Genomic DNA, 54,553 nt, shown 5'->3' on the forward strand with positions numbered 1-54,553 from the left:
CGAACAGGCGCGCGAGGCCGATCCGGAAGCGCTGCGCCTCGCCCCCGAACCCAAGCAGAACAGCGCGCGCTATTTCACCGACTGGGCGCTGCCGCAGCTCGATACGCTGATCGACGAGACGCAGGCGCCGCTCGACGTGTGGACGACGCTCGATCTCGGCATGCAGCGCGCGGCGGATGCGGCGATCCGCGCCAATGCCCCCGAAGGCGCGCAGGGGGCGCTGGTCAGCCTCGATCGCGACGGCGCGGTCAAGGCGATGGTCGGCGGCAAGGATTACGTCTCGTCGATCTACAATCGCGCGACGCAGGCGCAGCGCCAGCCGGGCTCGGCGTTCAAGCTGTTCGTCTATCTCGCCGCGCTCGAAGCCGGGCACAAGCCCGAGGATCAGGTGGTCGACGAGCCGGTGACGATCGACGGCTGGAGCCCGCGCAACGATTCGCGCCGCAACAGCGGCCCGGTGACGCTGCGCACCGCCTTCGCCTTCTCGCTCAACACGATCGCCGCCAAGCTCGGGCAGGAGGTCGGCTTCACCACCGTCGCCGACATGGCGCGGCGGTTCGGCATCACGACGCCGATCAACACCCATCCGTCGATGGTGCTCGGCACTTCGGACGTGCGGCTGATCGACATGACCCGCGCCTTCGCCAGCGTCGCCGCCAAGGGCGTCGCGGTGACGCCGTATGGTATCACCCGCGTCACCGCCAACGGCCAGACGATCTACACGCACGAGGTCGATCGCAGCCATGTCCTCGTCGCGCCCTATGTCGCTGCCGAGATGACCGACCTGTTGCAGACCGCGGTCAACACCGGCACCGGCCGCGCCGCGCAGATCGGCCGCCCGGTCGCGGGCAAGACGGGCACCACCACCTCGTCGAAGGACGGCTGGTTCCTCGGCTTCTCAAGCGGACTGACCACCGGCGTGTGGATGGGGCGCGACGATGCGCGTCCGATCGCCGGGCTGCACGGCGGCACCGCGCCGGCGCGTGCCTTCGCCGCCTTCATGAAGCCCGCCACCGCCAATCGCCCGATCGAACAGTTCGAGACGCAGGTGACCTTGCCCGAATGGCAGCTCGAGCCCGACGAGGAGAGCTATTACGGCCAGCCCGACAATGGCGGCGCGATGGTCGACGAGGATGGCAATCCGGTGCCGGTGGCGCCGCGCGACGACCAGCAGCAGCAGGACGAACAGAGCATCCGGCCGCAGGACAGCGCGCCGCAGCAGCTCGACGATCTGATCGACCGCGTCACCGGCCGCGACGCACCGCCGGCCAGAGACGACCGCCGCGACGACCGGCGCGACGACCGGCGGGACCCCAATGCACCGCGACCGCCGTCAGCGCGGGACGGCACCGCCGGCCGTCAGCCGCTGCAACGCCCCTATCAGGACGATCGCCCGACCCAGTGAAGCGCGGCGCCGTGCTCGCGTAGCCAGGCGCGCGCCGGCGTCGGGTCCTCGCCGTACAGTTGCGCGACGAGCGCATGAAACGCGGGCGCGTGGTTCATATGGACACGATGCGCGACCTCATGCGCCACCGTCGCGCGGCGGACGAAACCTGGGGCGAGGATCAGCCGCCAGCTGTAGCGGATCGCGCCGTCGTGCGCGCAACTCCCCCACCGCCCGCGCGGATCGCCGATCGCGACGCGGGCGACGGTGACCCCTGCCCTGGCGGCATAATATGCGGTCTCCTCGGTCAGCAGTTCGAGCGCCTGGCGCTTGAGCCAGGTTTCGACCCGTCGCGGCAGCGTTTCGATCGGGCCGGACAGCGACAGCGTCTCGCCGACCGCCTCGACCCGGCGGCGGCTGCCCGGCTGCCAGTCGATCGTCAGCACCGTGTCGGCGACGGTCAGCACCAGCCCCGGTGCGAAGGGCCGCGGCTGCGGCAGGCGCGCGCGCTGCTCCGCGATCCACTCGGCCTTGCCCTGCGCCCACGCCACCGCCGATTTGAGCGCGGCACGTTTCGGGACGATCAGCCGCGCCCGCCCGCTCGCCGGATCGAGCGTCAGCCGGATGCGCCGCGCGGTCGGGTGCCGCACGATCTCGAACTCGGCCGCGGCGGGGGCGCTCACAAGTCGCGTTCGACGATATGGTTCTCCATATCGCCGACATCATCCTCGCTCACCGTCCAGCCGCGCACCGAGATGCCGGCGCGATGCACCGTCTCGCGATCGCCGCTGATCAGATAATGCCAGTCGCGGAGCGGCTCGCCCGCAGCGCGCAGGCGATAGGCGCAGGTCGACGGCAGCCAGTCGATCTCGCGCACCGAACGCGCGGTCAGCCGCACGCATTCGGGGACATAGGCGTGGCGATGCTTATAGTCCGAGCAGAAGCCGCTGCGCCGGTCGAGCAGGCGGCAGGCGACGTTGGTCGGGACGATCTCGCCCGTCTCCTCGTCCTCGAGCTTGTGGATGCAGCATTTGCCGCAGCCGTCGCACAAGGCCTCCCATTGGCCACGATCGAGCTGCTCGATCGGCAGCTCCCAGAATTTGGTCATTTCGCCCAGCGCTTGATCTCGGCGGCCACGGCGCGCGGCCCCTGCTCGGTCGGCAGCAGCGCAAGCGGCTTGTCGTCCGGATCCATCAGATAGGTGGTGCGGCTGTGATTCACCAGATAGCCGCCGCCCGGCTGCGTCGCACCCTTGCCGGCATAGACGCCGAACGCCTTACTGACCGCGGCGATCTGCGCCGGCGTGCCGGTCAGCCCGATCATCCGCGGGTGGAAGGCGGCGGTGAAGGCCTTGAGCACCTTGGGCGTATCGCGCGCCGGATCGACAGTGACGAAGATCGGCACGATGCGCTTGGCGAGATCGGGATCGCTGCGGTCGAGATCGCTCAGCGCGGCGCCGATCGTCGCCGCGTCGGTCGGGCAGACGTCGGGACAGAAGGTATAGCCGAAGTACATGATCCGGTAGCGGCCGGCGAACGCACGGTCGCTGACGGTGCGGCCGTCCTGATCGGTCAGCGTGAACGGCCCGCCGATCTTCGCTCCCGCAAGCGGCGGCGTCTCGGGTGGCGCCGGCTGGCAGGCGACCAGGGCGACGGCGGCGAGCGGGGCGAGACGCAGAATGTTCATGACCGCGCCAGCTCTGATCTGTTACGCCACGCCCCGCAAGCCTTCGTCGTCAGGGACCCCGTCATGAACCGTTCGCGCTTTCTTTTCGCGCTCGCCGTCGCCCTCGCCCCGCTTCCCGCCGCCGCGCAGCAGCAGTCGGAAAGTTACAAGTTCCTTTCCGCGATCGAGAAGGAAGACGGCAAGGAGGTCACGACGATGATCGAGACGCCGGGCAGCACGATCATCAACACCAAGGCGGTGACCACCGGCAAGGGCGCGCTGCATATCCTCGTCGATCATTCGGGCAGCCTCTACATGCAGTATCTGCTGCAGCATAAGGCCGATCCCAACATCCGCGATGCGCGCGGCAACACGCCGCTGATCCTCGCGGCGCAGGCGGGGCGCGAGGATCTCGTCGACCTGCTGCTGACCTACAATGCCAATATCAACCTCGCCAACGGCGCGGGGCAGACGCCGCTGATCGTCGCGGTCAATTCGCGCAACGAGCCGATCGCGCGCAAGCTGCTCGCCAAGGGTGCCGATCCCGACCAGACCGACAATCTCGCCGGCCTCTCCGCACGTGCCTATGCGCTGCGCGATTCGCGCAACCCTGCGATGGTCGCGCTGTTCAAGGATGCGCCGAAGAAGACGCGCGCGCAGGTGGCGGGGCCGAAGTTCTGATATTGGTCCGCACGGCGGCGCAGCGGAATCTATGACCGTGTCGGCGGCCTCGCTCCCCCACCTGGTGGGGTGACGGGGCCGCGCTTTGATGCGTGCCCCCTCTGCGCCTCGGCGTGAATCCTCAGGCCGCGAGCAATCGCGCGACCGTGGCAAAATCCCCCGCCACCGCGTCGACACCCAGCGCCCGCAGCCGCGCATCGTGGCCGATGCCGCAATGCGTGCCCGCGCTCAGACCGATCACATAGCCGCCCGAGGCGACCGCCCCGGTCGCCCCGACCGGCGAATCCTCGATGATCGCGCAATCGGCGATGGCGACGCCGAGCGCCTCGGCGCCGAACCAATAGAGGTCGGGCGCGGGCTTGCCTTTGCGGACATGTTCGCGGCCGCTGTAGATATGATCGCCGAACGCATCGCTGAGGCCGATATGGTCGAGGTGACGCCGGATCCACGCGGTCGGGCTCGACGACACCACCGCACGCGGCAGGTCCGCGGGCAGCGAGCGGACGAACGCCACCGCGCCGGCGACCGCATCGATCCCCTCCGCCATCGCGCGCGCATCCTCCGCCTGCCGCGCCGCGGTGAAGCTCTCCGGCAGCGGCCCGCCGATCCAGCCTTCGATCGCCGCGCGGAAATCGGCGCCGGCCAGCCCCATGAACTGCGCCATCGACTGTTCGGGCGTGATCGGATGCCCCGCCGCGGTCAGCCATTCGGCGATCTGGCGATTGCCGGCATATTCGCTCTCGATCAGCACCCCGTCGAAGTCGAACAGCAAGGCCTTGCAGCGCATCATGCCGCCCCCCGCGTACCGAACAGCGCGCTGCCGACGCGGACATGCGTGGCGCCGAGCGTCACCGCCGTCTCGTAATCCGCCGACATGCCCATGCTGAGCCCGGCCAGCCCGACCTCGCGCGCCAGCTTGGCGAGCAGGGCGAAATAGGGCGCCGGCTCGACATCGGCGGGGGGCAAGCACATCAGCCCGGCCACCGGCAGCCCCGCGTCACGCGCACGGGCAAGCAGCCCCGGCAGCGCGTCGATCGCGCAGCCGCCCTTCTGCGCCTCGTCACCGATATTGACCTGCAGGAAGCAATCGGGACGCCGCCCGCTCTTAGCGATCGCCTTGCCGAGCGCATCGACGAGCGACTCCCGATCGACGGCGTGGATCGCATCGAACAGCGCCACCGCCTCCTCGGCCTTGTTCGACTGGAGCTGGCCGATCAGGTGGAGCGCGACATCGGGATAGGCCTCCCGCAGTGCCGGCCATTTCGCCGCCGCCTCCTGCACGCGATTCTCGCCGAAGACGCGCTGGCCGGCGGCGAGCAGCGGTCGGATCGTCTCGGCGTCATGCGTCTTGGACACGGCGATCAGCGTCACGGCGTCGGCGCGGCGGCCGGCGATCCGTGCGGCGTGCGCGATCCCGGCGGCGACCTGGTCGAGCGGACTGGTGGAAGGCGTCATGCCCGCCCTATAGCGGGGCGGTGGGCAATCTGAACCGCAATATCGATCCGCGCCGCCATGCCTGGTTGATGACCGATCCGCGAATCGACGCGGCGCTGTTCGCGATGCTGCGCGCGCTGCCACCGGGCGCCGGGGTGGTCTTCCGGCATCAGGCGCGGTCACGACGCGAGCGCCATGCGCTGTTTCTGCGCGTCCGCCGGCTCGCCCACGCCCGCCATTTGCGGCTCAGCGCCGCCGGACCGATGCCGGGCGCGGCGGCGCACAACGGCCGGCACGCGCTGACCCACGCGGTGCATGACCGGCGACAGGCGATCGCCGCGACCCGCGCCGGCGCGACCTGGCTGTTCGTCTCGCCGCTCTACCCGACCCGCTCGCATCCCGGCGCGCCTGCATTGGGGATCAGGCGGGGCTTGGCGATGACGCAGGGGCTGGCAGGACAGCGGGTGGCGCTCGGCGGGATGACCGCGGCGCGGTGGCTGCGGTTACGCGGCTACGGCTTCGACGGCTGGGCCGCGATCGACGGCCTCACCCCGGATCAGAAGCGGAAGGCCGTCCCGACATAGACCGACTGGCTGTCGCGATGCTCGTCGTCGAGCCGCGCCAGCCGCTCGCGATCCGAACGATAGCGCATGCCGGCGGTGACATCGAGGTTGCGGGTCAGCGCATAGGAGCTGCTCACGTCGACCGAATAGCTCGGCAGTTCCTGCGTCAGCTTGGGCGTGTTGTCGAGCGGCCGGTCGGCGACGGCGATCAGGCGGCTGCTCGCGCGGCCGGCGCGATAGCTGACCGCGACGTCGGTCGATTCGCGGCTGCCCGGGATCGGCCCGAGATCGATGCGGCTGACCGCACCGGAGACGGCGAAGCGCTTCCAGCCGACCGAGACGCCGAGATTATAGGCGATCGGAGCGATCCCCACCGTCGGTGCCGCCAGCGCGGCGGCCGGGCGGGTATCGATCAGCGCGGTCCGGCTCGACCGCGCGCGCACCGCGACCGTGACGGCGCGCTTGTCCTGCTGCGCCTCGGCCGGGGTGAAACGGAAGTCGGCTTCGTCAAGACCGCCGCGTGCGATCGCCGCAGCGAGTCGCGGATCGGCGGCGGCGGGCGTGAACGCACCCGACAGGCGCGAGGGCATCGCGCGCTTGACCGTCGCCACGCGCTCGCTGGCGCCAAAGGCAGGCGCGACCATGAGAGCGGTAACGCTGAGCGCCACCGTCGTCACTCCGGTCATCGCACGCCGCATGGCACGCTGGGCAAACACGAGCAGTCCCCTCAATTCCCGCTTGGCAACGCGCCTACCACGATTCCGGCGCACACCAATATGGAACCTTGCCGCCGTCAGGCGACATTTCGCCGGACTGTTGCAATAGTCACACATATTGGCCGCTCCCCGCGGTCACGACGCGTCGCTTGCGGCGCCTCTCCTGCATCTATAGAGCGAAAAGCGCCCTTTTTATCGCAGGACCGTTACGCCCATGATCCGCCCGTTGCGCACCGCCCTCATGGTCGCCGTCATCGCGCTGCCGCTCGCCGCTTGCGGCGGTCGCGGCAACAAGGCCGTCGCCCGCACCGACCTTGCCGCCTCGAAGGTGACGACGATCGGCGTCAATGCCTATCTGTGGCGCGCCAGCCTCGACACCCTGTCGTTCATGCCGCTGGTGCAGACCGATTCCAACGGCGGCGTCATCGTCACCGACTGGTACGTCAACCCGCAGGTGCCGACCGAGCGGATGAAGGTGACGGTGTCGATCCTCGATCAGGATCTGCGCGCCGATGCCGTCCGCGTCGCCGCGCTGCGCGAGGTCAACCGCAACGGCCAGTGGGTCTCCGCCCCGGTCGCTGCCGCGACGACGCAGAAGCTCGAAGACGTCATCCTCACCCGGGCCCGCGATCTGCGCCGCGCATCGATCGCGGGGTAAACCAGACCATGGCCACGCGTTTCAACGCGCTGCAAGCGGACTCGACCTGGCAGAAGGTCTGGGACGACCGCCAGACCTTTGCCGCCCGCGACGACAGCGGCAAGCCGCACAGCTACGTGCTCGAGATGTTCCCCTATCCGTCGGGGCGCATCCATATGGGCCACGTCCGCAATTATACGATGGGCGACGTGCTGGCACGGTTCCGGCGGATGCGCGGCTATGAGGTGCTGCACCCGATGGGCTGGGACGCCTTCGGCATGCCCGCCGAGAATGCGGCGATGGAAAAGGGCGTCCATCCCGGCACCTGGACGCTCGCCAATATCGAGACGATGAAGGCGCAGCTGAAGCGCCTCGGCTTCGCGCTCGACTGGAGCCGCGAACTCGCCACCTGCAAGCCGGATTATTACGGCCACGAGCAGGCGCTGTTCCTCGACATGTTCGCCGCCGGGCTGGTCTATCGCAAGGAATCGGCGGTCAACTGGGACCCGGTCGACATGACCGTGCTCGCCAACGAGCAGGTGATCGACGGACGCGGCTGGCGCTCCGGCGCGCTGGTCGAGAAGCGCAAGCTCAGCCAGTGGTTCCTCAAGATCACCGACTTCGCCGACGAGCTGATCGACGGCCTCGGCGAGCTCGACCACTGGCCCGACAAGGTCAAGCTGATGCAGGAAAACTGGATCGGCAAGAGCCAGGGGCTGACCTTCTCCTTCGAAATCCTCCCCGGCACGGGGAGGGGGACCGGCGAAGCCGGTGGAGGGGGGCTTCCCCAAAGTGCTTCGCCTGTTGAAGCCCCCCTCCACCACCAGCCTGCGGCTGGCGGTCCCCCTCCCGGTTCCGGGGAGGAGCGGGTCGCGGTCTTCTCGACCCGTCCCGACACGATCTTCGGGGCGAGCTTCGTCGCGGTGGCGGCCGATCACCCGATCGCGCAGGCGATCGCGGACCGGCCCGAGGTCGCGGCCTTCATCGAACGCTGCAAAAAGGGCGGCACCACCGCCGCCGAACTGGAAACGCAGGAAAAGCTCGGTTTCGACACCGGGCTTACCGCCGCCCACCCGTTTGACGCAACCCGGCGGTTGCCGATTTACATCGCCAATTTTGTGCTGATGGACTATGGCACCGGCGCGGTGATGGGCGTGCCCGCGCACGATCAGCGCGATCTCGATTTCGCGCGCAAATATGATCTGCCGGTACAGCGCGTCGTCGCCGACGGTGATTTGCGCGATCCCGTCTTCGTTGGCGACGAGGCCTATACGGGGCCCGGCGCGCTGGTGAACTCGGACTTCCTCGACGGTCTCGATGTCGAGGCCGCCAAGCGCGAGGTGATCGCGCGCGCCGAGGCCGGCGGTTGGGGCAAGGGCTCCACCGTCTACCGCCTGCGCGACTGGGGGGTGAGCCGCCAGCGTTACTGGGGCACCCCGATCCCGATCATCCATTGCAATGCGTGCGGCGTGCAGCCGGTCCCCAAGGCGCAATTGCCGGTCGTGCTGCCGGAGGACGTCTCCTTCGCCATCCCCGGCAATCCGCTCGATCGTCATCCGACCTGGAAGCACGTCGCCTGCCCGGCGTGCGGCGAGCCGGCGCGGCGCGAGACCGACACGCTCGATACCTTCGCCGACTCATCCTGGTATTTCATCCGCTTCGCCAGCCAGCCCAAGGACAAGCCGTTCGATCGCGCGGTCGCCGAGCGCTGGCTGCCGGTCGGCCAGTATATCGGCGGGGTCGAGCATGCGATCCTCCACCTGCTCTACGCCCGCTTCTGGACGCGCGCGCTCAAGCATATCGGCATGCTCGATATCGCCGAGCCGTTCACCGGCCTGTTCACGCAGGGCATGGTGACGCACGAGACGTACAAGTCCGCCGACAATCGCTGGCTGTCGCCCGACGACGTCCGCGACGGCATCGAGATCGCCACCGGCCAGCCGATCACCGTCGGCCGCGTCGAGAAGATGTCGAAGTCGAAGAAGAACACGGTCGATCCCGAGCCGATCGTCGATCGCTACGGCGCCGACGCGACGCGCTGGTTCATGCTCTCCGACTCACCACCCGAACGCGATCTGCCGTGGAGCGAATCGGGTATCGAGGGCGCGTGGCGCTTCGTGCAGCGCCTGTGGCGGCTGTTCGACGGCGACGATACGGTCGCCCCCGGCGAGGGCGGCGATCCGACGCTCGACCGCAAGCTGCACCAGACGATCCTCGGCATCGAACAGGATATCGAGGCGCTCGCCTTCAACAAGGCCGTGGCCAAGCTGTACGAGCTGTGTACCGCGATCGAACGCGCCGCACCCAGCCCGTCGCGCGGCAACGCCATCTACACGCTGATGCTGCTGGTCGCGCCGATGGTGCCGCACGTCGCCGAGGAAGCCTGGGCCGCCAAGGGCTTCGACGGACTGATCGCCGACGCCGCCTGGCCCGAGGTCGATCCGAAACTGCTCGTCGAGGATGAAGTGACGATCGCGGTGCAGGTCAATGGCAAGCTGCGCGACACGCTCACTCTGCCCAAGGACATGGCGCGCGAGCAGATCGAGGCGGCGGCGCTGTCCGCCGACAAGATCGCGCGGCTGCTCGACGGCAAGCCCCCCAAGAAGGTGATCGTCGTGCCCGGCCGTCTCGTGAACATCGTCGCATGAAGCGCCTGCTCGCCCTCGCGCCGCTCGCGTTGCTTGCCGGCTGCGGCCTCCATCCGCTCTACGCGGGCGGCGGCGCCGGGCCGGTCGCCGGCACGCTCGCACATGTCGAGGTAACGCCGATCGACGGCAAGTCGGGCTGGCTGATGAGCAATGCGCTGCGCGACCGGCTCGCGGCGAGCGGCACGCCGCAGTATCGGCTCGACGTGCGGCTCGACGACAAGATCGCCGGCTTCGGCGTGCGTCGCGACGACAGCGTGACGCGCGAGCGGCGGACGCTGCGCGCACGCTTCCAGCTGGTCAATCTCGCCGACGGCAGCGTGCTGCTCGACGATACCGCCGGGTCGGATGCCGGCATCGACGTCGTCCAGTCGGAATATGCGACGATTGCGGCGGAGAATACCGCGCTCGAGCGTCTGTCCGGCATCGTCGCCGACCAGATCGTCGCCCGCCTCGCCGTCTACGCGCGCAGCCGCCCGAGCCGATGAAGGCGAACGCGCGCGACATCCGCACCGCGCTCGAACGCCCCTCGCCCGACATCCGCCTTTATCTGCTGCACGGACCGGACGGGTCGGCGGCCGCGGACCTCGCCGGCCTGCTCGCCAGGGCGATGGGGCCGGAGGCGGAGCGGATCGACCTTGACGGCGCGACGCTGCGCTCCGACCCGGCACGGCTCGCCGACGAGGCGGCGTCGCTCTCCTTGTTCGGCGGCGCCCGCCATATCCGCGTCGCCCCGGCGGGTGAGGAATGCCTCGACGCCTTCACGACGCTGCTCGCCGCGGATCATGCCGGCAACCCGGTGGTTGCACTTGCCCCGACGGTCAAGTCGACCGCCAAGATCGTCAAGCTGGCGATCGAATCCCGCCGCGCGCTCGCCTATGCCGCCTATGAGCCGAGCGCGGCGGACTTGGAACGGCTTGCCGCGACGATGGCGCGTGACGCCGGGCTGCGGCCGGCGCCCGGAGTCGCCGCGCGGCTCGCGGCGAGTTGCGGCGGCGATCGCCTCATGCTCGGCCGCGAGATCGACAAGCTCGCGCTGTTCCTCGACGCCGCGCCCGACCGTCCGCACGATGCCGACGAGGCGGCGCTCGATGCGATCGGCGCCGATCTCGGCGAGGCGGAGATGACGCAGGTGGTCGATGCCGTGATCAGCGGCCAGACCGCGTTGCTCGGCGTCGAACTCGGCCGGTTGCACGAGGCGGGAACGTCGCCCATCCCGTGGCTGCGCCTGCTCGCCCGCCGGCTGATGACGCTCGCCGAGATGAAGGCGGAGATCGATGCCGGCGCCGGTCAGGACAGCGTCTTCAAACGCCATCGCATCTTCTTCCGCGAGGAGGCTGCGACCGCGCAGGCGCTGCGCCGCTGGACTCCGGCGATGCTCGCCACCGCGCTGCTCCGCGTCCGCCATGCCGAGCGTGCGATCATGGCGAGCGGCAATGCCGGTGGCGTGCTCGCCGACCATGCGCTCACCGAACTGACCCGCGGGGTCGAACGCCGCGGTTAGTCGCGCAGGACGCGATCGAACAGCGCCAGCGCCCATCCCGTCGCCGCGACAAACAGCGCCGGATCGTATCGCGGCCCCTCGTCGCGCAGGAATGCGTGCTGGGCATTCACCTCATGCCACTCATAGCGCGCGCCGACCGCCTCCAGCCGGGCACGGATCGCCTCGCGACCGGCGAAGGGCACATGCGGGTCTTGCCGCCCGAAGACGAACAACGTCTCCGCCTGCAGCTCGGCCATACGCGCGAGGCTGTCATCGCTGCGCCCGGCCCCCAAGGTGCCGCTGTGGATATCGGTGGGATAAAAGAGCGCCGCGGCCGACACGCGCGGATCGAGCGCGGCGCGATAGGCGAGATGCCCGCCGAGGCACACACCGATCGTTCCGACGCGGCCGCTGCACGCCGGATGCACGAGCAAGGCACCGATCACCCGCGTCGCATCGGCATCGAAGCCGGCCACCGGCTTGGTGAATTTCAGATCGTTGCCCCGCGCCGTCCCCTCGGCATCGTAGCGCAGCACCGTCCCCGGCGCCTCATAGTCATGATAGACTTCCGGCACCGCGACGACATAGCCGTGACCGGCGAAGAACGCCGCCAGCCGCCGGATCGGATCGGTGACCTGGTAGATTTCCGAATAGAGGACGAGGCCGGGAAACCGCCCCTCCCCTGCCGGCCGGAACCAATGCGTCCGCATCGCCCCGTCGGCGGTCGGCAGATCGTCATATTCGTCGCTGCGCAGGATCATCAGATCGAATCGCCGGTGAGTCGCTGACAGACCATGTCGAGCTGATCGAGCGTCGAATAGGTCAGCGTGATCGTGCCGCCCTTCTCGCTATGCGCGACGCGGACGTGCAGCCCGAGCAGATCGGACAATTGCCGTTCGAGCGCGGTGATATCCGCATCGGGCGGCGAGGTCGGGGCGCGTTCGCGGGACGCACCACCGGGCCGTTCGGGTTTGGCCCCCTTCGCCAGCTTCTCGGTCTCGCGCACCGACAGGCCGCGCGCGACGACCTGTTCGGCAAGCATCTCGACGTCGCGCGAGCCGAGCAGCGCCCGCGCATGTCCCATCGACAGCGACCCGTCGGTGACGCGATCCTGAACCGCAGCCGGAAGTTCCAGCAATCTCAATAGGTTAGCGACGTGGCTACGCGATTTGTGGACGATCTTGGCGAGCGCCTCCTGGGTGTGGCCATATTCGCCGGCGAGACGCTGATAGGCCTGTGCCTCTTCGATCGCATTGAGGTCCTGCCGCTGGATATTCTCGACCAGCGCGATCTCGAGCGTCTGCGCATCGTCGAACTCGCGCACGACGACCGGCACTTCGTGCAGCCGCGCCCGTTGCGCCGCGCGCCAGCGCCGTTCGCCCGCGACGATCTGATAGTCATGGCCGTGTGGCCGCACGACGATTGGCTGGATCAATCCGCGTGCCGCGATCGATGCGGCGAGTTCGTCGAGCAGCGCATCGTCGAAATGCCGGCGCGGCTGATCCGGATGCGGCGCGAGCGCGCTGACCGGCAGCATCCGCACGCCGGTCGGCACCTTGTTCTCGCCGCCGGGATTGACCGGCGCTTCGGTGGCGATCTCACCGAGCAGGGCGCTGAGGCCCCGACCCAGGCCGGCCGGCCGGCTGCGCTTCGCGGCGTCGCTCATGCCGCGGCTGCCGTTGGCGGCATCTGCGGCAACCGCGCGATCAGCTCGCGCGCCAGATCGATATAGGCCTGCGACCCCGAGCACCGATAATCGTAGATCAGCGCCGGCAGGCCGTGGCTCGGCGCTTCGGACAAGCGGACGTTCCGTGGGATCACGGTATCGAACACCACCTTGCCGAGCACCGCACGGACATCCGCCGCGACCTGATCGGTGAGCCGATTGCGGCGATCGTACATCGTCAGCGCGACGCCGAGGATCGCCAGCCCCGGATTGAACCGTTCGCGGATCCGCTCGACCGTGGTGAGCAATTGCGACAGGCCTTCGAGAGCGAAGAATTCGCATTGCAGCGGCACGAGCAATTTGTCCGCCGCGACCATCGCGTTGATCGTCAGCAGCCCGAGCGAGGGCGGGCAGTCGATCAGCACGATATCCCAACGGTCCTTGGCATGGGCGAGCGCGCGATCGAGCCGGTGGGTACGATGATCGAACTCCACCAGTTCGATCTCCGCGCCCGACAGATCCTGCGTCGCCGGGACGAGATCGAGCCGCGGCACCTTCGTCGTGATGATCGTGTCGGCGATCTCCGCCTCGCCGATCAGCACGTGATAACTGGACCGGCCACGCTGGCCCTGGGAAATGCCTAGGCCGGTCGAGGCATTGCCTTGCGGATCGAGATCGATCAGCAGCACCGTCTTGCCGGTTGCCGACAGCGCCGTGGCAAGGTTGATCGCACTGGTGGTCTTGCCGACACCACCCTTTTGATTGGCCACCGCAATACAGGTCATCGCGCGCGTCCTTGCTTGTGGTCCACGAGGAGGATCGTGGATTGAGGATCGGTCAAACTGTGTTCCACGTGGAACACTCGGGTTCGGTCACGCCGGAGCCGGGCCAATTCTTCGGCCTCGATCCGTCCACGTGGGAGGATCCAGCGTGTCTCCGGTGTGGCGCAATGCTCCGCCGCTTGCAAAAGCTTTTCGACCGATGCCACCGCCCGTGCCGAGATCGTTGCGAACGTACCGGTGACAGACTCGACCTTGGCCGCCACGACGCGGGTGTTGGTTAGGCCGAGACGGGAGGCAGCCTCCTCCAGAAACGCGGCGCGCTTGCGTCGCGGCTCGACCATGGTCGTAGGCTGGTCACCGCAGATGGCAACGATCATGCCGGGGAAGCCGCCACCGGTGCCGATATCGAGCCAGTCTCCAGATTGTTCCACGTGGAACATAAGCTGCGCCGAATCCAATCCATGGCGGCTCCAGATCGAAGCGACGCTAGCCGGCGAGATCAGATTCTGCTGCTCCGTCTCGACGCATACCATGTCGAGAAAGGCGCCGACCCGCGCCGTTCGCGCCTCGCCGAACCGCTCGACGAACCAGGCACGTGCCTCCGCTTCGGTCATGCCGCCCGCCGTTGCGCATAGAGATAGATGGCGGTCATCGCGGCGGGCGTCACGCCCTGGACGCGCGCCGCCGCACCCAGCGAGGTCGGCCGTGCCTTGCCGAGCCGGTCGATCATCTCGTTCGACAGTCCGGGGATCGCACCATAATCGAGGGCCGGCGACAGCGGCACCGCCTCGTCGCGGCGCATCCGTGCCACCTCTTCCGCCTGCCGTTCGATATAGGGAGCATAGCGGGCATCCTCGACGACCTCGTCGACGATCGCTGCCGGCGCCATCCCCCGCACCTCGGGCGCCAGCCGGTCGAGCGACAGGTCACCGATCCGCAGCCATTCATACAGGCTTCGCCGGCTGCCATCCTGTGCCACCTGGACGCCGAGCATCGCGACCTGCGCCGCGCTCACCATCGTCTCGAGCGCCGCGCGGATCGTCGCCCGCGCCTCGGCCTGCCGCTGCTGATGCGCCAACCGGTCCGCGCCGACACAGCCGAGCACAGCGGCAATCGGCGCCAGCCGGGTCTCGGCATTGTCCGCCCGCAGCGACAGCCGGTATTCCGCGCGCGCGGTCAGCATCCGATAGGGTTCGGTCACACCTTGCAGGACGAGATCGTCGATCATCACGCCGGTATAACTGGAGGCGCGGTCGAGCACGCAGGGGGCGAGATCACAAGCGACAGCAGCCGCGTTCAGACCCGCGACGAGCCCCTGCCCTGCCGCTTCCTCATACCCGGTGGTGCCGTTGATCTGCCCGGCGCAATAGACGCCGGGGATCGCCGCAAGCGCCAGCGTGGCGTCGAGCGCGCGCGGATCGAGATAGTCATATTCGACCGCATAGCCGGCGACGGTGATCGTCGCCCGCTCCAGACCAGCGATGCTGCGGATCATCGCGGTCTGTACATCCGCCGGCAGCGAGGTCGACAGGCCGTTGGGATAGACGGTCGCGTCGTCGAGACCTTCGGGCTCGAGGAAGACCTGATGGCCGTCGCGATCGCCGAAGCGATGCACCTTGTCCTCGATCGACGGACAATAACGCGGTCCCTGCCCCTCGATCGCACCCCCGAACAGCGGCGAACGATCGAGCCCGGCGCGGATCGCATCATGCGTCGCACCGTTGGTCCGCGTCACCGCACAGGCGATCTGCGGCAACAGCCGGTGTTCGGTCATCGGCGACATCGTCCAGGGATCGACGTCGGATCGCTGCTCCTCGAGCCGCGCCCAGTCGATCGTCCGGCCGTCGAGCCGGGGCGGCGTTCCGGTCTTGAGGCGTGCAAGCGGCAAGGAGAGTGCACGCAACTGCTCGGCCAGCCGCCGCGCCGGGCGTTCGCCGATCCTGCCGCCCTCGTGTCGCTCGTCACCGCGGAACATGCGACCGCCGAGGAAAGTCCCCGTCGCGAGGATCACCGTCCGGCCCGCGATACGACTGCCGTCACCCAGTAGGACGCCAGCGACGCGATCACCGGTGAGGTCGAGCGCCTCGACATCTCCTTCCGCCACCGTCAGCGCCGGAAGGGCTGCGAGCATCGTCTGGATCGCTGCGGCATAGCGACGCCGATCCGCCTGGACCCGCGGCCCCTGCACGGCCGCCCCCTTGCTGCGGTTGAGCATACGATAGTGGATCGCGGCGGCATCGGCAGCGCGACCGATCAGGCCATCGAAGGCATCGACTTCACGGACGATATGCCCCTTTCCGAGGCCGCCGATCGCCGGGTTGCACGACATCGCGCCGATATGGCGGCGGTCGTGACTGAGCAGCAAGGTCTTGGCACCGCGGCGGGCGGCGGCAGCGGCGGCTTCGGTGCCGGCGTGGCCCCCGCCGACGACGATCACGTCATACATGCCCTCCGCCTAAGCCAGAGCCATGCGCAGGTCAAAATTGTTCCACGTGGAACACTTTGATCAAGTAACTGCCCTAGGGTTTCACGTGGAACAGTCTGTGCGCAACTGCGGGATAAACGTTCCACGTGGAACATCATTTGCCGATGCAGAACCGCCCGAACAGCGCATCCAACATCACCTCAGTGGCATTCTGACCGAGGATCGATCCTAACGTTCGAACGGCATAACGAAGCTGTTCCGATACGATCAGCGGATCGTTGCTCATCCCGTCGAGAGCCGCCAGAGCCTCACCACACGCCGCCCGTTCGCTTTCCCGGAACGCCAGCGCATCCCCGCGCGGCATCAGCATTTCCGCGCGTGACGCGATCATCGTCCATAGCGCCTCGACGCTCGCCGGGTCGTTCTGCGCCACCGTGATCCCTGCCCCCGCCACCGGCGCCCGGCCGGCGGCATCGCTACGCGCCTGCACCCAGATCGCATCCTCGCGCGGAGGTTCGTCGTCCCCCAACCACAGCAGCAGGTCGGCGCGCGCAATCGCATCGCCAGCTCGCGTTACCCCGATCCGCTCGATCGGATCGGCACTATCGGTCAGGCCGGCGGTATCGGTGAGGACATAGACCAGCCCCTGCCGCACCACGGTCGCCTCGATCCGGTCGCGCGTCGTGCCGGCGATATCCGACACGATCGCGACATCGCGCTGGCAGAGCAGATTGATCAGCGTCGACTTGCCGCTGTTCGGCGGTCCGCCCAGCACCACCTGGACGCCGTCGCGCAACCGCTCGACCGCCGGCGCGGCGAGCACATGATGCAGCTCCGCGGCGAGTGTGGCCATACCCTCATGTACCGCGGCAAGACCGTCGTCATCGCCGACGTCATCCTCATCAGCGAAGTCGAGCTGCGCCTCGGTCAGCGCGGCGAGCATCGCCAGCCGGTCGAGCCAGCCGCGCACCTGCTGGCTGACCCGGCCCTCCGCCGCAGCGAGCGCGGCGACGCGCTGCCGTTCGGTTTCTGCGGACAACAGATCGGCAAGGCCCGCCGCCTCGGCAAGATCGATCCGGCCATTGGTGAGCGCGCGACGCGTGAACTCCCCGGCTTCGGCGGCGCGCAATTCCGGCTGTGCAGCGAGTGCACGCAGTATCGCTGCGATCACCGCCCGCCCGCCGTGGCAATGGAGTTCGGCGAGATCTTCGCCGGTCGCCGTTTTGGGTCCCGGAAAGGCGAGGACCAGAGCCCGGTCGAGCAAGGCGCCCTCGTCGTCACGCAACGCCCGCACCTGCGCCGTGCGTGGCGGGGGCAGACTGCCGGCCAGCCGCGCCACCGCCGCGAAGGCCTGCGGTCCGCTGATCCGGATCACGCCGATCCCCGCCGGCGCCGCACCGCTCGACAGCGCGAAGATCGTCTGCATCAGCTGCCCGACTTGCCCCCGGCGCCGGTCGCCTGATCGAACACCTGCCGCCATAAAGCGACGCTGGCATCGCCCATCGGCGACCAGCTGCGCATCAGATTTTCGAGCAGCTCGGGCCGCACCTGGCCGTTCATCGCTTCGAGCAGCGAGGCGACGTAGCGGTCGTGCAGCGGCGTCAGATCGGGCAGACCCATCGCCCGCCGCGCTTCCTCCGGGGTCAGATCCACGTTCACGGTCAGCTTCATACGCGTCACCCCTTGAGCAGCTCTCTGCCGCGCTGCATAGCTCAGCCCGCCCCCACGCGCGAGAGGACGCCATGACCAAGACCATCCAGATCGAGACACTCGACCACCGCGGCCAGTTCGACGTCTATGTCGCCGAGCCCGCCGGGACGCCGCGCGCCGCGATCGTCGTCATCCAGGAAATTTTCGGCGTTAACGCCGGCATCCGTGCCAAGGCCGACGCCTTCGCGGCGGAAGGCTATCTCGCGCTCGCCCCCGACCTGTTCTGGCAGATCGCTCCCGGCGTCGAGCTCGACCCCGACGTGCCCGCCGAATTGCAGCGCGGGCTCGACCTGATGGGCCAGTTCGATCAGGACGCCGGCATCCGCGACATCGAGGCGACGATCCGCACGGCGCGCAGCCTGCTCAACGATGCCCAGTCCGGCAGCGGTCTTGCCGCGCGCGTCGGCGCGGTCGGCTATTGCCTCGGCGGCCGCCTCGCCTTCATGACCGCGGCGCGCACCGACGTCGATGCGAGCGTCGGCTATTATGGCGTGGGTATCGATGGACTGCTCGGCGAGGCGCATGCGATCGCGCACCCGGTGCTGCTGCACGTGCCGCAGGAGGATCATTTCGTCGACAAGAATGCACAGTCGCGGATGCACGCCGGGCTCGATGATCATCCCAAGGTGACGCTGTACGATTACCCCGGCGAGGATCACGGCTTCGCCGCGCAATTCGGCCAGCGTCGTTCGGACGAGGCGGCGCAACTCGCCGACCAGCGGACCGCTGCCTTCTTCGCCGAGCATCTCGGCTGATACGACAAGGGGGGCGTCGCGCCCCCCTTCCCGCTTACGCGAACAGCGTCATCACGCCGACCCGTGGATCGACCACGCCTTCGTAGATCATCTTGCCGGCAACGTAGAGGATGACGAGCAGGCCGACATAGGCGATCCAGCGATAGCGCTCGATATATTTGGCGATCAGGTTCGCGGCGATGCCCATCATCGCCACCGACAGCAGCAGACCGATGATGAGGATGCCGGGATGCTCGCGCGCCGCGCCGGCGACGGCAAGGACGTTGTCGAGGCTCATCGACACGTCGGCGACCGCGACCGCCCAGGCCGCCGCCGCAAAGCTGCGCGCCGGCTTGACCCCCGCCGCCTCGCCGTCTGCCGCGGCCTCGCCGCCGCCCTGACGCAGCTCGCGCGACATCTTCCACGCGACCCACAGCAGCAGGATACCGCCCGCGAAGATCAGCCCGATCACGCCGAGCAGCCAGCTCACCGCCAGCGCGAAGATGATCCGCAGCACCAAAGCGGCGAGGATGCCGATCAGGATGACCTTCTTGCGCTGGTCGATCGGCAGGCCCGCGGCGAGCGCGCCGACGACGATGGCATTGTCGCCGGCGAGCACGACGTCGATCATCAGCACCTGCACGAAGGCCGCAAGCGCGGCCGGCGTGCCGATGTTGGCGAAGTCGTTGACGATATGCTGCCAGATTTCCGCCGGTGACCCCGGCCCGCTGGCGGCGGCGGCGCTCAGCATGGTGATGATGGACACGATACACACTCCCGGTTGATCGACCGGTCCATAACGCAGCAACGCGCGAAAGCCATCGAGCTTCCGCGCGTCGTCGATCCTGCCCTGACGGCTGCCATTCGTCCCCGCGTCGGCCGGAGGTCGGGGTGATCCTCCCCGCCCTCCGGCCAGCCGTGGCGCTTACTGGTTCATCGAGTCGAAGAAATCCTCATTGGTCTTCGAGTTCTTCATCTTGTCGAGCAGGAACTCCATCGCGTCGATCGTCCCCATCTGCATGAGGATGCGGCGCAGGACCCATTGCTTGGAGAGCTTGTCCTTGTCGACCAGCAGCTCTTCCTTGCGGGTGCCCGACTTGCCGACGTCGAGCGCCGGGAAGACGCGCTTGTCGGCAACCTTGCGATCGAGCACGATTTCCGAATTGCCGGTGCCCTTGAACTCTTCGAAGATCACCTCGTCCATGCGGCTGCCGGTATCGATCAGCGCGGTGGCGATGATGGACAGCGAGCCGCCCTCCTCGATGTTGCGCGCCGCACCGAAGAAGCGCTTGGGACGCTGCAACGCATTGGCGTCGACGCCGCCGGTCAGCACTTTGCCCGACGACGGCACGACCGTGTTATAGGCGCGGCCGAGGCGGGTGATGCTGTCGAGCAGGATCACCACGTCCTTCTTGTGCTCGACGAGGCGCTTGGCCTTCTCGATCACCATTTCAGCGACCTGGACGTGGCGCTGTGCCGGCTCGTCGAAGGTCGAGGAGACGACCTCGCCCTTCACCGAACGCTGCATGTCGGTGACTTCCTCGGGCCGCTCGTCGATCAGCAGCACGATCAGGAACACCTCGGGGTGATTGTCCGAGATGGCGCGCGCGATGTTCTGGAGCATCACCGTCTTGCCGACGCGCGGCGGCGCGACGATCAGCGTGCGCTGGCCCTTGCCCTGCGGCGAGACGATGTCGATGACGCGGGCCGACTTGTCCTTCTGCGTCGGATCGGCGGGATCGAGCGTCAGCTTCGATTCCGGATAGAGCGGCGTCAGATTGTCGAAATTGACGCGATGGCGGACCGCGTCGGGATCGTCGAAATTGACGCTGGTCAGCTTGGTCAGGGCGAAATAGCGCTCGCCGTCCTTGGGGGCGCGGATCTCGCCCTCGACCGTGTCGCCGGTGCGCAGGCCGTGCTTGCGCACCTGATTGGGCGAGACGTAGATGTCGTCCGGCCCGGCGAGGTAATTGGCTTCGGGCGACCGCAGGAAGCCGAAGCCGTCCTGCAACACCTCGATCGTGCCGAGGCCCATGATCTGGTCGCCATTCTCGGCCTGGACCTTGAGGATCGCGAACAACAGGTCCTGCTTGCGCAGCGTCGATGCGCCCTCGACCCCCAGCTCTTCGGCCATGCTGACCAGCTCGGCCGGGGTCTTTTTCTTCAAATCTCTAAGATGCATGGAATAATCCGAATGCGTAACGGGGAGCGGCTCAGATCGGCGAAGGACACGCAGCGACGGACAGCCAGGAGGAGAACGCGGAGTCGCCGGACGGCGGCTCTACGCGTGTTCAGGACGTAAGAGGACGAACCGGCTTCGTCAAGCGCGGTTACAGCAGGTCGCCATAATCGCGGGCGCTGTGGACAATGTGGAGGATAACGACTGCGTCGTCGGTGACCGTATAAAGGATCACATAACCGCTGTGACCACAACGACGTACCTGCTGATGCTGCCGCCCTTCGACGAGCGGATAACCGAACGGCAGATCACCTATCGCCAGACATTCCGCATGGAGCCGCCTGACGAAGCAAACCGCCCGAGCGCGATCGTCGCGCGCGATATAGTCGCCGATCGTACGCAGATCGCGCGCAGCCCTGGCGGACAAACGAACCCTCATTTGCCCGTCGGTGACATCGCCTTGTAATGTGCTTCCAGTTCGGCAAAGACATCCTCTGCGGGACGAGTCCGCCCCGCTGCCATGTCAGCCAGCCCCTCGTCGATCGCAGCCTGGAGTGCTGTCCGTCGGGCCTCCCGCTCCTGAACGAGCCGCACGCCCTCGCGCAGCACGTCGTTCGAGGAGCCAAACCGCCCGTTCGCCACGAGTTCGGCGACGACCGCTTCCAGAGGCTGGCCAAGATCCGCGCTGATCACTCCCGTCTCCATCGTTGACGCGCGCGCATCCTATCAAAACGGCTTCACGAACGCCAAGACGACGATGACCGCACCGGCCAGCGCCGGCACCTCGTTGATCAGCCGCAGCCGTCGGCCGTCGAGCCGCATCTCCCCGCGCGCCAGCCGCTTGGCATAGCCGACCGCCCAGCCGTGATAGCCGCTGAGCAGCAGCACGAACGCCAGCTTCGCGTGAAGCCAGCCCTCGCCCCAATGCTGCCCCACCGTCGCCAGCGTCAGCCCGAGCAGCCAGACGAGGATCAGCGCCGGCGTCAGGATGATCGACCGCAGCTTGCCCTCGCGCTCGACCCAGCGCGCGGCATCGTCGTCGCGCCCGGCGACCAGCGCCTCCTGATGATAGACGAGATAGCGCGGCAGCATGAACAGGCCCGCCATCCAGAAGATGACGAAGATCACATGCGCCGCGACGATCCACAGATAGGCACCCGCCAGTACGTCCATCACGATCCCCTCACCCGTGCGACCAGTTGCTCGACATGCGCGATCGGCGTGAACTGGCCGATGCCATGCCCGAGATTGAAGACGTGCGGCCGGTCGCGGAAGGCGGCGAGCACGCGGTCGATCCCGTCATCCAGCGCCGCGCCGCCGGCAAGCAGCGCGAGCGGATCGAGATTGCCCTGCACCGGCATGCCGGCGGGCAGATGCCGGTCCGCCCAGACCGGATCGACCGTCTCGTCCAAGCCGATCGCATCGACGCCCGTCTCGCGCGCATAAGCGGGCAGCTTGCCGCCGGCGCCCTTCGGAAAGCCGATGATGCAGGCATCGGGACAGCGCGCTCGCAGCCCGGCGACGATCGCCGCATTGGGGGCGATCACCCAGCGTTCGAACTGGGCCGGCGACAGCGATCCCGCCCAGCTGTCGAACAGCTGCACCGCCTCGACCCCCGCCGCGATCTGCCGGGCGAGATAGTCGATCGTCATCGTCACGATCGCATCGATGATTGCACCGAAGGCCATCGGGTCACCATAGGCGAGGCCGCGGGTGTCGGCATGATCCTTCGATCCCTGCCCCGCGACCATATAGGTCGCCACCGTCCACGGCGACCCGGCGAAGCCCAGGAAGGTGGTCTGAGACGGCAAGGCGGCCGCCACCCGCTCGCAGGTCGCATAGACCGGCTCGAGCCGCTCAGGCACCGCCTGGAGCGCGTTCAGCGCGTGATCGACCAACGGTGGCGCCAGCCGCGGTCCCTCGCCCGGCCCGAAGCTCAGCGCCTGTCCCAGCGCCCAGGGCACCATCAGGATATCGGAGAACAGGATCGCGCCGTCGAAGCCGAAGCGCCGGATCGGCTGCAGCGTCACCTCCGCCGCCGCGACCGGATCGGTGGCGAGCGCAAGGAAGCCACCCTTCTCCGCCCGCAGCGCGCGATACTCGGGCAGGTATCGCCCCGCCTGGCGCATGAGCCAGATTGGCGGCACCGCCGGCTTGGCACCGCGCAACGTGGCGAGCAGGGGCTTCACGGCGGACATGTTCACAGGATCGGACAGGGCCTTCTTCCTACTTAAGAAGATTCTAGAAAAGGATGATGCAGTGGTTGGCGCGTGGAACGCGGGATAAAGCATTTCATGCCCTAATCACCCACAGGTTGACCGGCAAGGATCGGCAGAAGCGCGTCGATTCGGGACCCGCCGCCAACACCATCCACAGGCTGTGGATAAAACTGTTCCCTGTGTGTGGCGATGTGGATGGAATCCGGTTTGTCCACGGCGTCGGCGTCGCTTGGCGGGGGTGCCGACTTGCCCTATCGCTTATGCCCATGTTGTCCACAGACTTGCGCGAGAGGGTCGATCAGCGGTCCGATCGCGATGCGCGCCCCGCTCCGACCGGCAACCCTGCGGTTGCCGATTTTTCCGGCCGCCGTTGATGCGGCTCCATCTTCATCTGCTGTCGGACTCGACCGGCGAGACGCTCGAGAACATCGCCAAGGCGGCGCTCGCGCAATATGACGACGTCGAGACGGTGCGGCATTTCTGGCCGATGGTGCGGACCGAAGCGCATCTCGAACGCATCCTCCAGGAGATCGCGCAGAACCCCGGGCTGGTGATCTTCACGCTGGTCAACGTCGCGACGCGGCGCATCCTCGAGCAGCGTTGCCTCGCGCTCGGCCTGCCCGCGGTGGCGCCGCTCGATCCGGTCAACGATGCGCTGTCGGGGCTGCTCGGCCAGCAGGCCAAGGCGCGGCCGGGTCGCCAGCACGTGCTCGACGCCGCTTACTTCGCCCGCGTCGATGCGATCCAATGGACGATCGCGCATGACGACGGCATCGCCTCGGAGGATTGGGAGGAGGCGGATATCGTCCTTGCCGGCGTGTCGCGTTCGTCGAAGACGCCGACCTCCATCTATCTCGCCAACCGCGGCTGGAAGACGGCCAATATCCCGATCGTCGTCGAAAGCCCGCCGCCGCGCATCCTCTTCACGCTCAGCCGGCCGCTCGTCGTCGGGCTGACGACCAGCGCCGACCGGTTGATCCAGATCCGTCGCAACCGCCTGCTGTCGCTCAACCAGATGCCCGATACGCCCTATGTCGAGGAGGAAGCGGTGACGCGCGAGATCGCCTTCGCCCGCCGCATGTTCGCCGACAACGGCTGGCCGGTGATCGACGTCACCCGCCGCTCGATCGAGGAAACCGCCGCCGCGATCATCGCGCTGGCGAACGAGCGCAAGGTGGCGCGGTGAGGATGGTCCGTCGCCGGTCGAATACCTCTTCGCCGTCACGCCGTCTGGTGTCATTCCCGCCTGCGCTGGGATGACAGGGAGCCGATCGAAACCCAAAGGACGTCCGCATGATCCTCCTCGCCTCCCAGAGCGCCTCGCGCCGCGCGATGCTCACCGCCGCGGGCGTGCCGTTCGACGCGACCGCCGCCGGCGTCGATGAGGACGCCGCCAAGGCCTCGCTCGCCGACGCGCGGCCGCGCGACCTCGCCGATGCGCTCGCCGAGATGAAGGCGGTCAAGGTCAGCCTGCGTGCGCCCGGCCGGCTGGTGCTCGGCAGCGACAGCGTCGTCGCGCTCGCCGACGGCAGCCTGCTCGACAAGCCGGAGAGCCGCGACCAGGCCGCCGAGCATCTCGCCCGCATGTCCGGCGCGCGCCACGACCTGTGGAGCGCGGCGGTGATCGCCGAGAACGGCCGCCCGGTCTGGCGTCATGTCGAGGCGGCGCGGATGCACGTCCGCCCGCTGTCGCCCGCCTTCATCGATCAGTATCTCGATCACGAATGGCCGGCGATCGCCGGCTGCGTCGGCTGCTACCGGATCGAGGGCCCGGGTGCGCAGCTGTTCCACAAGATCGAGGGCAGCCAGTTCACCGTGCTCGGCCTGCCGCTGCTCAACGTCCTCGACTATCTCAGAGTCCGCAAGGTGATCCCGTCATGACCAGCCCCTTTGCCTCGCCCGGCGACGGTCGCCCCTATGCGGAGGTGATCGGCGACCCCATCGCCCAGTCCAAGTCGCCGATCATCCACGGCTTCTGGCTGGAGCAGCTCGGGCTCGACGCGGCCTATCGCAAGACCCTGGTCGCGCCCGCCGATCTGCCCGCCTTCTTCGCGGCGCGGCGCGACGATCCCGACTGGCGCGGCTGCAACGTCACCATGCCGCACAAGCTCGCCGCGCTCGACCATGTCGAGGATCGCGGCGACGTGCGAGGCGGCATCGGCGCGATCAACACGGTGTTCCGCGCGGAGGATGGCGCCGCGGTCGGCACCAATACCGATGCCGGCGGTTTCTACGCGCCGCTCGCCGGGATCGACTTCGCCGGTCGCGCGGTGACGGTGATCGGCGCGGGCGGCGCGGCGCGCGCGATCCTGTTCGCGCTGGCACGGATGGAGGTCGGCGCGGTGACGCTGCTCAACCGCAACGTGCTCAAGGCCGGCGTGCTGCTTTCCGCCTTCAAGCTCAAGGGGCAGGCGCTGCCGCTCACCGCACCGCTGCCCGACGATACCGCATTGCTCGTCAACGCCAGCACGCTCGGCATGACGGGGCAGCCGCCGCTCACGCTCGACCTGTCGCCGCTCGACGAGGAGGCGATCGTCTACGACATCGTCTATTCGCCGCTCGAAACGCCGCTGCTCGCCGCGGCGCGCGCCCGCGGGCTCGAGACGGTCGACGGGCTCGAGATGCTGATCGGTCAGGCGGCGCTCGCCTTCGAACTGTTCTTCGGCGAGGCGCCGCCGCGGACCCGCGACGACGCGTTGCGGGCGTTGCTGCTCGGATGATCGTGCTCGGCCTGACCGGCTCGATCGGCATGGGCAAGTCGACCGTCGCGGCGATGTTCGCCGCCGAGGGCGTGCCCGTCTTCGATGCCGATGCCGCGGTGCATCGCCTGCAGGGTCCGGGCGGGCGGCTCGTCGCCGCGATCGAGGCGGCGTTTCCTGGCACCACCGGCGCGGGCGGAGTCGATCGCCCTGCCCTCGCCGCCGCGGTGCTCGGCGACGATGCGGCGATGAAGCGGCTGGAGGGAATCGTCCATCCCGCCGTCGCGGTCGAGCGCGCCGCCTTCCTCGCCGCGCATGCCGACGCCCCGCTCGTCGTCTTCGACGTGCCGCTGCTGTTCGAGACCGGCGGCGATGCGCAGGTCGACGCCACCGTCGTCGTCTCCGCCGCGGCCGAGGTGCAGCGCGCCCGCACGCTTGCCCGCCCCGGCATGACCGAGGCGAAGTTCGACGCGATCCTCGCCCGCCAGCTGCCCGATGCGGCAAAGCGCGCGCGCGCGACGCATGTCGTCGCCACCGACGTGTCGCTCGACCACACGCGCGCCGCGGTTCGCCGCGTCATCGCTTGCATGGCGGCGCGCGCAGGCGGATAACGTCCCGATGCGCGAGATCGTCTTCGACACCGAAACCACCGGATTGAGCTTTGCCGGCGGTGACCGGCTCGTCGAGATCGGGTGCGTCGAGATGATCAACCGAGTCGAGACCGGCCGCACCTTCCACGCGTATTATCACCCCGAGCGCAACATGCCCGCCGAGGCGCAGGCGGTGCACGGCATCTCGGAGGTGTTCCTCAGCGACAAGCCGAAATTCGCCGAGGCGGTCGACGATCTCATCGCCTTCCTCGACGATGCGCCGCTCGTCGCGCACAATGCCGGCTTCGACTTTTCCTTCCTCAACGGCGAGTTGCAGCGCTGCGGCCGGCCGATCGTCCACGTCAAGCGGATGGTCGACACGTTGCAGATCGCGCGCAGCCGCCATCCCGGCGCCAAACATACGCTCGACGCCCTGTGTTCGCGCTTCGGCATCGACCGCTCGCACCGCGTCCTCCACGGCGCGCTGCTCGACGCGCAGTTGCTCGCGCAGGTCTATGTCGAACTGCTCGGCGGTCGCCAGATCGGGCTCGGCCTGGTCAGCGACGTGCCCATCGCTACCACGACCCAGGTCGCGGTACGCCGCCCCGTCACCGTCCGGCCGCCGCGGCAGTTCCGCGCCTCCGAGGCGGAACTTGCCGCCCATGCGGCTTTTGTTGCGAAGCTGCAGGACCCGCTGTGGGGGGTCGCGGCGTTGGAATGACGCCAACCGGGTGAAGGCCAACAGGCCAGCCCCATAACCATGGAGACTATAATGGATATCCGGATTTCAGGTCATCAGGTCGCAACCGGCGACGCGCTCAAGGATCATGTGAGCGACCGACTTCAGGGTATCGCCAGCAAGCATTTCGAACGTGCCATCTCGGCCGAGGTGACGTTCGGCAAGGGGCCGCATGACGTCGGCTTCCGATGCGATATCGTCGTGCATGTCATGAAGGGCCTGGTGCTCAAGGGCAGCCATCAGGCGCAGGAGGCGCATCCCGCCTTCGACGCCGCCGCCGCCAAGATCGAGACGCAGCTGCGCCGCTACATGCGCCGGCTCAAGGATCGCCACGCCAGCGAGGCGGTCGCCGCGCAGGAGGACCTCGGCTATGACAATGCCGGCTACACGCTCTTCCAGGAGCCGGCGCAGAGCGACGAGGACGTCGGCGACGCGCCGCTGATCATCGCCGAGACGCGCGTCGACATTCCCGACGCCAGCGTGTCGGATGCGGTGATGATGCTCGATCTGCGCAACACCGCCGCGCTGATGTTCCGCAACGCCGGCACCGGATCGTACAACATGGTCTATCGGCGCGGCGACGGCACGATCGGTTGGGTTGAGCCGCAGCGCGAGGTCGCGCAGCAGCCCGCCGCCGGTTGATCTTCCCCTGCCCCGCCGGTTTGGCTACAGCCCCCGGCGGGGCCACCAATCGAGTCATGCATGCACGATTTCAGCGATCTGCTGCGCCCTGAGGCGGTCTACGAAGGTATCGCCGCCGCGCACAAGAAGGCGCTGTTCGCGCAGCTCGCCCTTGCCGCCGAGACGCTCGGGTTCGACGGCAAGCTCACCGCCGAACGACTCGCCGCGCGCGAGAAGATCGGCTCGACCGGCTTCGGCGGCGGCGTCGCCATTCCGCATGCGCGCCTGCCCGGCCTCGGTGCGGTATCGGGTATCTTCATGCGAATGGCGCAGCCGATCGAATTCGACGCGGTCGATACGCTGCCGGTCGACCTCGTCTTTACCCTGCTCTCGCCGGTCGATGCGGGTGCCGAGCATCTCAAGGCGCTCGCCCGCGTCTCGCGCCGGCTGCGCGACCGCACTTTTCTCGCCAAGCTGCGCGGTGCGGGATCGCCGGATGCGCTCTACGCGCTGTTCACCGCCGACGCGGCGCGCGATGCCGCCTGACGCCGGCGCGCTCGCGCATTTCCGCGCGCTGGAGTCGCTCTACGCCGCCGCGCCGATCAACCGAATGTTCGAATCGCGGCTCGAGGTGGTCGAGGCGGGTGTCGCGCGCATCCACTTCCGGCTGACCGAGGATCATTATCACGCCGCCGGCGCAGTGCACGGCACCAGCTATTTCAAGATGCTCGACGACGCCGCTTTCTATGCCGCGAACAGCCTCGTCACCGATCGCTTCCTGCTCACCACCGCGTTCAACCTGCTGCTCACCCGCCCGCTCAAGGCGGGACCGGTGGTGGCCGAGGGGCGGTGGATCAGCGGCAAGCGGCGCGTCTACGTCGCCGATGCCCGGCTGATCGATGCCGAGGGGGAGGAGGTCGCGCGCGGCACCGGCACCTTCATGCGCTCGCAGATCGCGCTGTCCGGCCTGCCCGGCTATCGCAGCGCGTGACCGCGCGGCTGCCGACGCAGCTCGTCGTCGGCGCGCTGCTCCGCCGCGTCAACGACGCCGGCGGCATCGCCATGGTGCGGGCGCGCGGCGAGGCGCAGGGCGGGGCGATCCTGCTGCTGATCGAACAGCGCGACGGCCCGACGCGCGTGCTCGAACGCCGGATCGACTTTGATGGGGAAGCGACTCTGGCCGATTCGGCCGTGACCGGGGATGTCGAGGGCTATTGGCGGCGGCGCCGCCAATCCGATCCGGATTTGTGGGTAATCGAACTGGACATCCCGGAAGCCGAACGGTTCGCCGCTGAAACGATCGCGTCGAATTGACTATGACAGCCCCGTGACGAAAGCCGCGCGCACAGTGAATGCGCGTTGTGCCGCGCCCGGGTGCGATCCGGGGTGGTGACGCAGTCGGGGGGACGCCCGGACGATCGGCCTGGCCGATCGGGTCCGTGATCTCACCGCACATCGAAGACGTAGATGACGATTATGCAGCGCGCCGCGGCCATCGCGGCGATGACTTTCTCTCTGGCGGGCCTGATCAGCCACAGCTCGCCCGTCAAGGCATCGGACATCGATCGCACCGCGATCCCTGCGCCTGCCTCGACTATCCGCATCATCAATGCGGTCAGCCCCGTCTCGGTTCCCGTCCCGGTCGCCGCCGATCCCGCTCCTACCGTCAGCGCCGCTCCGCAGGCTGCGATGGTTCAGCCGATCCCGACCGAAGAGCAGGACGAGGACGATCATTACAACAGCCTCGCCGAAGCCGTCGCCGCGCAGGACGCCGACGATATCGATTCGTCGCAGCGCTGCCTCGCCGGTGCGATCTATTTCGAGTCGAAGGGCGAGCCGCTCGCCGGCCAGCTTGCCGTCGCCAACGTGATCATCAACCGCTCCAAGTCGGGCCGCTTCCCGACCGACATCTGCTCGGTCGTCAAGCAGCGTGGCCAGTTCAGCTTCGTGCGCGGCGGTGAGATCCCGTCGATCGACCAGGGCCGTGCCAGCTACCGCACCGCGCTCGCCGTCGCCAAGATCGCGCTGGCCGCAGCTTGGGAGAGCCCGGCACCCAAGGCGTTGTTCTTCAATACGCCGAACCGCCGCCCGGCCGGCAACGTCATCAAGATCGCAAGCATCGGCAACCACGTCTTCTATCGCTGAGACGCGACGGACGGGCTTGCTCCGTTCGCATAATGTTCCTAAGCGGGGGTCATGTTGGACATGGCCCCCGCTTCGTGTTTGGACGGCGGCGATGCCGCGCTTTGCGCTGCGGATGTCGCCCGCGGCGTGACGCGGATGTTGCTGCGCCACGATCTCACCACCATCGCCGAAGTGCCGCTCGACGGCGGTCGCCGGGCCGACCTGATGGCGATCGACGCGCGCGGCCAGCTCGTCGTCGTCGAGATCAAGGTATCGCGCGCCGATCTGCTCGGCGACGGCAAATGGCCGGACTATCTCGCGCATTGCGATCGATATTACTGGGCGGTGCCGGCGGGATTCGACACCGGTCCGCTCGACGGCGCCGCCTTCCTCCCCGAACGGACCGGGGTGATCGTCGCCGACCGCTACGATGCCGCGATCATCCGCGAGGCGCATACCGTGCCGCTGCCCGCGCACGTCCGCAAACGTTGCACGCTCGCCTTCGCGCGCCGCGCGGCGCTGCGGCTGACCGGGATGATCGATCCGGAGGCGTTCACCGCCTAGGTTCGCGTCGCGCCGGCAATTCGGGTCTTTCGGGTTCGCATAGAGGCGCGGAGGGCGCAGAGAGGTTGCCCTTTGCGCGGCTGGTGCTCCCTGTCCCTATGGGGACAGAGACGTGCAATCATCCCGCGCCAGCCTCGGCGATCCCGCTACAGCTGATGGCCGGTGCGATCGCGCTTGGTGGCGAGATAGCGCGCATTGTGCGGGTTCGGCGGCAGGGCGTGCGGCACGCGCTCGATCACATCGATCCCCGCAGCTTCCAGTCCCTCGACCTTGGCGGGATTGTTGGTCATCAGCCGCACCTGCGTCCGGCCGAGCAGTTCCAGCATCCGCGCGGCGACGCCGAAATCGCGGGCATCGACCGCAAAGCCCAGTCGCGTATTGGCATCGACCGTGTCAAATCCCTGATCCTGCAAGGCATAGGCGCGCAGCTTGTTGACCAAGCCGATGCCGCGTCCTTCCTGCCGAAGATACAACAGGATGCCCCAGCCGTTCGCTGCGATCGCCGTTATCGCGGCATGCAATTGCGGGCCGCAGTCGCATTTGAGGCTGCCGAGCACGTCGCCGGTGAGGCATTCGCTGTGCAGCCGGACCAGCGGCGGCGCGCCGTTGGGCTGGCCGATCAGCAGCGCGACATGTTCGTCGCTTGAATCGGGCGCGCGGAAGGCGACGATCTCCGCCTGTTCGGCACCGTCGACCGGCAAGCGCGCGCGCGTCGCCAGCCGGAGCGCGCGTGCGTCCTGATGCGCATCGATCGCCTGCGGGGTGATCGTCACTTCGGCGCCAATGCCGTCGAGGAAGAAGGCGGGAAGCAGCCCGGCGATCCGCGCCAGCCGGATCGCCGCGAGACCCGCCGCGGTCGCATCGACCGGGGCGGTGCGGAACGGCCCCTTCATCGGCGTCGCGAGATCGAGCTGCGGATCGGCCAGCGCGAGCGCGGTCGAGAAATCGAGCCACGGCGCCGCGGCGACCACCACCGGACTGTCCGGATCGGCGGCGGCGAGCTGGTTGGTCAGCTTGAGCGTCGCGGCTCGGCCGTGGGAGATCAGCACCTTGCCTGGTTCATTCTGGGTGAACGCCTGCCATCCCGCCGGATCGGCCGTCTCGATCGCGAGCAGCGACAGCGGCGTCTCGCCCGGCGCCTGCATGGCGATCGGCCAGCCGCGGCGCATCGCATCGATCGCGCGGGCGACGGCGCGCGCGTCGGTCACCAGGCGAACTCGGTCATGATCGGCACATGGTCCGACGGCTTGAGCCAGCTGCGGCAATCCTCGTGTACGCTATGCGCCACCGCCTGCGCCGCGACATCGCGGCTCGCCCACATATGATCGAGCCGCCGGCCGCGATCGTTCTTGGTCCAGTCGGGCGAGCGATAGCTCCACCAGGTGTGGAGCCGCGCCGGGGCAGGGTGGAAGTGCCGGCCGAGATCGACCCAGTCGTTCGACGCCTGCAGCCGGTCGAGCGCCTCGACCTCGATCGGCGTATGGCTCACCGTCTTGAGCAGCGCCTTGTGGCTCCACACGTCGCTCGGCAGCGGCGCGATGTTGAAGTCGCCGGTGAGGATCGTCGGGACCGCCAGATCCGCCGACCAGCGCGTCATCCGCTCGAGAAAGTCGAGCTTCTGCCCGAACTTGGCGTTGACCGCCCGATCCGGCACGTCGCCACCGGCGGGGACGTAGACATTCTCCAGCCGCACGCCGTTGGGCAGCCGCACGCCGATATGCCGCGCCTCGCGATTGGCCTGCCAGTCGAACCGATCATCGGCGACGATCGGCACGCGGCTGAGGATCGCGACGCCGTGATGCATCCGCTGGCCGTGGATGACGGTGTGGACATAGCCGAGCGCGTGGAACGCCTCGTGCGGGAAGTCCTCGTCGACCACCTTGGTTTCCTGGAGGCACAGGATATCCGGCGCGACCTCGCGCAGGAACTGCTCGACGATGGCGATCCGGAAGCGGACGGAATTGATATTCCACGATACGATCTTCACGCCGCCGCATCTAGGCAATGGGGCAGGGGCGGGCAAGGTGGACACCGGCCGCCGCGCGCCCAAACGGAAAGGCCCCCGCTCCGGGGGCATGGAGCGAGGGCCGACCTGGCGTTCGTCACGCAGGCGGGAAGGGGGTTGTCCATCCGGGCAACAGGGGGAAAAATCCCGGACGCCCCACATCCGCAATGGGGTATTTACGCCCGCCAACCTGTCGCGATGATGAATGGCGAGGGCATTTCGCGTTCATTATCGCGTAGTTGACCGCCGTGGGTCGACCCATTTGAACGTTCCGTCGCTAACCGGCACGCCGAAGCGCTGATTGGTCAGGCGAATCGTCGTGCGGTTGTTCTGGCTGTCGAGCTGCACCCAGCCTTGCAGCGCGAGTCCTGCCGGCGCCGCGGCGTCGCGGGCGAAGATCATCGTGATCCGGCCGATCTCGGGATGTTTGGGATCGCTCGCCTCGACCGAGACGACCCGGTCGTTGCCGGTCTGCACCAGCCGGGCGTAGCGGCTGATGTCGCGACTCGGATCGAGCAGCACCGACAGCGGCGAATTCTTGATCGGCCAGCGCTGCACCTGCCGCACCGAATAATCGATGAAGGTGAGCGCGCCGCCCTCCGCGACGATCAGGATCGGCACGCCCTTCTCATATTGGAAGCGCAGCTTGCCCGGGCTCTTGAGCGTGAAGGTGCCGGTCAGCACCTTGCCGGTGCGATCGGTCTGGGTGAAGCCGGCGGTCATCGTCGTCAGCGCCTGGAGATGGCGTTGCACCGCGGCAAGATCGCCGGTCTGCGCCTGAACGGCAACGGGAGCGCTGAGCGCGGCGGCAAGGGCGAAAGCGGATCGGATCATGCGGGTCCTGATGGGCAAGGGGCGTTGAATGGCCGCTTAACTGCGCAACCGGGATGGTGGGTCCCGAGGCGCCCGGTCAGCGATGCGGAGCGGCGGCCGGTGCGCGTCGGAGGAGGGTGCGTACAATCAAGCGCCCGCTCGCGGAGATCCGTGCTTCGACAGGCTCGGCACGAACGATGGAGGAGGCCTTTCATCCTACCGTTGGCCCTGACCCTGTCGAAGGGCGGGTAGCACACGGCCCCCCCCGCCGCCGACGTCAGATCGCATGCCCCTCGGTATCGCGCAGCACCTCGCGGCGGCCGACGTGATCGGGGCGGCTGACGATGCCGTCCTTCTCCATCTTCTCGATCAGCCGCGCCGCGGAATTGTAGCCGATGCGCAACTGGCGCTGGAGCCAGCTGGTCGACGCCTTCTGCGATTCGCACACCAGCTGGATCGCGCTGCGATATTGCTGGTCCTCGGCGGAATCCTCCCCCTCCGGCGCGCCTTCCAGCGCGAAGCTCTCCTCGGGCTCCTCGGTGACCGAGGTGATATAGTCGGGCTGGCCCTGCGCGCGCCAGTGATCGGCGATATGGTGGACCTCGTCGTCGCTGACGAAGGGGCCGTGGACGCGGACGATGCCCTTGCCGCCGGGCATGTAGAGCATGTCGCCCTTGCCGAGCAGCTGTTCGGCGCCCTGTTCGCCGAGGATGGTGCGCGAATCGATCTTGCTGGTGACGTGGAAGCTGATCCGCGTCGGCAGATTGGCCTTGATGACGCCGGTGATGACGTCGACCGACGGGCGCTGCGTCGCCATGATCAGGTGGATGCCCGCGGCGCGCGCCTTCTGCGCCAGCCGCTGGATCAGGAACTCGACCTCCTTGCCGGCGGTCATCATCAGGTCGGCGAGCTCGTCGACGATGACGACGATCTGCGGCAGCGGTTCGTAGTCGAGCTGCTCCTCCTCATAGACCGGCTGGCCGGTCTCGGGATGATAGCCGGTCTGGACGCGGCGGCCGAGCCGCTGGCCCTTCGCCTTGGCGGCGCGCACCTTGTCGTTGAAGCCGGCGAGGCTGCGCACGCCGACCGAGGACATCTGGCGATAGCGGTCCTCCATCGTCTCAACCGCCCATTTCAGCGCGCGCACCGCCTTGGCGGGATCGGTGACGACCGGCGACAGCAGATGCGGAATATCGTCGTACATGCTCAGTTCGAGCATCTTGGGATCGATCATGATCATCCGGCACTGGTCGGGTGTCAGCCGGTAGAGCAGCGACAGGATCATGCAGTTCAGCCCGACCGACTTGCCCGAGCCGGTGGTGCCGGCGACGAGCAGGTGCGGCATCGGCGCGAGATCGGCGATCACCGGGTCGCCGGCGATGTTCTTGCCGAGGATGATCGGCAGCTGCGCCGCCTGATCCTCGAACGTCTGGCTGCCGACCAGCTCGTGCAGCGACACCGATTCGCGCTTCTGGTTGGGCAGCTCGATGCCGATGACGTTGCGCCCCGGGATCACCGCGACGCGCGCCGACACCGCCGACATGTTGCGCGCGATATCGTCGGCGAGCGCGATGACGCGGCTCGCCTTGATGCCGGGGGCGGGCTCCAGCTCGTACATCGTCACGACCGGGCCGGGCCGCACCTCATTGATGACGCCGTGCACCTTGAAATCGTCGAGGACGTTCTCGAGCAGGCGCGCATTGCGTTCGAGCGCCGCCTTGTCGATCGTGCCCTTGGGCGCGGGCGGCGCCGGGGTGAGCAGGTCGAGCGAGGGCAGGGTATAGCTGTGACCGAGGTCGAGGCTCTGCTGGCGCGGCTTGGGCTTCGCCGCCGACGGTGCCGAGCTGCGGTCGGCGATGACGGGGGCCGGGCGCGGATCGGGCTCGGCGAGCGCGCGTGGTTCGACCTTGCGGGCGAGCTGCAACGGGTCGTCGGCAAGGTCATCGTCATAATCGTCGTCGTCCTCGACGTCATAGGCGTCGGTGACAGAATCGTCCGCGGTCCGCACGCGACGCAGCCGGAAGCGCCGTTCGCCGAGGTCGATCTCGAGGCTCTTCGCCCAGATGATGATGCCGCCGACTCCCGCCGCGAGGCCGACGCCGCGCGCCAGCCAGCGCGCTACGCCGGGCTGGCCGAGGAAGCCGAGCGCCCATTGCACGGCGTGCGCGACGGCGAGGCCGATGATGCCGCCCCAGCCGGCGGGCAGTGCGAGCACCGACGAATCGGAGACGAAGGCGAGCGCCGCCGCCATCAGCGCGACGCCGATCGCCGCATTGCGCAGCATCGCCGCCCAGCGCCCCGGCGGCTGATCGCGCCACAGGCGCAACGCGACGATCGGCGCGACCGGCAGCAGCAGCGCCACCGCCGGCCCGAACAGGGTGAGCGCGCAATCGGCGAACCACGCTCCCGGTGGCCCTGCCCAATTGAGGATCGGCCCGCCCGATGCGGTGTTGAGCGCCGCGTCGCTGGCATGGTAGCTGGCCAGCGCCAGCACCATCAGCACGGTGAGGAGGAACAGCGCGATCGCGGCGATCAACGCACCGCCCCGCACCGCCCCTGCCTTCACCGTCTCACGCAACAGCCCTGGCTGCGCACGGCTCGCCATTCCCAGTTCCTTCAATGTGCGAAATGCACCGGAATCATCGGGCCGCCGGTGCGTTACGTCAAGGCAGTTGGCGACAGGCCGATTGGCACCCGCGCGGTGCAGGCGTAGGGAGGCGATATGGATACAGATGTCATCATCCTGGGCGGCGGCCTGGTCGGCGCGACGCTCGCACTCGCGCTCGATACGCATGGTCTGACCAGCACCGTCATCGATCCCGCCGACCCGGCGGTGGTGCTCGCACCCGGCTTCGACGGCCGCGCCTCGGCGATCGCCAGCGCGAGCGGGCGGATGCTCGACGCGATCGGTATCGGGGCGACGCTCGCCGGGCAGGGCTGCGCGATCCGCCATATCCGGGTCAGCGACGGGCTCGCGCCGGGCAAGCTCGATTTCCGCCCCGCCGACGACGATGGCGCGCTCGGCACGATGTACGAGAACAAGGCGCTGCGGTCGGCGCTGTTCGCCGCGGCGAGCGGCGCGGCCGGCATCGACCTGCGCATGCAGACGCGCGCGGTCGACGTCGTCCGCGGTCCCGCCGGCGTCGCCGCGACGCTCGATTCGGGGGAGACGGTGCGCGCGGCGCTGCTGATCGCCGCGGAGGGCCGCAATTCGCCGACGCGCGAGGCGGCGGGCATCCCGGTCGCGCGCTGGCAGTATGACCATGCCGCGATCGTCGGCGCCTTCCACCATCAATATCCGCACGAGGACGTCGCCTACGAGATCTTCTATTCCGCCGGCCCCTTCGCCCTGCTGCCGCTGCCCGACGATGCGATCGGCCATCGCTCGGCGATCGTCTGGTCGGTGAAGGGCGAGGACGGGCCGGCGATGATGAAGCTCGGCGACCGCGCCTTCCTCGCCGAGGCGAGCAAGCGGATGGGCGGCTTCCTTGGCGAGCTGCACGACGCCAGCCCGCGCGCGAGCTATCCGCTCGGCTTCCACCATGCGGCGCGGATCACCGCGGACCGGCTGGTACTGGTCGGCGACGCCGCGCACGGCATCCATCCCATCGCGGGGCAGGGGCTCAACCTCGGCCTGCGCGACGTCGCGACGCTGGCCGAGGTGCTGGTCGAGGGCAAGCGGCTCGGCCTCGACCTCGGCGATCCCGCGCTGCTCGAACGCTATCAGCGCTGGCGCGGGCTCGACACCTTCATGGTCGCCGCGGCGACCGATACGCTGACCCGGCTGTTCGGCATCCCCGGCAAGACCGCGAGCGCGGTGCGGCGGTTCGGGATCAGCGCGGTCGATCGCCTGCCGCCGCTCAAGGACCGGTTCATGGCCGAGGCGCGCGGCGAAAGCGGCACCTTGCCCAAGCTGTTGCAGGGGCTGCTGGTATGAGCGAGCCGGTGTCTGCGCCGAAGCGGTCGCCGCAGACCGGTGTCGCGCGCGGCATCGGCATCGGCCTGGGGCTGACGATCGCCGCGGCGATCCTCGGCAGCTATCGCAGCAGCGCCGCGGTGCTCGAGGCGCGGCTGACAACCCTGGGCATCGCGCTGCTGGTGCTGGGCCTGTGGATGGCGGCGGCGATCGGCGACGTGGCACGCCGCCGTTTCGCCTCGACGGCGGCGATCGGTGGCCGCGACGGTGTCGACGACCGGGTCGATGCGGCCAATGCGATCCTGCGCAACACCGCCGAACAGGCGCTGCTCGCCAGCATCGCTTATGCCGCGCTGACCCTGATCAGCGATCACGCGCGCGTGCCGGTGGCGCTGTTCGCCGCCTGTTTCACCGCCGGACGGCTGCTGTTCTGGAGCGGCTATCTTGACGGTGCCGAAGCGCGCGCGCTCGGCTTCGCACTGACCTTCTACCCCAGCATCGCCGCGCTGCTGATGGCGGCGCTGGCGATGCTGCGCTGAGGTCAGAGCTCGTCGGCGACGAGCCGCGGGTTGGCGATGACCAGGCCGGCGCCGAACACCAGCGCGTCCTCGACGAAGCCGCTCGCGGTCTGGCCGAAGCGGTCCATCGCGGCGCAGCGCAACCGCCAGCCGATATAGGAGGAGGCGAGCGCGCTGGCGACGGCGATGCCGCCGCCGAGCAGCCGCTTGCCGCGCGGCGCCAGCGCGGCGCCGGCATAGGCCGCGGTGACGCTGCGCACCGCCAGCCCGACCGGGACGATACGATCGGGCGCCGTCTTCATCTTGTCGCCCGCCATTTCGGCGGCGGCAAAGGCGGCCGTCCCCGCGGCGACCAGCGGATGGCGCATCAGCGACTGGAGCGGCAGCGCGGCGGGCACCTCGTGCCGGCGGGTCGCGGTGGCGATCACCGCCAGCGGGGTGATGCCGCGCTGGCCGGCAACCAGGCCGATGAGGAACGAACGGATCATGGCAACACCTTCGAAAGAGTAGGCTGCTACAATCCGCGTGCCGCCATCCGTATCCGCGAGCCCGTCATCAGGCGAGCGTCAGCCCGACATCGACGTTGCCGCGCGTCGCGTTCGAATAGGGGCAGATCCGGTGCGCCGCTTCGACCAGACGGTTCGCGTCCGGCTCGGCGATGCCGGGCAGCGCCACCGCGAGATCGGCGGTGATGCCGAAGCCGCCTTCGGCGCGCGGACCGATGCCGACCGTCGCGGTCACCGCGACATCGTCCGGCACGGCCAGCTTGAGCTCGCGCCCGGCGACCTTGAGCGCGCCGATGAAGCAGGCGGCGTAACCGGCGGCGAACAGCTGCTCGGGGTTGCTGCCCTCGCCACCGGCGCCGCCCAGCTCGCGCGGCGTCGACAGGCCGATGTCGATGCGACCATCGTCGGACCGGGCATGGCCGTCGCGGCCGCCCGTGGCGGTGGCGGTGGTGCTGTATTTGACGTCGACCGACATGGCGAACTCCTGTTTGTTATCGCGATAATGATTTAGGATCGTCGCGGCGGTCCGTCGATATCATTATCGCGATAACTATCCGCGGAGCGGTCGATCAGTCGGTGCCTTGCCGCCGGGCACCGGTGATCATCCGCTGCGCGATCGCGCGCACGCCCGCATCGTCCTTGCTCGCATCGTCGGCCGGGTCGCCGAGATGGTCGAGGCTCTGTTCCAGGAAGTCGAGCAGGCCGGGATGCCGGTCTTCGACATATTCGATCAGCTTGAACAGCAGATGTTCGCTGGCGATCTCGCGCTGGCGGGTCTGAATGGCGGTGTCGGTCATGAAGCCTCCTCGTGGAACAGCCGCAACGCATCACCGCCCGGTTGGTGACGGCGGGCGATCACGGAACATTCGTCGCCGCGCGCCGCTCTTCCCCGGCTGACACCGGGAGATAGCGAGATGGAAGACAGTCGCCTGTGGACGTTCGAAGAGAGCCTGTGGACCGAGGGTCCCGACAATTACCGCGAGAAGGTCGATGCCGAGGTGGTGATGGTGCTGCCGCGGCCGCCGTTCGTGCTGCGCGGCGACGCCGCAATCGATGCGGTCGCCGCGACGCCGGTCTGGGAGACGGCCGAGCTCAGCGAGCGGCAGGTGTCACGCCCGCAGGAAGGGCTGATCGTGATCGGCTATAAGGTCCACGCGCAGCGCGGGGACGAAGGCTATGAGGCGCATTGCACCTCGACGATCCGGCGGATCGAGCATGAGGTATGGCGCGTCGTCCAGCATCAGCAGACGCCGGCGCTCGCCAAGCCGTTGACGGACGGCTGAGTCCCTGTCGCCGCCACCGCCCGGCGCGCGCCGGGGGTGGTGGCGTCAGACGCGGTCGATCAGCGATCGCGCTCGGCGCGCTTGCGATCGGCCTTGCGCGCGCGGCTGACCGCGGCGGCATGCTCGCGGGCACGCTTTTCCGACGGCTTCTCATAGTGCCGGCGGAGCTTCATTTCACGGTACACGCCTTCCCGCTGCAGCTTCTTCTTGAGCGCGCGGAGGGCTTGGTCGACGTTATTGTCACGAACGATGATCTGCATGAAGGTCTTTGCTTTCGGTTGGCCACCAATGCGCCTAATTGAAGTTCTTGCGCGCCAGCGTCAATCGCGGATCGTGACAGAATCGACACTGTGGACCGGAAAAAGCGGCCTGTCCGTCGCTTTTCCCCTTCAATTGCCAGTCGAGCCAGGCGGTGACCACCTCCGCACCGACCCCGCCATGCGGTTGCATATAGGTGCCGCCATGGCCGACCGGGATGTTGACCAGGGCGGCCGGCACCCGGGTGATTCGCGCGAAATCGTCGGTGCCGTTCGCCGCGGCGATATCGGTCGGGCCGCCGAGCACGTAGAGCACCGGCCCGTGCAGACCGGCGAGCATCGCCTTGTCCGAGGCGACTCCGTTGATCGGATTCGCGCCTTCGGGGAAGAAACCGCTGTTCATGATGACGGCGGTCGTCACGCGCGGGTCCTGCGACGTCGCCAGCGCCTGCAACCCGCCGCAGCTCCACCCCGACACGGCGATCCGGTCGGTGGCGATATGGCCGGCGAGCGGACTGCCGGCGCGATGATTCTCCGTCTGCGCCCAGTCGATCGCGTCGCGGAGCAACCCGGTCTTGGTCGCGACGGTCAGCGCGCCCGGCGTGGCCGGCGCGGCGGCGGGCTTGGCCGGGCCGGGGATCGTCCCCGACGCGATGACGAGATAGCCGTGCGATGCGATCTCGAGCAGGTGGTTGCGCGAACTCGTCGCATCGGCGCTGCACCCGCCATTGCCCCAGACGTAGATCGGCAGCCGTTCGCGCCCGAGTCGCGTCAGATCGGCGGGACGATAGACGACATGATCGGGCAGGCCCGGCAGCGCCTCGTAGATCGCCGGATAGCGGCCGCTGCCATGCTCCGCCTCGGGCGCGGCGGCCGCCGTGCCGGCGAAGGTGGCTGATGCGACGGCGAGGGCGGCGGCGAGCGACAGGCGCATGGAGGCTCCGGCTGGACGATCGGGACGGGCAGGCTGCCGGATCAGGCGCGCCGCGGCTAGTCCGATCGCTTCAAAAACCCGCCTAACCTGAATTACTTTGCGCAGGCGGAACGATCCGGCCCGCGGCGGCTTTAGCGAATCCGGAACGTATCGTTTTGTTTCCGGGGGGCCTTATGGTGCGTTCGACCGACATGATGCCCGCGTGACGCCGGGGGCATCCCTCACCATCGCCGGCAGCCCCGCCAGTCGTCAGGCCATGCGGACGGATGCCGATGCGCATCGCACGGCCCCGACCCTCCCGACCGGGCCGCACAGCAGGAGCCGCCATGAGCGAGCGTGACGACCAGAAGAAGACCACGCACGATCAGGCGGGCGACGATGCCGATGACGCGGCGACCTCCGCCGACAAGGGCGACGACCAGCAGGACGACGATTCGGACGACGACGATGCGGACTCCGACGACGACGATGCGGACTCCGACGACGACGATTCGGACGACGACGACGCGAAGGAGAAGAAGCCGTCGCTGTTCAAGAAGCCGCTGTTCTGGATCATCCTGATCGCGGTGGTCGTCGTGCTGGTGATCGGCGGTACGCTCTATTACCTGCACGCGCGGCAATATGAATCGACCGACGACGCCTTCGTCGACGCGCATATCGTCAGGATCGCCCCGCAGGTCGCCGGCACGTTGGTCAGCGTCGCCAATATCGACAATCGCCACGTCGAGCCGGGCCGGCTGCTCGCGGTGATCGAACCGTCGGGACCGGAGGCTCAGGTCGCCGAGGCGCGCGCCAATGTCGTCCAGGCGCAGGCGGGCGTGCAGCAGGCGCTGGCGCAGGTATCCGCCGCGCTCGCCGCGCGCGATCAGGCGGCGGCGCAGGCGCGCGTCCCGCTCGCCAGTGCGATCAAGGCGGCACAGGACCTCGACCGTTATCAGGCGCTGCTCAAGCTCGATCCGACCGCGGTCGCCGGTCAGCAGCTCGATCAGGCGCGCGCCACCGCGCGATCGACCGCCGCCGATGCCGCCGCCGCCCGCCGCCAGGTCGACGCCGCCGACGCGCAGGTCACCGTCGCCGCGCGTCAGGTCAAGGCGGCCGAGGCGGTCGTCACCGCCCGCCGCGCCGCGGTGGAACAGGCCAATGTCACGATCAACGACCTGCGCCTCACCGCGCCGGTCGCCGGGCAGGTGGTCAACCGGCAGGTCAACGTCGGCTCCTATGTCGGGCCGGGGACGCAGCTGATGGCGATCGTCCCCGACAGGATGTGGGTCACCGCCAACTTCAAGGAAACGCAGCTCCAGCTGATGCGCATCGGCCAGCCGGTCGACATCCACGTCGATGCCTATCCGACCGTCAAGTTCACCGGCCATGTCGATTCGATCCAGCGCGGCGCGGGGCAGGCGTTCGCGCTGCTGCCGCCGCAGAATGCGACGGGCAATTACGTCAAGGTGGTGCAGCGCGTGCCGGTGCGGATCGAATTCGACCGGCATGACGGCAGCCCCGATCCGCGCCGCTATCCGATCGGCCCCGGCATGTCGGTGGTGCCGACCGTCAAGGTCCGCTGAGCGATGGCGAGCGCTGCGGCGGGCTGGTCGCCGAGTCGATCCGCCGCGGGCAAGTACAGCCCGTGGCTGATCGTCGCGATCATCTCGATCCCGACCTTCATGGAGGTGCTCGACACGTCGATCGCCAATGTCGCGCTCGACCATATCGCCGGCGGCCTGTCGGTCTCCAACGATCAGGCGACCTGGGTGCTGACCAGCTATCTCGTCGCCAATGCGATCGTCATCCCGATCTCGGGCTGGCTGTCCGACGCGATCGGCCGCAAACGCTATTTCCTGCTGTCGATCGCGCTGTTCACCGCCTCGTCGCTGCTGTGCGGCCTGTCGCCCAATCTGACGACGCTGGTGCTGGCGCGCGTGTTGCAGGGGATCGGCGGCGGCGGCCTCGCCCCGGTCGAGCAATCGATCCTCGCCGATACCTTCCCGCCGGCGCAGCGCGGCATGGCCTTTGCCGCCTTCGCGATCGTCGTGGTCGTCGGGCCGGTCCTGGGGCCGACGCTCGGCGGCTATATCGTCGAATATGCCTCGTGGCATTGGGTGTTCCTGATCAACGTGCCGATCGGCATCGCCGCCTGGCTCGCGGTGCGGGCGCTCGTCGACGAGCCGGCACAGGTGAAGAAGGACCGCGACAAGAAGTTCAGGAACGGCCTGCGCATCGATTATATCGGCGTGCTGCTCGTCGCGCTCGGTCTCGGCTTCCTCGAACTCACCTTCGATCGCGGCGAGCGCGAGGACTGGTTCTCGAGTCCGCTGATCCTGACCAGCGCGATCATCTCCGCGACCGCGCTGATCGCGTTGGTGCTGTGGGAGCTCAACCGCGACGATCCGGTGATCGACCTGCGGCTGCTCAAGAACCGCAATTTCGCGCTGACCATCGGCGTGATGGCGATCACCGGCATGATCCTGTTCGGCACGACGCAGCTCATCCCGCAGATGCTGCAACAGGTGCTCGGCTACAGCTCGCTCGACGCCGGCCTCGCGCTCACCGCCGGTGGCCTCGCGACCTTGGTCGCGGTGCCCTTCGCCGGGCGGCTGAGCGGCAAGGTCGACGTGCGCTTCCTGCTGTTCCCGGCGCTGCTCGTCCAGGCGGCGGCGCTGTACAACATGGCCAATCTCAATGCCGAGATCACCTTCTTCGACGCGGCGACCGCGCGCCTCTATCAGGCGATGGCCTTGCCGTTCCTGTTCGTGCCGATCAACGCCATCGCCTATGTCGGGCTGAAGCAGAGCCAGACCGCGCAGGCCTCCAGCCTGCTCAACGTCGCGCGCAACCTCGGCGGCACGCTCGGCATCTCGCTGTCGCAGACGTTGCTGTCGAACGGCCTGCAGAAACACCAGACCGAGCTGGTGCAGACGCTCAACCCGCTCGACGCCAATTACAACGACTGGATGCGCAAGGCCGCCGGCCAGTTCGCCGGGCAGGGCGATCCGTCGACCACGCCGCTTGCCGTGCTGTACAGTCAGGTGCAGCGGCAGGCGACGATGCTCGCCTTCCTCGACGTGTTCCGCACGCTGATGATCGTCGTGCTCGTCGTCGCGCCGCTGGTGCTGTTCATGCGCGCCAGCAAGACCGGCGGCAATCAAGGGGGAGCGCATTGATGCGGCGGTTTCTGGCACTTACCGCAGCGGCGCTGCTCGCCGCCTGCACCGTCGGGCCGGACTATCATCCCGCCGATGTCGTCGCGGTGCCGCCGCGCTTCGCCGGGCCGCAGCCGGCGGGCGCGGGGATCGACCCGGCGACCTGGTGGACGACGTTCGGCGATCCGCAGCTCACCGCGCTGATCCAGCGCGCGCTGCGCGACAATCCCGACATCGGCCTGGCCGCGGCGCGGGTGCGCGAGGCGCGGTTGCAGGAGATCGTCGCACGCTCGGCCTATAGTCCGCAGGTCAACGCCAGCGCCAACGCGACGCATGTCGAATTCAGCAAGAACGCCGGCTTTTCCTCGCTCGCGCGGCTGTTCGGCGGCGGCAGCGGTGGCGGGAGCAGCAGCAGTGGCGGAGGCAGCGGATCGAGCAGCGGCATCGCGCTCCCCGGCAGCGGCATCACCACCTACGCCGCCGGCTTCGACGCGTCGTGGGAGCTCGACGTGTTCGGCGGGGTGCGCCGCGGCGTCGAGGCGGCGACCGCGCGGACCGAGGCGGCGGAATGGAACCGCCGCGACGCCGCGGTGATGATCGCCTCCGAAGTCGCACAAGCCTATCTCGCGCTGCGCACCGACCAGGCGCAGGTCGCGGTGATCGAGGCCGAACTCGCCCGCCAGCGCGGCGCGCTGACCGTCGCTGGTCATGTCGCCGCGGTCGGATTGGTGCCGCCGGTCGACGTCACCCGCCAGCGCGGATCGATCACCGGCACCGAGGCGCGGCTGGCGCCGATCCGCGCCGATATCGACGTTCGTCGCCACGCGCTGGCGATCCTGCTCGCACAGCCGCCCGCCGCGCTCGATGCCGAATTCGTCGGCCCCGGCGTCACGCTGCCGCCTGCTCCGGCGATCCCGCCGGGCCTGCCCTCCGATCTGCTCCGCCGCCGTCCCGACGTGCGTGCCGCCGAGCGCAACCTCGCCGCCGCCAATGCCGAGATCGGCGTCGCCACCGCCGATCTCTATCCGCATTTCAGCCTGACCGGCATGGCGCAGCTGATCTCGACCGCCTTGTCGAACCTGATCAGCCGCGACAGCCTGCAACTGACCGGTACCGGCGGGGTCCAATTGCCGCTGCTCGACGGCGGGCGGCGGCGCGCGACCGTCAAGCTGCGCGAGGCGCAGCGCGACGAGGCGCTGCTGCAATATCGCGCCATCGTCCTGCAGGCGCTGCGTGATGTCGAGGATCCGCTGTCGCAGATCGCCGCCGAGCGCCTTCGCCATGCCGCACTCGCCCGCGCCGTCGCCGATGCGGAGGCGAGCGCGCATGCGATCGCCGCGCAATATCAGACCGGCTTCGTCGCGCAGGACGCGCTGCTCAACGCGCAGGCGCAGGTGCTGTCGGCGCGCGAGCAGCTGACGCTGAGCGATGCGCAGCTCCGCCAGCAGACGGTGGCGCTGTTCAAGGCGCTCGGCGGCGGGTGGAGCGACACGCCGGCATCCTGACGCGCCGGGGGATGAGGCGCGCCGCGCTTCGCCACCGTCGCGACCGGCGGGCGTCGTGATTCGTCGATATTCGTAAATGTATCAGGACGACGGGTCGTTATCGTGATCGCGAGGGCAGGGCCCGGGATCGTCGAGAGCGCCGCCGTGCCCGTCCGCGCCGACCGCAACCTCGACCATGTCGCGAACGACGGGAAGGTGCGGTGTCGCGCTGTTCGTGAGCGGCTAGCGGGGCAGCGGGCGCGGGCGGACGCCGCCGGCGGTCATCACCACCGGCGCAATGCTGCCGTCGCGGCGGAAATGGAGGCGGTCGATCGCGATCTCGCGGTGATTGCCGTCCCGTTCGCCGAGCGGGCGGCGGTGATAGACGATGTACCAATCGTCGCTGCCCGGAATCCGCACCAGCGAATGATGCCCGGCGCCGCGCGCGATCCGCGCATCCTGCTGCAGGATGACGCCGCGTGGCGTGAACGGTCCGAGCGGCCCGGGCGCGGTGGCATAGGCGACGCGATAATCCGGCCCGGTCCAGTCGTTCTCGGACCACATCAGATAATAGACGCCGTCGCGCTTCGCCATGAACGGCCCTTCGACGTAATCGGGCGAGGGGGTGATCGATTTGAACCGGCTGCCGTCGGCGAACGGCCGAATTGCGGTGCAATCATCCGACAGGCGCGCGACGTTGCAATGCTTCCAGCCGCCATAATAAAGGTAGAGGCTGCCGTCGTCGTCGCGGAACACCATCTGGTCGATCGGTTGCGCGCCCTGTTCGATCGTGCCGATCAGCGGCCGCCCGATCGCATCGCGGAACGGGCCCTCCGGCCGCGTCGCGACCGCGACGCCGATCCCGCCGACCTGCGCATCGCTCTTGAGGTCGTTGGCGCCGAAGAAGAGATAATAGCGTCCGCGATGGTTGATCGCCGATGGGGCCCACATCGCATAGGCCGCCCAACCGACCTGCGCGACATCGAGCACGCGCGGATGCCGCGTCCAGTGGACGAGGTCGGGTGAGGAGAAGGCGTCGAGGAATGTCTGGCGCAGGAACGGCGCCCAGATGTGCGGCGCGCGGCGCTGCTCGCGCTGCCAGGCGCTCAGCCGGCTGGGTGGCGCAGGCGTGTGACGGTCGGCGGAATAGGTCGGGTAGATCCAGTAGCGATTGGCGAAGATACGGATCTCGGGATCGGCATACCAGCCGTCAATCAGTGGCCGGGCCTGCGCCTCGGCCCGCCCCTGTGCCGCGTTGGGGAGGACGAGCGCGGCGCCCGCGCCGGCGATCAGGGCGCGGCGGTTCAGCTGGCGTATGCCGCTGGCTTCAATGGCGTTTTCCATCTTGGCGGTTTGCAGATGGAAAGACGCGACCGCAACGCCTCAGCGCGAAGTCCCGCCGCCAAACCCGCTTCTAGCGGCGGCTACACGCCGTGATCTGTCACGGAAAAAATGGTGCTGCCGGTGAGGATTGAACTCACGACCTCAGCCTTACCAAGAAAATTCCCGATGGGTTCCATAGGTTCCTGTTGGTATCTAGCGGGTGTTAACTGGCAGAAATCTGCGGTTTATTAGGCCTCATAGGTACCCGGTGGGTGCCGCAGGTTACTTCCTGCGAGTGACCCGGTCATGACCGATTTTTTGGTCATCCGGCTCGATGAGGATCGACGGAGATGGCAGACGAACGCGGCGTATCGAGACGTTCGGTCACGCGGATCACGAAGTCCAGCGTGGAGGCTCTCGCGGTCCCGCCGCCGGGCGGACGGACTGTCCTCTGGGACGCGGAGGTGAAGGGCTTCGGCGTCAGGGTCAGCAGCGGCGGCGACAGGACATACGTGCTCCGCTACCAGGTCGGCGGTCGTGACGAGAAGCAGCGGCAGGTGACGATCGGCCGGCACGGCTCCCCCTTCACGGCCGAGCAGGCGCGAAGACGCGCCCTCGAAATCTTAACTGCGGTGAGATCCGGCTCGGACCCCGCTGGCGAACGCGCGTCTGCCCAGCAGGCCAAGGCGGCGGAGGACGATCGGCGCGCTGAACGGATGTTCGACGTGCTCGCCGATCGCTGGTTCGACCGCCATGTGAAGGGCAACGGTCTACGGAGCGTCAAGGACGTCGAGGGCGTGCTCGAGCGAGACATCAAGCCTGCGTTCGCGGGATGCACGGTGGACGAGGTCACGAAGGCGAAGGTGACCGAGGCGCTGGAGGCCGTCGGTGAACGCAGCAAGGCGGCGGCCAACAAGATGCACAAGTGGCTGCGCCAGATGTTCAACTGGTTCGTCGAGCGCGGCATCGTCGAGCATTCCCCGCTCGACCGTGTCCGGCGCCCTCATGCCGAGCCGAGCCGCAAGCGGGTGCTGTCGCTTCTGGAAGTGGCCACGGTCTGGCTGGCGGCTGGTGAGCTCCCCGACCCGTTCCGTTCCTTCTACCGTCTTCTAATCCTCACCGGACAGCGTCTCCGGGAGGTGGCGGGCCTCCAGTGGGCGGAACTCGACTTCGACTCCGGCGAATGGTTGCTGCCGGCCGAGCGCACCAAGAACAAGAACGATCACGTCGTACCTCTCTCCAACCAGGCTCTGACCGTTCTGCAAGTCTTGCGCGGGGACGGGACAACGCCGGGAGCCGCGATCACGACCGATGGACGCGTCCCGATCGCCGGATACAGCAAGCTGAAGATCGCGTTGAACGAGGAAATCGGCTCGGTCCTGGCCGGCAATCCGCCGGCGGCACTCAGGCTGGGCACCGCTCTGCAGCCTTGGGTGGTGCACGACCTGCGTCGTTCGCTCGCCACAGGGTGCCAATCCATGGGTGTCCCGATGGAGGTTACGGAAGCTATCCTCAACCAAGTCGGTACCCGACAGGCGGGGGTTCGTGGCATCTACCAGCTCTACGACTATTTCGATGAGAAGGCCGACGCCCTGCAGCGCTGGAGCGATCTCGTCACCACTGCTGCTTTCGAGTTGGCAAACGGCAACATCCGTGCGGTGATCGCCATGGATCCCGCAAGAAGGTCTAGGACGCGGCGGACGACGGCAGGAATTGCCGTCTAGCCGGATGGGTCCATGGGGGGCGCCGAACGGCTGCAAGGACGGCGGTCGTGCGATATTGGGCCAGCTATGCTGAGCTGGAATTCGACACCGCTCCGCCGAGCGGTGCGCTTTCGCCGTCCCGATTGGACATCATGAAGATGTTCCGGAGGGGGAAGGGGAAAAGGCGGAGGCCGGGCCCGGCCCCGCGGCTACGCCGTAGCCAGTGATCTATTAACAATTGATTACCTCGCCCGATCTTTTGGAAATGTTAGACGGGAGCACGCATCGCATTAGGCGGTCGCCCGATGGCAGCAGGCCACCGGGCGACATCGGCCTAGGCGGCCCTAGGCGGCCTTGGCAAAGGTCCCGGACCACGCTTTGATGTCAAGCACCGTGATCAAACCGCCGACGGGAGCAACGATGGGGACGTTGCCCGGCTTCATCGCGGCGCGTGCCGCGACGGCGGTGAGGGCGGCCTCGTAGCCTCGCTCGCCGACGTTGCCGGGCATGCGGGCGACCTTGAGCCGACCCTTCGCGTTCAGCGACACCATGAGGCGGGTGTCGGCGAACATCAGGACCGCCGCGCTGCGATCGGTCCGCTTCCACAGGCGTCCGCCTCGCAGTACGATCGTCTGGGCGAGGCCATCGGTGACGGCGACGTGGAACGTCGTCGGCAGCGTGGCGCCGTCGGTGGCGTCAAACGACGGATAGACGATCTTGTAGTTCTTGCTGCAGGCGAACTGCCCGAGCGCGTCCTCGTCGGCCATCGTCGGTAGCGTTCCCCCCATGAACAGCGTGTCGCCGTTCGAATGCGGGCGTCCGGCGAGGGCCATCTCGCACTCGATGGCCACCGTCACGTCGTTGACGGCCTGAAAGTCTAATTTGTCGGTCATGATATTCCTTCCGGCGAGTTCGCGGCCGAGCCGCGATGGTTCAGGAAGCCTGCGAGGAATTTTTTCCCCTCTGCACGAGCTTCCAAGCTGACCCCCGCCGTGAGGCTTCCACTCCAGTTGCAAATTGGGTCCGACACGTGGGCTGCGCCTATCGATTGTCGCCTGCTGGATACCAAAGGCTTGACTAGTGTACCATAGGAATCTATAACGGATCGCGAAAGGAACGGAGATGCATGACATTCCCACCGTCGACTTCGATCGCTTCGCAACCGTCCCGGATGAGTGCTTCGATACCCGCGCCGCCGCCGCGTACATCGGCTGCAGCGCTGGCCATCTGAAGAAGCTGCGTCTCGAGGGGGGAGGGCCGAACTATCATCGGCTCTTTCGCCGCCGCGGCATCGTGTACCGGCGGCACGACATCGATGAATGGCGCTCCTCCCGCCGGTTCGGTTCGACGACCGAATATCCGGAGACGCTGTCGTGACCGCGAGGAACGGCGTGGATGCCTTCGCTCTGCCCTACGGCACGTTGGAGCGGACGATCGCCGAGATCAGCGGCACCGACCCGGAGTCCATTCGCATCAGGTTCCGCAAGCTTCGGCTAAGGCCTTTCCCGCGCGACATACGGACGGGAACCGGTGTTCGAGTTCGCTACGATCTCGCCCGGTCGATCGCCCTCGCGACCGTCTTCGAACTCAATTCGCTATGGGTGCCGCAGGGGAGCGCCGTGTCGATCGTCGAGCGTGCCTGGCCCGAAATCTGCCGCGCGGCGATCTGTGCGGCATCGAACCAGGGGCTGCTGCGGCTTCCTCCGGCGGCGCCTTCCTCGGTAGGTCCGGTGGTCACCTTCATGCCGGATGGGTTCGCGTCCGCAGCCACCGCGGACATCGTGGCGGCGCGTGTCGGCAGTCGGCAGGATGCGGCGGGCAGCGGGCTCCGCTTGGACATGAGCCACCAGATCTCGGCACTGGTGTCCGCGGTCGACACCGGCGATCCGGGTGTCGCCTTTGCCGACCTGGAGGCGAGGTTCGGCTGGACGCGATCTCACGACGCCGCCGTGCCGGATCACCCGGCGGGTGATTTCCTGGATGACGGTCCGTACTTCGACCGTGCCGAGGCGCTGCTGAGCCTCGCGCCCGATGTTGACGTCGCGGCGGACGCCGTGCCCTCCGAGAGAATGCAGGCGCTCGTCGATTATCTCGCCGACCCTTCGCCGGTGGACGTCTGGAAGGCGAACCTGGGGACGAGCGCCGACAAGCCGAGGCTGGGCCATCTCCTCATGGCGTTCGCGAGGCTGCGTGGCTTCGACGCGGCCACGTACGACTTCGTGGAGGCGGCGGTAGGGCCGGACGAGCTCGGTGTCGCGGCAGCTGCCATCGTCCGAAGGGCTCGCGCCCGGCACCCGTGATCAAACTGACGCTGCCGACCATGGATTTCCCATTCGTTGGACAATTATTCTCGGAGAACGAGATGCCTGCTTCGCGCAAAGCCACCAAGTCGACCGCACTCGTCCCCGTCGGCGCCGCGACCGACGATCGGATCGTCGCCGCCCTTCGGTCCGTGTCGGCAGCCGCCCGCATCGGTGGCAGCGGCGGTACGATCGAGCAGGATCAGGGGACGATCCTCATTTCGAACCGCGCTTACGTTACGGCCAGCGGGCTGACGATCGATGCTCAAGAGATTTTCTACAGGTCGGACGACGAGACGTCTCCTGCCCGGCGCCTCGGGGAGGCGGACAAGGTCGCATGGCTGGACGCCGAGACGCAGCTCGAGTGCATCATGATGCGTGCCGGAGCAGGTGGATTTCTCGGCGGGTACGTTGGCGTGCCTCCTACCCATCCTCTCTACGGCTTCACCGCGGGCGCAGTGCCCACGGACATCGATGTCCATGGCGGCATCACCTACGGCAAGGCCTGCCAGCATGGTCCTTCGGCATCACGCCGCTTGGGTGCCGAAGCGCGAAGGATATGCCATCCGCCCGGACGATTCCAGACGCCGGAGGCTACCGTGTACGCGACCGACTACCGGGTGCACGAAGACGCCTGGTGGCTCGGGTTCACCTGCGACAAGGTCTACGACGTCGTTCCCAACGATTCCGACGCCAGCAAGCGGTTTTCCGGTTCCGAGATCGGAGCGACGTACCGCGATGACGACTACGTATGTCGGGAGATCGAGCATCTGGCGCGTCAGCTGAAGGCGATCGCCGACGGCGCGCCTATGCCGACACGAAGGGGGGCGCCGTCGCCGCCGCCGCTGGGTCTCGATGTGAGCAAGGGCGCGTGACGTCGCCTAATCGCGGTCCGAACAGCGGTAGGAATCAGCCACTTCCATGGGGGCATTGGCTGACCCAGATCGGCTACCGCGTGGAGGACGGCCAGGGCGGAAGCTGGCGCAGCGTCCGGGAGGCGTTTTGGGTCGGGCGTCTCGGCTTTCCGTCCATCCACTTTGTGCCCGAGCAGCAGGAACTGCTGTTGCGCGTCCTGTCCACCATCGAACGCGGAACTGACCAGCGTTCCGAGGGGAGACACGAGCTGTTCTCCGGCGACATGCTGTTCTGGCGCTTCTACATATGCTGGATCGTGTCCATCGGCCTTGCAGACGTCGATGGTCGAGGAAACCCCCTGAATCCGCTTCTGACCGAGGAGGGGCTGCAGGTGCGCCTTATGCTCTCGGCGACCGCCGACCCCGCATGGGCGGAGTTGCGTATGTCCGAAGTGGTGGATGCCGTCCGCAGGGCTCACCACGGCGGCCCTGAGGAGCTGCGCGAGGCGATGCTGCAGTCGTTCGAACGGGAGTCTGCTGCGAGACCCACCGGCTTTGCGCGCAAGACGGTTGGACGATCTCACATGGTGACACTGACCGGTCTCAGCACGGAGGGCCGCATGCCGCTGCGGCGAACCTTCTGGTCCTTGGGCTTCGCCGACCCCGAGCACCGGGACGACTTCTACGGCTGGCTGGCGCAGCGGGTTCATCGTTGGGACGACTGGGCGGCCATCGCCTACAACAAGGGTGCAGATGCGTTGACGCAGCATCTGCTCACATTGATGTCATCGAGCATCTGCAACCTTGATATGCCCGGTTAGAGGTCGGACGCTTTGAATCTCATAACGCTATCGACGGATGGACGCTTTGGTAGGGTTACACTTTTCGCGCTGGGAGGGATTGGGTGGAAACCGGCCCGTCCGCTTTTCGGCGGTGATCACGACATAGCGGCCATTCGTTCAGGTGGCGGGGGAGGGGCCTCAAATGCCCGTCGATGGTGAAATGTCGCCAGTCCGCTTTGGGATGGCGATCGCGAGAAGTGGACGTATTCGTCCTTCGGGGCGGGGGGCCAAATGCCTGCCGGTGGTAGATAACGGCTCGTCCGCTTTCGGCTGGCGCCCGGCGCGATCGGACATTCGTTTAGTGGTAGGGCAAGTGGCTCGATCTTTTGCGCGTGACGAACGGCAGACCGACGGTTCCCGGCCGGCAATCATGAGAGGCGGAGGCTCAACTGAAGGTGGGGAGGGCGCCTGACTGGCCGTCTCGTATGTATCGCTAGTTGCACGTGGAAGCGGTGACTCCATTGACGGGATTGACGCCCGGATCAGAGGTATCGCGATTGTCGCGCACCATCATTGCAGCAATCTCATGCATCAAAGGTGGGGGCGCAAACCGCGCAGAGATAATCGGCTGATACTGGTAGGCTATCTCGACGAACATAGCTGGAGCACTCGATCCTGCTACGATGCGGGCATTGGCAGGTCCCATGCCCGTGACCGTCAAATTGCCCTTTCCGTCACCCTGTTTGCCATAGGTCGAGGGATAGGTGAGCATACCATAGCAGCGCTGCCAATGTAGGTACTGACCGCGCGGTTGGTCGGCGTCGACTTCTAAGCTCGTCAGGATCACCCGTCCATTGCGTGCTAGGTTAAGCGGGCCGCTCTGCAACCCGGCACCGACGAAGAGGTCGTTGATCTGCTTTTCATCGATCTCTGTTTGCACCGAATTTTGCGTGCCGATGCGTGCCGCATTGTCTGAAATTTGCAGCGCTAGTTGGCTGATCTGCTGGCGAACGATGCAATAGTTGCCGAATTCGAGCAGCCACAGCGATCCTATGATCAGCAGCGGCAGGCACAGCGCGAATTCCATCAGCGCGAGGCCGCGCGTATCCTGCCTGATGTGCTTTAGGAGCATCGAAGATACGGTCATGAGCAGTATCCTGTAGGGGGATCGGCTTGCTGATCGTTCGGCTGATTGCGGATGAGTGTTTTAGCCGTCAGCACCGTCTGCGGTGCTGACGGAAGAAGGGCGGTCAGACCAAGGCGATTGTAGCTCGCCGTAGCAACCAACAAGACAACGTCTCGCGCGCCGCCTCTTCCGGTCACTGACCCGTCGACGTCCCAGTTGCCATTCCGATTGCTGTCGACAAAGGCCTCTCCGTGGTCGCATCGACCGTCATGATCCGCATCGTTATATTCTTCGGCAGGATTTGCTGCGTTGCTGTAGTCATGATAGCTCTTAGCGACGAGGCTGACGTTGGCCGCTGGCATGATCTGGTGGACTGCGTCCGTGACGCTCGCGGTGATCGCATTAACCCTTACCGATGAACTCGCGCCCTCAAGACTGAGGTCGCGCGCGGCCTTCTGCAGAGATCCGACAAGCGCCGATCGAACGTACATGGTGTGGCATGTCTCAAGGCCACCGAGGAGCAGCAGAAGCAGTAGGGGCGTGACGATCGCGAACTCGACCAGGGTTGCTCCGCGCGTCGATCGAGCCAGTCGCTTTAGAAGCGGCATCGTCATCGGGTCAGCCTCAGTTGTGCGATCTTCGCCGCGATTTCAGCAAAGGTGTCGTTGAGCTGCTGGGTGTTGTTGGCCTGGAAAGCCCGCCCCGTCGATGCGCAATTCTTAAGCAGCGGGGTGAGGGTGGTGCCGAAGGCGATCACCCAGACGGTAATGCCCTTCTGGTTTTTGGCGATGCCGCAATATTTGGTCAGCCGGTCCTCGACGATCGTATTCTGATCGTTGTCGTTCGGTAGAGAGCCGGTATCGGTGCGGCGTCGGTCGAGCGCCGACAAGCCGTAGGCATCATAGTCCTGAATGTGCGACTCGGTATCACCGTCGGTCATAAAAATGATGTTGCGGGCGATCGAGCTGCCATCCGGAGCGGCGGTGTTCTCGCTGCCGAAGATGCCTTCCTTGGAGATCAGTCGAAGTCCCCAGAGGAAGCCGATGTCGTGATAGGTATCGCCGCGCGTCAGCAACGCGTTCAAGTACGATTGCACCACACTAGCGGTGAGGCCCGCTTCCTTGCTCTGCAGTTTGCGCGCCGCGCTAGGGCAGGCGGCGCGGCTAGTCGTGTAACTCGAAAGGAGGGTATAGCCCGCAGTCGTATTGACCGCGTTGACGTTCCAGCCTGTCGGCGTGCTGGTGTTATAGTTCGAGACCTGACGCGCGAAGACGAGCGCTGGGAGGAACGGGCGCCACTGCGTGTCAGGGTTGGACGGATCAGGTTTGCTGTCGACATCCATGTCCCAG

Annotated in this window: 63 protein-coding genes (2 of these 63 only partly in view); 30 read left to right on the forward strand and 33 right to left on the reverse strand. The window is 67.7% G+C overall.

From position 1 onward, the window contains the following. Positions 1-1,405, forward strand: partial view of a transglycosylase domain-containing protein gene (locus V8201_RS13120; RefSeq protein WP_336545580.1) — the 3' portion only. Its footprint begins 761 nt before the window's first position; only the last 1,405 of its 2,166 coding nucleotides appear in the window; its start codon lies beyond the left edge, outside the window; its stop codon occupies positions 1,403-1,405. Here V8201_RS13120 and V8201_RS13125 read toward each other — a convergent pair. Genes V8201_RS13125 through V8201_RS13135 form a run of 3 tightly spaced genes read right to left on the reverse strand, consistent with a single transcriptional unit; the run spans position 1,381 to position 3,070 of the window. Next, the gene (locus V8201_RS13125; protein WP_336545581.1) at positions 1,381-2,067 is read right to left on the reverse strand and encodes a M48 family metallopeptidase; all 687 of its coding nucleotides are present in this window, start codon (positions 2,065-2,067) and stop codon (positions 1,381-1,383) included. The genes V8201_RS13120 and V8201_RS13125 overlap by 25 nt on opposite strands. After that, positions 2,064-2,492: a YcgN family cysteine cluster protein gene (locus V8201_RS13130; RefSeq protein ID WP_037535958.1), complete on the reverse strand. Its 429-nt coding sequence runs from the start codon at positions 2,490-2,492 to the stop codon at positions 2,064-2,066. Before V8201_RS13130 ends, V8201_RS13125 begins: the two co-directional genes overlap by 4 nt. Next, positions 2,489-3,070: an SCO family protein gene (locus tag V8201_RS13135; RefSeq protein WP_336545582.1), complete on the reverse strand. Its 582-nt coding sequence runs from the start codon at positions 3,068-3,070 to the stop codon at positions 2,489-2,491. Before V8201_RS13135 ends, V8201_RS13130 begins: the two co-directional genes overlap by 4 nt. A 63-nt stretch (positions 3,071-3,133) precedes the next feature. On the opposite strand from V8201_RS13135, the gene V8201_RS13140 reads away from it, so the two are divergent. Then, positions 3,134-3,730, forward strand: coding sequence for an ankyrin repeat domain-containing protein (locus V8201_RS13140; protein WP_037535954.1), 597 nt, complete (start codon positions 3,134-3,136; stop codon positions 3,728-3,730). 121 nt (positions 3,731-3,851) lie between these two features. On the opposite strand, the gene V8201_RS13145 is transcribed toward V8201_RS13140, so the two are convergent. After that, on the reverse strand, positions 3,852-4,517 hold the full coding sequence (locus V8201_RS13145) for an HAD family hydrolase (protein WP_336545607.1): 666 nt from the start codon (positions 4,515-4,517) through the stop codon (positions 3,852-3,854). Continuing rightward, entirely contained in the window at positions 4,517-5,185 is a 669-nt protein-coding gene (locus V8201_RS13150; protein WP_336545583.1) for a YggS family pyridoxal phosphate-dependent enzyme, read from the reverse strand. Before V8201_RS13150 ends, V8201_RS13145 begins: the two co-directional genes overlap by 1 nt. 20 nt (positions 5,186-5,205) lie before the next feature. On the opposite strand from V8201_RS13150, the gene V8201_RS13155 reads away from it, so the two are divergent. Then, a complete protein-coding gene (locus tag V8201_RS13155) occupies positions 5,206-5,748 on the forward strand; it encodes a thiamine phosphate synthase (RefSeq protein WP_336545584.1) in 543 nt (180 codons plus the stop codon). Here the strand turns inward: V8201_RS13155 and V8201_RS13160 are convergent. Beyond that, the gene (locus V8201_RS13160; protein WP_336545585.1) at positions 5,721-6,413 is read right to left on the reverse strand and encodes a hypothetical protein; all 693 of its coding nucleotides are present in this window, start codon (positions 6,411-6,413) and stop codon (positions 5,721-5,723) included. The genes V8201_RS13155 and V8201_RS13160 overlap by 28 nt on opposite strands. 244 nt (positions 6,414-6,657) lie before the next feature. On the opposite strand from V8201_RS13160, the gene V8201_RS13165 reads away from it, so the two are divergent. From V8201_RS13165 to holA, 4 genes are read left to right on the forward strand one after another with little or no spacing between them, the layout of a single operon-like run. Continuing rightward, on the forward strand, positions 6,658-7,101 hold the full coding sequence (locus tag V8201_RS13165) for a DUF3576 domain-containing protein (RefSeq protein WP_037535950.1): 444 nt from the start codon (positions 6,658-6,660) through the stop codon (positions 7,099-7,101). Positions 7,102-7,109: 8 nt separating this feature from the next. After that, entirely contained in the window at positions 7,110-9,728 is a 2,619-nt protein-coding gene (gene leuS, locus V8201_RS13170; protein ID WP_336545586.1) for a leucine--tRNA ligase, read from the forward strand. Continuing rightward, the gene (gene lptE, locus V8201_RS13175) at positions 9,725-10,213 is read left to right on the forward strand and encodes an LPS assembly lipoprotein LptE (protein WP_037535946.1); all 489 of its coding nucleotides are present in this window, start codon (positions 9,725-9,727) and stop codon (positions 10,211-10,213) included. The genes leuS and lptE overlap by 4 nt, the downstream gene beginning before the upstream one ends. Next, positions 10,210-11,229, forward strand: a complete 1,020-nt coding sequence (gene holA, locus V8201_RS13180; RefSeq protein WP_336545587.1) for a DNA polymerase III subunit delta — start codon at positions 10,210-10,212, stop codon at positions 11,227-11,229. The genes lptE and holA overlap by 4 nt, the downstream gene beginning before the upstream one ends. Here the strand turns inward: holA and V8201_RS13185 are convergent. The 7 genes from V8201_RS13185 to V8201_RS13215 all read right to left on the reverse strand — a co-directional run bounded on the left by V8201_RS13185 (position 11,226) and on the right by V8201_RS13215 (position 17,752). Then, entirely contained in the window at positions 11,226-11,969 is a 744-nt protein-coding gene (locus V8201_RS13185) for a dienelactone hydrolase family protein (RefSeq protein ID WP_336545588.1), read from the reverse strand. The genes holA and V8201_RS13185 overlap by 4 nt on opposite strands. Next, complete coding sequence (locus V8201_RS13190) at positions 11,969-12,874, reverse strand: ParB/RepB/Spo0J family partition protein (RefSeq protein ID WP_037535939.1); 906 nt, start codon at positions 12,872-12,874, stop codon at positions 11,969-11,971. Before V8201_RS13190 ends, V8201_RS13185 begins: the two co-directional genes overlap by 1 nt. Then, on the reverse strand, positions 12,871-13,659 hold the full coding sequence (locus tag V8201_RS13195; protein WP_037535937.1) for a ParA family protein: 789 nt from the start codon (positions 13,657-13,659) through the stop codon (positions 12,871-12,873). Before V8201_RS13195 ends, V8201_RS13190 begins: the two co-directional genes overlap by 4 nt. Further along, a complete protein-coding gene (gene rsmG, locus V8201_RS13200; protein WP_336545589.1) occupies positions 13,656-14,270 on the reverse strand; it encodes a 16S rRNA (guanine(527)-N(7))-methyltransferase RsmG in 615 nt (204 codons plus the stop codon). Before rsmG ends, V8201_RS13195 begins: the two co-directional genes overlap by 4 nt. Beyond that, positions 14,267-16,102: a tRNA uridine-5-carboxymethylaminomethyl(34) synthesis enzyme MnmG gene (gene mnmG, locus V8201_RS13205; protein ID WP_336545590.1), complete on the reverse strand. Its 1,836-nt coding sequence runs from the start codon at positions 16,100-16,102 to the stop codon at positions 14,267-14,269. Before mnmG ends, rsmG begins: the two co-directional genes overlap by 4 nt. Positions 16,103-16,235: 133 nt before the next feature. After that, entirely contained in the window at positions 16,236-17,507 is a 1,272-nt protein-coding gene (gene mnmE, locus V8201_RS13210; protein WP_336545591.1) for a tRNA uridine-5-carboxymethylaminomethyl(34) synthesis GTPase MnmE, read from the reverse strand. After that, complete coding sequence (locus V8201_RS13215) at positions 17,507-17,752, reverse strand: DUF6489 family protein (protein ID WP_037535931.1); 246 nt, start codon at positions 17,750-17,752, stop codon at positions 17,507-17,509. Before V8201_RS13215 ends, mnmE begins: the two co-directional genes overlap by 1 nt. A gap of 71 nt (positions 17,753-17,823) precedes the next feature. On the opposite strand from V8201_RS13215, the gene V8201_RS13220 reads away from it, so the two are divergent. Next, the gene (locus V8201_RS13220) at positions 17,824-18,546 is read left to right on the forward strand and encodes a dienelactone hydrolase family protein (RefSeq protein WP_336545592.1); all 723 of its coding nucleotides are present in this window, start codon (positions 17,824-17,826) and stop codon (positions 18,544-18,546) included. Positions 18,547-18,580: 34 nt separating this feature from the next. Here V8201_RS13220 and V8201_RS13225 read toward each other — a convergent pair whose 3' ends face one another. The 6 genes from V8201_RS13225 to hemE form a co-directional block, all read right to left on the reverse strand. Next, on the reverse strand, positions 18,581-19,276 hold the full coding sequence (locus V8201_RS13225; protein ID WP_373276484.1) for a YjbE family putative metal transport protein: 696 nt from the start codon (positions 19,274-19,276) through the stop codon (positions 18,581-18,583). A 174-nt stretch (positions 19,277-19,450) separates the two neighbouring features. After that, complete coding sequence (gene rho, locus V8201_RS13230) at positions 19,451-20,707, reverse strand: transcription termination factor Rho (protein WP_037535927.1); 1,257 nt, start codon at positions 20,705-20,707, stop codon at positions 19,451-19,453. Positions 20,708-20,855: 148 nt separating this feature from the next. After that, on the reverse strand, positions 20,856-21,143 hold the full coding sequence (locus tag V8201_RS13235) for a type II toxin-antitoxin system RelE/ParE family toxin (protein ID WP_336545593.1): 288 nt from the start codon (positions 21,141-21,143) through the stop codon (positions 20,856-20,858). Further along, positions 21,140-21,397, reverse strand: coding sequence for a type II toxin-antitoxin system ParD family antitoxin (locus tag V8201_RS13240; protein WP_336545594.1), 258 nt, complete (start codon positions 21,395-21,397; stop codon positions 21,140-21,142). The genes V8201_RS13235 and V8201_RS13240 overlap by 4 nt, the downstream gene beginning before the upstream one ends. A gap of 33 nt (positions 21,398-21,430) precedes the next feature. Further along, a complete protein-coding gene (locus V8201_RS13245) occupies positions 21,431-21,877 on the reverse strand; it encodes a CopD family protein (protein WP_336545595.1) in 447 nt (148 codons plus the stop codon). Continuing rightward, a complete protein-coding gene (gene hemE, locus V8201_RS13250) occupies positions 21,877-22,902 on the reverse strand; it encodes a uroporphyrinogen decarboxylase (RefSeq protein WP_336545596.1) in 1,026 nt (341 codons plus the stop codon). The genes V8201_RS13245 and hemE overlap by 1 nt, the downstream gene beginning before the upstream one ends. Positions 22,903-23,296: 394 nt before the next feature. Here hemE and V8201_RS13255 point away from each other — a divergent pair, with 394 nt between their 5' ends. From V8201_RS13255 to V8201_RS13305, 11 genes are all read left to right on the forward strand, one after another. Further along, entirely contained in the window at positions 23,297-24,109 is an 813-nt protein-coding gene (locus V8201_RS13255) for a pyruvate, water dikinase regulatory protein (protein WP_443026756.1), read from the forward strand. A 107-nt stretch (positions 24,110-24,216) separates the two neighbouring features. Further along, a complete protein-coding gene (locus V8201_RS13260; protein ID WP_336545597.1) occupies positions 24,217-24,804 on the forward strand; it encodes a Maf family protein in 588 nt (195 codons plus the stop codon). Then, a complete protein-coding gene (gene aroE / locus V8201_RS13265) occupies positions 24,801-25,643 on the forward strand; it encodes a shikimate dehydrogenase (protein ID WP_271299832.1) in 843 nt (280 codons plus the stop codon). Before V8201_RS13260 ends, aroE begins: the two co-directional genes overlap by 4 nt. Next, a complete protein-coding gene (gene coaE, locus V8201_RS13270) occupies positions 25,640-26,233 on the forward strand; it encodes a dephospho-CoA kinase (protein WP_037535922.1) in 594 nt (197 codons plus the stop codon). Before aroE ends, coaE begins: the two co-directional genes overlap by 4 nt. A 7-nt stretch (positions 26,234-26,240) precedes the next feature. Continuing rightward, positions 26,241-26,933: a DNA polymerase III subunit epsilon gene (gene dnaQ / locus V8201_RS13275; RefSeq protein ID WP_336545598.1), complete on the forward strand. Its 693-nt coding sequence runs from the start codon at positions 26,241-26,243 to the stop codon at positions 26,931-26,933. Positions 26,934-26,984: 51 nt separating this feature from the next. Further along, positions 26,985-27,593: a ribosome hibernation-promoting factor, HPF/YfiA family gene (hpf, locus tag V8201_RS13280; RefSeq protein WP_037535919.1), complete on the forward strand. Its 609-nt coding sequence runs from the start codon at positions 26,985-26,987 to the stop codon at positions 27,591-27,593. 60 nt (positions 27,594-27,653) lie between these two features. Further along, entirely contained in the window at positions 27,654-28,118 is a 465-nt protein-coding gene (locus tag V8201_RS13285) for a PTS sugar transporter subunit IIA (RefSeq protein ID WP_271299834.1), read from the forward strand. Continuing rightward, positions 28,108-28,563, forward strand: coding sequence for a PaaI family thioesterase (locus V8201_RS13290; protein ID WP_037535917.1), 456 nt, complete (start codon positions 28,108-28,110; stop codon positions 28,561-28,563). Before V8201_RS13285 ends, V8201_RS13290 begins: the two co-directional genes overlap by 11 nt. Next, positions 28,560-28,886, forward strand: coding sequence for a DUF1491 family protein (locus V8201_RS13295; protein ID WP_037535915.1), 327 nt, complete (start codon positions 28,560-28,562; stop codon positions 28,884-28,886). The genes V8201_RS13290 and V8201_RS13295 overlap by 4 nt, the downstream gene beginning before the upstream one ends. Before the next feature lie 153 nt (positions 28,887-29,039). Next, positions 29,040-29,717, forward strand: a complete 678-nt coding sequence (locus tag V8201_RS13300; protein WP_271299835.1) for a cell wall hydrolase — start codon at positions 29,040-29,042, stop codon at positions 29,715-29,717. A gap of 51 nt (positions 29,718-29,768) precedes the next feature. Beyond that, positions 29,769-30,260: an MmcB family DNA repair protein gene (locus tag V8201_RS13305; protein WP_037535911.1), complete on the forward strand. Its 492-nt coding sequence runs from the start codon at positions 29,769-29,771 to the stop codon at positions 30,258-30,260. Positions 30,261-30,406: 146 nt separating this feature from the next. Here the strand turns inward: V8201_RS13305 and ribA are convergent, their stop codons facing one another. The 4 genes from ribA to V8201_RS13325 form a co-directional block, all read right to left on the reverse strand. After that, complete coding sequence (gene ribA / locus V8201_RS13310) at positions 30,407-31,429, reverse strand: GTP cyclohydrolase II (protein ID WP_336545609.1); 1,023 nt, start codon at positions 31,427-31,429, stop codon at positions 30,407-30,409. A 35-nt stretch (positions 31,430-31,464) separates the two neighbouring features. After that, positions 31,465-32,247: an exodeoxyribonuclease III gene (gene xth, locus V8201_RS13315; RefSeq protein WP_271299836.1), complete on the reverse strand. Its 783-nt coding sequence runs from the start codon at positions 32,245-32,247 to the stop codon at positions 31,465-31,467. Between the two features lie 246 nt (positions 32,248-32,493). After that, positions 32,494-33,099: a LolA family protein gene (locus V8201_RS13320; protein WP_037535906.1), complete on the reverse strand. Its 606-nt coding sequence runs from the start codon at positions 33,097-33,099 to the stop codon at positions 32,494-32,496. Positions 33,100-33,355: 256 nt separating this feature from the next. Then, positions 33,356-35,683: a DNA translocase FtsK gene (locus V8201_RS13325; RefSeq protein ID WP_336545599.1), complete on the reverse strand. Its 2,328-nt coding sequence runs from the start codon at positions 35,681-35,683 to the stop codon at positions 33,356-33,358. 117 nt (positions 35,684-35,800) lie between these two features. Here V8201_RS13325 and V8201_RS13330 point away from each other — a divergent pair, with 117 nt between their 5' ends. Further along, positions 35,801-37,015: a UbiH/UbiF/VisC/COQ6 family ubiquinone biosynthesis hydroxylase gene (locus tag V8201_RS13330; RefSeq protein ID WP_037535902.1), complete on the forward strand. Its 1,215-nt coding sequence runs from the start codon at positions 35,801-35,803 to the stop codon at positions 37,013-37,015. An 8-nt stretch (positions 37,016-37,023) separates the two neighbouring features. Beyond that, a complete protein-coding gene (locus V8201_RS13335) occupies positions 37,024-37,533 on the forward strand; it encodes an MAPEG family protein (protein ID WP_336545600.1) in 510 nt (169 codons plus the stop codon). A gap of 2 nt (positions 37,534-37,535) precedes the next feature. On the opposite strand, the gene V8201_RS13340 is transcribed toward V8201_RS13335, so the two are convergent. The 3 genes from V8201_RS13340 to V8201_RS13350 form a co-directional block, all read right to left on the reverse strand. Next, positions 37,536-38,000 (reverse strand): membrane protein, encoded by a 465-nt coding sequence (locus V8201_RS13340; protein ID WP_037535898.1) that lies wholly within the window; start codon positions 37,998-38,000, stop codon positions 37,536-37,538. A 67-nt stretch (positions 38,001-38,067) separates the two neighbouring features. After that, the gene (locus V8201_RS13345; RefSeq protein WP_037535897.1) at positions 38,068-38,493 is read right to left on the reverse strand and encodes an organic hydroperoxide resistance protein; all 426 of its coding nucleotides are present in this window, start codon (positions 38,491-38,493) and stop codon (positions 38,068-38,070) included. A gap of 94 nt (positions 38,494-38,587) precedes the next feature. Next, positions 38,588-38,815, reverse strand: a complete 228-nt coding sequence (locus V8201_RS13350; RefSeq protein WP_037535895.1) for a hypothetical protein — start codon at positions 38,813-38,815, stop codon at positions 38,588-38,590. A gap of 117 nt (positions 38,816-38,932) precedes the next feature. Between V8201_RS13350 and V8201_RS13355 the strand changes: the two genes are divergently transcribed. Continuing rightward, entirely contained in the window at positions 38,933-39,301 is a 369-nt protein-coding gene (locus V8201_RS13355; RefSeq protein ID WP_037535893.1) for a hypothetical protein, read from the forward strand. A 59-nt stretch (positions 39,302-39,360) separates the two neighbouring features. Here V8201_RS13355 and rpsU read toward each other — a convergent pair whose 3' ends face one another. Both rpsU and V8201_RS13365 read right to left on the reverse strand, forming a co-directional pair. Then, the gene (rpsU, locus tag V8201_RS13360; protein ID WP_037535892.1) at positions 39,361-39,561 is read right to left on the reverse strand and encodes a 30S ribosomal protein S21; all 201 of its coding nucleotides are present in this window, start codon (positions 39,559-39,561) and stop codon (positions 39,361-39,363) included. Positions 39,562-39,595: 34 nt separating this feature from the next. Beyond that, positions 39,596-40,492, reverse strand: a complete 897-nt coding sequence (locus tag V8201_RS13365; protein WP_336545601.1) for an alpha/beta hydrolase — start codon at positions 40,490-40,492, stop codon at positions 39,596-39,598. Positions 40,493-40,818: 326 nt separating this feature from the next. Between V8201_RS13365 and V8201_RS13370 the strand changes: the two genes are divergently transcribed. Genes V8201_RS13370 through V8201_RS13380 form a run of 3 tightly spaced genes read left to right on the forward strand, consistent with a single transcriptional unit; the run spans position 40,819 to position 45,137 of the window. Next, the gene (locus V8201_RS13370) at positions 40,819-42,057 is read left to right on the forward strand and encodes an HlyD family secretion protein (protein WP_336545602.1); all 1,239 of its coding nucleotides are present in this window, start codon (positions 40,819-40,821) and stop codon (positions 42,055-42,057) included. A gap of 3 nt (positions 42,058-42,060) precedes the next feature. Further along, a complete protein-coding gene (locus tag V8201_RS13375; RefSeq protein WP_037535887.1) occupies positions 42,061-43,653 on the forward strand; it encodes a DHA2 family efflux MFS transporter permease subunit in 1,593 nt (530 codons plus the stop codon). Then, entirely contained in the window at positions 43,653-45,137 is a 1,485-nt protein-coding gene (locus V8201_RS13380) for an efflux transporter outer membrane subunit (protein ID WP_037535885.1), read from the forward strand. Before V8201_RS13375 ends, V8201_RS13380 begins: the two co-directional genes overlap by 1 nt. Before the next feature lie 222 nt (positions 45,138-45,359). On the opposite strand, the gene V8201_RS13385 is transcribed toward V8201_RS13380, so the two are convergent. After that, positions 45,360-46,460, reverse strand: a complete 1,101-nt coding sequence (locus V8201_RS13385; RefSeq protein WP_336545603.1) for a glycoside hydrolase family 43 protein — start codon at positions 46,458-46,460, stop codon at positions 45,360-45,362. 329 nt (positions 46,461-46,789) lie between these two features. Here V8201_RS13385 and V8201_RS13390 point away from each other — a divergent pair, with 329 nt between their 5' ends. After that, positions 46,790-48,163 (forward strand): tyrosine-type recombinase/integrase, encoded by a 1,374-nt coding sequence (locus V8201_RS13390; protein ID WP_271299841.1) that lies wholly within the window; start codon positions 46,790-46,792, stop codon positions 48,161-48,163. A gap of 323 nt (positions 48,164-48,486) precedes the next feature. Here V8201_RS13390 and V8201_RS13395 read toward each other — a convergent pair whose 3' ends face one another. Beyond that, complete coding sequence (locus V8201_RS13395; protein ID WP_336545604.1) at positions 48,487-49,035, reverse strand: hypothetical protein; 549 nt, start codon at positions 49,033-49,035, stop codon at positions 48,487-48,489. A gap of 229 nt (positions 49,036-49,264) precedes the next feature. On the opposite strand from V8201_RS13395, the gene V8201_RS13400 reads away from it, so the two are divergent. The 4 genes from V8201_RS13400 (at position 49,265) to V8201_RS13415 (ending at position 52,117) form a co-directional block, all read left to right on the forward strand. Then, the gene (locus V8201_RS13400; RefSeq protein ID WP_271299843.1) at positions 49,265-49,519 is read left to right on the forward strand and encodes a hypothetical protein; all 255 of its coding nucleotides are present in this window, start codon (positions 49,265-49,267) and stop codon (positions 49,517-49,519) included. A 14-nt stretch (positions 49,520-49,533) separates the two neighbouring features. Beyond that, positions 49,534-50,442 carry a hypothetical protein gene (locus tag V8201_RS13405; protein ID WP_271299844.1) on the forward strand — a complete coding sequence of 303 codons (909 nt, stop codon included), beginning with the start codon at positions 49,534-49,536 and terminating at the stop codon, positions 50,440-50,442. Beyond that, entirely contained in the window at positions 50,439-51,317 is an 879-nt protein-coding gene (locus V8201_RS13410) for a hypothetical protein (protein ID WP_271299845.1), read from the forward strand. Before V8201_RS13405 ends, V8201_RS13410 begins: the two co-directional genes overlap by 4 nt. An 80-nt stretch (positions 51,318-51,397) precedes the next feature. Then, entirely contained in the window at positions 51,398-52,117 is a 720-nt protein-coding gene (locus V8201_RS13415) for a hypothetical protein (protein WP_271299846.1), read from the forward strand. A gap of 454 nt (positions 52,118-52,571) precedes the next feature. Here the strand turns inward: V8201_RS13415 and V8201_RS13420 are convergent, their stop codons facing one another. The 3 genes in view from V8201_RS13420 to V8201_RS13430 are tightly spaced (each overlapping or abutting the next) and all read right to left on the reverse strand, a layout consistent with a single transcriptional unit that may run on beyond the window. Continuing rightward, positions 52,572-53,225, reverse strand: a complete 654-nt coding sequence (locus tag V8201_RS13420) for a TadE/TadG family type IV pilus assembly protein (RefSeq protein ID WP_037535354.1) — start codon at positions 53,223-53,225, stop codon at positions 52,572-52,574. Beyond that, positions 53,222-53,818 (reverse strand): TadE/TadG family type IV pilus assembly protein, encoded by a 597-nt coding sequence (locus V8201_RS13425; RefSeq protein ID WP_271299059.1) that lies wholly within the window; start codon positions 53,816-53,818, stop codon positions 53,222-53,224. Before V8201_RS13425 ends, V8201_RS13420 begins: the two co-directional genes overlap by 4 nt. Then, on the reverse strand, positions 53,815-54,553 hold the 3' portion of the coding sequence (locus V8201_RS13430; RefSeq protein ID WP_271299058.1) for a pilus assembly protein. Its footprint extends 1,259 nt past the window's final position; only the last 739 of its 1,998 coding nucleotides appear in the window; its start codon lies beyond the right edge, outside the window — the gene reads right to left on this strand; the stop codon is at positions 53,815-53,817. The genes V8201_RS13425 and V8201_RS13430 overlap by 4 nt, the downstream gene beginning before the upstream one ends.

Origin of the sequence: Sphingomonas kyungheensis (genome assembly GCF_037120395.1) — a bacterium.
GTDB classification, from domain to species: Bacteria; Pseudomonadota; Alphaproteobacteria; order Sphingomonadales; family Sphingomonadaceae; genus Sphingomonas; species Sphingomonas kyungheensis.

Coding starts and splice junctions, on each gene's coding strand:
- V8201_RS13325 (WP_336545599.1), bottom strand. CDS start 35,683: ATGGCGAGCCGTGCGCAGCCAGGGCTGTTGCGTGAGACGGTGAAGGCA.
- V8201_RS13425 (WP_271299059.1), bottom strand. CDS start 53,818: ATGACGATGCCGCTTCTAAAGCGACTGGCTCGATCGACGCGCGGAGCA.
- V8201_RS13165 (WP_037535950.1), top strand. CDS start 6,658: ATGATCCGCCCGTTGCGCACCGCCCTCATGGTCGCCGTCATCGCGCTG.
- mnmE (WP_336545591.1), bottom strand. CDS start 17,507: ATGCAGACGATCTTCGCGCTGTCGAGCGGTGCGGCGCCGGCGGGGATC.
- V8201_RS13400 (WP_271299843.1), top strand. CDS start 49,265: ATGCATGACATTCCCACCGTCGACTTCGATCGCTTCGCAACCGTCCCG.
- V8201_RS13340 (WP_037535898.1), bottom strand. CDS start 38,000: ATGATCCGTTCGTTCCTCATCGGCCTGGTTGCCGGCCAGCGCGGCATC.
- V8201_RS13305 (WP_037535911.1), top strand. CDS start 29,769: ATGTTGGACATGGCCCCCGCTTCGTGTTTGGACGGCGGCGATGCCGCG.
- V8201_RS13300 (WP_271299835.1), top strand. CDS start 29,040: ATGACGATTATGCAGCGCGCCGCGGCCATCGCGGCGATGACTTTCTCT.
- V8201_RS13220 (WP_336545592.1), top strand. CDS start 17,824: ATGACCAAGACCATCCAGATCGAGACACTCGACCACCGCGGCCAGTTC.
- V8201_RS13320 (WP_037535906.1), bottom strand. CDS start 33,099: ATGATCCGATCCGCTTTCGCCCTTGCCGCCGCGCTCAGCGCTCCCGTT.
- V8201_RS13375 (WP_037535887.1), top strand. CDS start 42,061: ATGGCGAGCGCTGCGGCGGGCTGGTCGCCGAGTCGATCCGCCGCGGGC.
- lptE (WP_037535946.1), top strand. CDS start 9,725: ATGAAGCGCCTGCTCGCCCTCGCGCCGCTCGCGTTGCTTGCCGGCTGC.
- leuS (WP_336545586.1), top strand. CDS start 7,110: ATGGCCACGCGTTTCAACGCGCTGCAAGCGGACTCGACCTGGCAGAAG.
- V8201_RS13130 (WP_037535958.1), bottom strand. CDS start 2,492: ATGACCAAATTCTGGGAGCTGCCGATCGAGCAGCTCGATCGTGGCCAA.
- V8201_RS13245 (WP_336545595.1), bottom strand. CDS start 21,877: ATGGACGTACTGGCGGGTGCCTATCTGTGGATCGTCGCGGCGCATGTG.
- hpf (WP_037535919.1), top strand. CDS start 26,985: ATGGATATCCGGATTTCAGGTCATCAGGTCGCAACCGGCGACGCGCTC.
- holA (WP_336545587.1), top strand. CDS start 10,210: ATGAAGGCGAACGCGCGCGACATCCGCACCGCGCTCGAACGCCCCTCG.
- V8201_RS13145 (WP_336545607.1), bottom strand. CDS start 4,517: ATGCGCTGCAAGGCCTTGCTGTTCGACTTCGACGGGGTGCTGATCGAG.
- V8201_RS13380 (WP_037535885.1), top strand. CDS start 43,653: ATGCGGCGGTTTCTGGCACTTACCGCAGCGGCGCTGCTCGCCGCCTGC.
- rsmG (WP_336545589.1), bottom strand. CDS start 14,270: ATGACCGAAGCGGAGGCACGTGCCTGGTTCGTCGAGCGGTTCGGCGAG.
- V8201_RS13160 (WP_336545585.1), bottom strand. CDS start 6,413: ATGACCGGAGTGACGACGGTGGCGCTCAGCGTTACCGCTCTCATGGTC.
- V8201_RS13395 (WP_336545604.1), bottom strand. CDS start 49,035: ATGACCGACAAATTAGACTTTCAGGCCGTCAACGACGTGACGGTGGCC.
- ribA (WP_336545609.1), bottom strand. CDS start 31,429: ATGCGCCGCGGCTGGCCGATCGCCATGCAGGCGCCGGGCGAGACGCCG.
- V8201_RS13330 (WP_037535902.1), top strand. CDS start 35,801: ATGGATACAGATGTCATCATCCTGGGCGGCGGCCTGGTCGGCGCGACG.
- V8201_RS13215 (WP_037535931.1), bottom strand. CDS start 17,752: ATGAAGCTGACCGTGAACGTGGATCTGACCCCGGAGGAAGCGCGGCGG.
- V8201_RS13185 (WP_336545588.1), bottom strand. CDS start 11,969: ATGATCCTGCGCAGCGACGAATATGACGATCTGCCGACCGCCGACGGG.
- V8201_RS13390 (WP_271299841.1), top strand. CDS start 46,790: ATGGCAGACGAACGCGGCGTATCGAGACGTTCGGTCACGCGGATCACG.
- coaE (WP_037535922.1), top strand. CDS start 25,640: ATGATCGTGCTCGGCCTGACCGGCTCGATCGGCATGGGCAAGTCGACC.
- rpsU (WP_037535892.1), bottom strand. CDS start 39,561: ATGCAGATCATCGTTCGTGACAATAACGTCGACCAAGCCCTCCGCGCG.
- V8201_RS13385 (WP_336545603.1), bottom strand. CDS start 46,460: ATGGAAAACGCCATTGAAGCCAGCGGCATACGCCAGCTGAACCGCCGC.
- aroE (WP_271299832.1), top strand. CDS start 24,801: ATGACCAGCCCCTTTGCCTCGCCCGGCGACGGTCGCCCCTATGCGGAG.
- hemE (WP_336545596.1), bottom strand. CDS start 22,902: ATGTCCGCCGTGAAGCCCCTGCTCGCCACGTTGCGCGGTGCCAAGCCG.
- mnmG (WP_336545590.1), bottom strand. CDS start 16,102: ATGTATGACGTGATCGTCGTCGGCGGGGGCCACGCCGGCACCGAAGCC.
- V8201_RS13235 (WP_336545593.1), bottom strand. CDS start 21,143: ATGAGGGTTCGTTTGTCCGCCAGGGCTGCGCGCGATCTGCGTACGATC.
- V8201_RS13150 (WP_336545583.1), bottom strand. CDS start 5,185: ATGACGCCTTCCACCAGTCCGCTCGACCAGGTCGCCGCCGGGATCGCG.
- V8201_RS13285 (WP_271299834.1), top strand. CDS start 27,654: ATGCACGATTTCAGCGATCTGCTGCGCCCTGAGGCGGTCTACGAAGGT.
- V8201_RS13420 (WP_037535354.1), bottom strand. CDS start 53,225: ATGACCGTATCTTCGATGCTCCTAAAGCACATCAGGCAGGATACGCGC.
- V8201_RS13255 (WP_443026756.1), top strand. CDS start 23,297: ATGCGGCTCCATCTTCATCTGCTGTCGGACTCGACCGGCGAGACGCTC.
- V8201_RS13290 (WP_037535917.1), top strand. CDS start 28,108: ATGCCGCCTGACGCCGGCGCGCTCGCGCATTTCCGCGCGCTGGAGTCG.
- V8201_RS13260 (WP_336545597.1), top strand. CDS start 24,217: ATGATCCTCCTCGCCTCCCAGAGCGCCTCGCGCCGCGCGATGCTCACC.
- V8201_RS13355 (WP_037535893.1), top strand. CDS start 38,933: ATGGAAGACAGTCGCCTGTGGACGTTCGAAGAGAGCCTGTGGACCGAG.
- V8201_RS13190 (WP_037535939.1), bottom strand. CDS start 12,874: ATGAGCGACGCCGCGAAGCGCAGCCGGCCGGCCGGCCTGGGTCGGGGC.
- V8201_RS13140 (WP_037535954.1), top strand. CDS start 3,134: ATGAACCGTTCGCGCTTTCTTTTCGCGCTCGCCGTCGCCCTCGCCCCG.
- rho (WP_037535927.1), bottom strand. CDS start 20,707: ATGCATCTTAGAGATTTGAAGAAAAAGACCCCGGCCGAGCTGGTCAGC.
- V8201_RS13195 (WP_037535937.1), bottom strand. CDS start 13,659: ATGACCTGTATTGCGGTGGCCAATCAAAAGGGTGGTGTCGGCAAGACC.
- V8201_RS13345 (WP_037535897.1), bottom strand. CDS start 38,493: ATGTCGGTCGACGTCAAATACAGCACCACCGCCACCGCCACGGGCGGC.
- V8201_RS13225 (WP_373276484.1), bottom strand. CDS start 19,276: ATGCTGAGCGCCGCCGCCGCCAGCGGGCCGGGGTCACCGGCGGAAATC.
- dnaQ (WP_336545598.1), top strand. CDS start 26,241: ATGCGCGAGATCGTCTTCGACACCGAAACCACCGGATTGAGCTTTGCC.
- V8201_RS13370 (WP_336545602.1), top strand. CDS start 40,819: ATGAGCGAGCGTGACGACCAGAAGAAGACCACGCACGATCAGGCGGGC.
- V8201_RS13350 (WP_037535895.1), bottom strand. CDS start 38,815: ATGACCGACACCGCCATTCAGACCCGCCAGCGCGAGATCGCCAGCGAA.
- V8201_RS13135 (WP_336545582.1), bottom strand. CDS start 3,070: ATGAACATTCTGCGTCTCGCCCCGCTCGCCGCCGTCGCCCTGGTCGCC.
- V8201_RS13365 (WP_336545601.1), bottom strand. CDS start 40,492: ATGCGCCTGTCGCTCGCCGCCGCCCTCGCCGTCGCATCAGCCACCTTC.